This window comes from Streptomyces venezuelae (genome assembly GCF_008642275.1).
Taxonomy (GTDB): domain Bacteria; phylum Actinomycetota; class Actinomycetes; order Streptomycetales; family Streptomycetaceae; genus Streptomyces; species Streptomyces venezuelae_E.
Genome location: NZ_CP029189.1, coordinates 5,615,344 through 5,673,014 on the forward strand (window position 1 = coordinate 5,615,344; position 57,671 = coordinate 5,673,014).

The window sequence follows — 57,671 nt, forward strand, 5'->3', positions numbered from 1 at the left end:
CCTCAACGTGGCCTTCCTGGTGGGGCTGGCCTTCGCGGTGGCGGCCTCGGCCAATCTGCCGGTGCTGCTGTACTCGCTCTTCTGGCGCGGCTTCACCACGCGCGGAGCCGTTTGGTCGGTGTACGGCGGACTGATCCCGGCGGTGCTGCTGGTGCTGATCTCGCCGGTGGTGTCGGGCAGCCCCGAATCCCTTTTCCCCGGGGTGGACTTCCAGTACTTCCCGCTCCAGAACCCGGGGATCGTCTCGATTCCGCTGGGCTTCCTGGCGGGCTGGCTGGGCACGGTGACCTCGGGCGAGGAGCCGGACGAGGCGAAGCACGCGGAGACCGAGGTCCGCTCCCTGACCGGAGCCGGAGCGGTCTGAGCGTTCCGAGCGGTGGAGGAGCCGGCCGGGTGCCGTCAGGCCGGCCCCTCCGAAGGGAGCCAGGTGTACCGGTGCTCCGGCCGGCCGGTCTCGCCGTAGCGCAGGGCGAGGCTGACCCGGGCGGTGCGTTCGAGGAGCTTGACGTACCGCCCGGCGGTCTGCCGGCTGATGCCCGCGCGGTCGGCGATCTGCTGGGTCGACAAGGGGCCTTCGGCGGACCGGAGCACCCCGCGGACGAGCTCCGCGGTGCTGGCCGAGTGCCCCTTGGGGAGCTCGTTCGGAGCCCCTGCGGCGGCGAGGGCGCCGAAGATCCGGTCCACCTCGGCCTGTTCGGCCTCACCGCCCGTGTCCAGGGTGCGCCGCAGGGCTCCGTACGCCTCCAGGCGGCTGCGCAGCCCGGCGAAGGTGAAGGGCTTGACCAGGTACTGCAGGGCTCCGAGGCGCATGGCGGCCTGCACGGTGGCGAGGTCGCGGGCGGCGGTGACCATGATCACATCGGTGCGGTGGCCGAGCTGGCGCAGACGCCGGACGAGGTCCAGGCCGTTCTCGTCGGGGAGGTAGTGGTCCAGCAGGACGAGGTCCACCGGGTGCGAGGCGAGGAACTCCAGTGCCTCGGCCGCCGAATGAACCTGCGCGATCACCCGGAAACCGGGAACCTTCGCCACGTACGCCGCGTTGATCAGGGCAACACGCATGTCGTCGTCGACGACCAATACGTGGATCGGGGTCTCGTTCACCGCAGGGCCTCCGGGAGTACGACGGAGAATTCCGCCCCTCCGTCCGCTGCTTCACCGGCCCGGGCGCTGCCGCCCTGCCGCTCCGCGAGGCGGCGTACGAGGGCGAGGCCCAGCCCGCGCTCGCGGTGGGCCCGGGGCTGCTTGGTCGACCAGCCCTCCGTGAAGATCTCCTCGCGGCACGCGGCGGGCACCCCGGGGCCGCTGTCGCGCACCAGCAGCACGGCGTTGCGGCCCTCGGCCCGCAGCTCCACCTCGACCAGGGGCGCCGCTGAGCCCGCGGCGGCGTCCAGGGCGTTGTCCACGAGGTTGCCGAGGATCGTGACGAGGCCGCCGGGGTCCACCAGGCGGTCGGGGAGGAGGGTGGAGCCGGCCAGGCGCAGGAGGACGCCGCGCTCGGTGGCTACGGTCGCCTTGCCCACCAGCAGGGCCGCCAGCAGCGGGTCGTGGACCTTTTCGGTGACCTGCTCGGCCGTCGTACGGTGCACGCCGGCGACCTCGGTCACGAACTCCACCGCCTCCTCGTGCAGGCCCAGCTCCAGCAGGCCAAGGAGGGTGTGGAGGCGGTTGGCGTGCTCGTGGTCCTGGGCGCGCAGGGCGTCGATCAGGCCCCGGGTCGAGTCGAGCTCACGGCCGAGGTGCTCCAGCTCGGTGCGGTCGCGCAGCGTGGCGACGGCGCCGCCGTCCTCCGTGGGCATGCGGTTGGCGACCAGCACCCGTGGGCCCTGGACGGTGAGCAGGTCCCGGCCGGTGACACGGCCCGACAGGACGTCCGCGGTGCGGCCCGCACCCAGTACGTCCTCCAGCGGGCGCCCCGAGCAGTCGCCGGTGGCGTCCGGGGCGAGGCCCAGCAGGCGGGCGGCCTCGTCGTTGACCAGCCGGACCCTCCCGTCGGGGGCCAGGGCGATCACGCCCTCGCGGATGGAGTGCAGCATGGCCTCGCGCTCGGCGAGCAGGCCGGCGATGTCGGAGAAGGCCAGGTCGCGGGTTTGCCGCTGGATCCTCCGGGAGAGCAGGTAGGCGGCGAGGGCGCCCGCGGCCAGGGCGCCGCCCGCGTAGGCGAGCAGACCCGGGATCACACCGAGCAGCCGGTCGCGGACGCTGTCGTAGGCGATGCCCACCGAGACGGCGCCGACGATCTCGCCGTCGGCCGCCAGCAGCGGGACCTTGCCCCGGGCGGAGCGGCCCAGGGTGCCCTCGTCGATCTCCATGACCTCGCGCCCCGCCAGGGCATCGCTCGGGTCGGTGGAGACGGGCAGCCCGATCCGGTCGGCACTCGGGTGCGAGCGGCGGATGCCGGCCAGGTCGAGGACGACCACGTACTCGGCTCCGGTGGCCCGGCGGATCCGCTCGGCCGAGGACTGTACGGGGCTGTCGGCCGAGGCCCCGGAGGCCAGCACCCCGGCGGCCAGCGCGGGGTCGGCCGCGGCGCTCTGCGCGATGGCCAGAGCGCGCCGCATGGCCTGGTCGTCGAGCTGGGCGCTCAGCGGCGCCAGGAACAGTCCGGTCGCCAGTACGGCGACCCCGGCGGCGATGGCCAGCTGGGTCAGCAGGATCTGGGAGACGGCCCGTCTGGGCAGCCCGAGGCGCCGAGCGCTCATGAGGGGGAACCGCATGGGCAGCAACGGTAGGTCGGCTCCAGCACCAGCGGAATGCCTGCGCCCGGCTTGTCGGGTACCCCACTCCCGTCATGCCCGGACCGTGTTCCACACCTCACTGCGGGTGAAGTAGGTGTCGTAGAGCTCCTGGACGTCCAGGAGGGACTCCGGCGGGACCTTCCCGTAGGCGATCCGTTCCAGGTGGCGGAAGTACTCGAACCGCTCGATGCCCGGCGTGATGACGACGAGGATGTCGGCGTTCTCACCGGGTGCGGCGGCGAAGGCGTGATCGAGGCCGGGCGGCACGATGACGAGGTCGCCGCGTTCCGCGGTCACCACCCGGTCGCCCGACAGGAGCTGCGCGGTGCCGTCGAGGAGGTAGAAGAGCTCGGCGGACCGGGTGTGACGGTGGGGCGCGGCCCCGTCGGCGCCGTCCAGCAGGCTCACCCGCTGGGTCGACAGGGCGCCGCCGGTGGAACCGCTGTCGGCGAGGAGCCGGATGGTCGTCGGTGCGGCGCCGATCGTCTCGGCCTCGGCCGAGCGCACGATCACCGAAGCGTCGAAGGAAGGCACGATCAGGGACATGTCGTCTACTCCTGGGGGCTGCGAGGGCGGGGGAGGGGGCGGGTGGGCGGTCAGGTCAGGTCAGGCCTGGGCCGGGCCGGTCGCGGCGCGGACGGCGGGGCCGGACGCTCCCGCAGCAGGAGGCCCGCGGTCAGGGCGACGGCGAGGGCCGTGGCTCCGTGGACCCCGTAGGCCTGTCCCGCGGCTCCGTCGTTGGCGAGGACGATCACCATGTCGCCGGCGGGGACGAAGGTGATCGCCGCCATCGCCCAGCCGAGCGCCCGGCGCTGCCCCGTGAGCAGGAGTGCGAGAAGGACCAGGCCGGTCGCGACGTCCCGGACGCCCTTGACGGCGAGGAAGCCGGCGCCGTCGTGCTGCGGCCAGGTCGGCAGCCCGAAGCCGGAGGCGGTGGCCTGCGGGGCGAGCAGGTAGCTGAGCCCGACGTACAGGATGAACGCGGCGCCGATGGCGGCCAGGGCGGTGGCGAGGTGCTTGAGGGACATGGGAGTTCTCCTGGAAGGGGTGAGAGGGCCGGGGGAGGAGAGGGGGGATCAGCGCGGTGCGGAGCCGCGGCGGACGGTGCGCATCCGGCGGGCGTAGGCGGGACGCCCGACGGTGTGCCACAGGAGGCGCCCGGCGAGGGGCACGGCGGCGAGCATCGCCGCGCGCTCGGCCCGGTCGGCGTCCTCCAGGACCAGGCCGAGGAAGAACAGCAGCTTGGGCTTGGGCGTGCTGGTCAGGAAGTGCTCGCCCAGCCGGTCCCACTCGTACGCGGACAGGTGGCGGGCGGCGAGCGGCAGGAGCTCCTCCTCCTCGTCGTCCAGGTGCTCCAGCAGCACGGCCCGGTGCTCGGCGAGGACCGATGCGAGCGTGTCGCGTTCCGTCTCCCCGGCCCGGCGCTCCCAGGCGGGGAGGGCCTCCTCGGCGGCCGCGAGACTCGCAGCCACCCGTTCGTGCTGGGCCTCCATGCGCAGCACCAGGTCGGCTTCGAGGTCGACCCGGGCCATCAGCGGCGGCCACAGGTGTTCGTCCTCGCCGTGGTGGTGGCCCGTCAGACCGAGCCGGTAGTCGCGGAAGTGGTCCCCGAGGACCCGCGCCCGCGCCGTGTCGCCGGGGGGCACCGCGGCGATCAGCTCGACCAGGAGCCGGGCCTCGCGGCGCAGGCCCCGGTGGATGACCACCATCTCGCGGGTGTCCGGTGGTGCCGTGTTCTGGTGCGCGCGTGCTGCTCGTGCCGTCCGTTGCCGTGTCGTCTTCATGGGAAGAGACTCGGCCCCGGCACATGGAGGGTTCTTGGAACGCACTTGGAAGGCGGCTGGAAGGTTCCGTGACGTCATCCGGCCTTGTACGGGCCTGAGTTGGCCGATGCGGCGTAGGTTGGGGAGGTCATGGTCCACATACGCGTACTCGGCTCCTTCGCGGCCGAGCGGGACGGCGAGGCGATCCCGCTCGGCGGCCACCGCCAGCGCTCCGTCCTGGCCCTGCTGGTTTCCGCGCGCGGCCGGGTCGTGTCCGTCGACCGGATGATCGAGGACCTCTGGCAGGGGGCGCCGCCCGCCCGGGCCGTCGCCTCGCTCCAGGCCTACGTCTCCAACCTGCGCCGCCTCCTCGAACCGGGCCGGACCCCGCGCACCCCCGCACGGCTGCTGGTGAGTGCGCCGCCCGGGTACGCGTTGCGGCTGCCCGAGGAAGCCGTCGACGCCTGGCGCTTCGAGCGGCTGCTCGGCCGGGCCCGCGAGGCCCTGCCCGCCGAGCCGGGGACCGCCGTCTCCCTGCTGCGCGAGGCGCTGGCGCTGTGGCAGGGGCCGGCGTACGCGGAGACGGCCGACGAGCCGTGGAGCCACGCCGAGATCATGCGGCTGGGCGAGCTGCGGCTGGCGGCCCGCGAACTGGGCATCGCCGCCGGGCTGCGCGGCGGCGCCGACATCGCCGGGGCGGTCGCCGAGGCCGCTGCGCTGACCCGGGACGAGCCGCTGCGCGAGGAGGCCTGGAGGCTGCACGCCCTCGCGCTGTGGGCGGCGGGCCGGCAGGCGGACGCGCTCTCGGCGCTGCGCCGGGCCCGGGCCGTACTCGCCGAGGAGGTGGGCCTGGATCCCGGAGCCGCCCTGGTCGAGCTGGAGCGGGCGGTCCTCGCCCAGGACGGTCGGGTGCTGCGCGAGGCCGTGCGGCCACCGGGGCCCCGGGTGCCCGAGCCGTCAGTGGCGTCGGCGCCGTCCGCGCGGTCCGAGCCGTTCGCGCCGCCTGCCCCGCCCGAGCCGGCCGCTGCCGGGGCCGGGCTGTTCGTCGGGCGCGAGGAGGAACTCGCGCGGCTGACCGCGGCGGCGCACCGGGCCCGCGCGGCCGGTCCCGCGGTCGCGCTGGTCAGCGGCGAGGCCGGGGTCGGCAAGTCGGCGCTGCTGCACGCCCTCGGCGACCGGCTCCGCGCCGAGGGCTGGTGCGTCGCCGTCGGACGCACCACCGACGCCGAGGGCGCGCCACCCGCCTGGGCCTGGGTCGAAGCACTGCGGGCCGTCGCGGCCGCCGTCCCGCCCGAGCCCGCGGTGGCCACCGCACTGTCGCCCCTCCTGGCCGAGGACCGCCCCGCCCCCGGCCGTGCGTCCGCCGGCGAGGACGTCGCCGCCGGACGGTTCCGGCTGCACCGCGCCGTCGGCCGGTGGCTGGCGGAGGCCGCGCGCGGGCGGCCCGTCGCCGTCGTCCTCGACGACCTGCACTGGGCCGACGCCGAGACACTGGCGCTGCTGTCGGGCGTCGCCGACCTCCCGCCGGGTACCGCGCTGCTCCTCGTGGGTGCGTACCGGCCGGAGGACACGCAGGGCCGGCTCGACGACACCCTGGCCGGACTGGCGCCGCGGTCACCCGCCCGGATCAGGCTGCGCGGCCTCGGCGAGGAGGCCGTGGCCGAGCTGGTCCGTGCCGTGGGCGGCCCGCACGTCGAAGCGGACGTCGTGGCCGCGCTGGCCGAACGTACGGGTGGAAACCCCTTCTACGTCCGTGAGAGCGCCAGGCTGCTGGGCGGCGAGGGCTCGCTCGTGGCCCTGTCCGAGGTGCCCGAGGGCGTACGGGACGTGCTGCGCCGGCGGTTCGGACGTCTCCCGGGGACGGTGGTGGCCGTACTGCGCCTGGCCGCGGTGGTCGGACGGGAGTCCTCCGTCGAGGTCCTGGTCGGTGCGGCCGATACCGGCGAGGACGGCGTGCTGGACGCCCTGGAGGCCGGACTGCTCGCCGGGCTGCTGGTCGAACCCCAGCCGGGGCGGGTGCGGTTCGCCCACGCGCTGGTACGCGACACCCTGCTGGCGGACCTCAGCCGGCTGCGCTCCTCGCGGATGCACGGCCGGATCGCGGCCTGCCTGGAGCGCCTCGCCCCGGACGACGTCTCCGCGCTGGCCCACCACCACGTACGCGCGGCGTCCTCGGCGACGGCGGCGAAGGCGGTCGGGTACTGCCTGCGGGCCGCAGCGCTCGCCGAGAGCCGTTTCGCCCATGACGTGGCCGCCGGGCTGCTCGCCGAGGCGGTCGAGTGCTTCGAACGGGTTCCCGTGGCGCCCGGGGGCGACCGGGACGCCGAGCGCGGCGAGCTGCTGGGCCGGCTGGTACGGGCCCAGGTGCGGGCCGGGGCCGTCATGGCGGCCCGTACGACCCGGCGTACCGCGATCGACCGGGCGGTGGCCGCCGGCCGGGACGATCTGCTGATCGCGGCGTTCACGGCATGGACCGAGCCGACGCCGTGGCAGACGCGGCCGTACGGCGTGGTCGACGGACCGGTGGTGGAGCTGCTGGAGCGCCTGTTGGCGCGGCCCGGTCACGAACCCGCCGTACGGTGCGGGCTGCTCGGCGCGTACGCCGCCGAGCTGTCCGACGCCAAGGTGGCGGGCGTGAGGGCGGCGGCGCGCGAGGCACTCGCGCTCGCGGAGGGCACCGGGGACCCGGCGCTGCGGGCGGGGGCGCTGGCCGCGCTGGCCAAGGAACTCGACGCCGACCTGGAATGGTCCGAACGCGCCGCGCTGGGAGGGGAACTCGAACGGACCGGTGCCGCGCACGAGCTGCCGGGCCACCAGTGGTACGGGATGTTCATCCGCTCCACGGCGCTGGCCGCCGAGGGAGATGTGGGCGGTGCCCGTCGGCTCGTGGAACGGTGGACGCGGTTCGCGCGGACCTACCGGATGGCCGGGCCGGCCGCCGTCGGCGAGACCGTCGAGGCGACCTGGGCCCATGTCGAGGGGCGGTTCGAGGACGCGGAGCGCCTCTACCGGCAGGCGGCCGCGCGGATGGCCCGGCAGGGATCACCGCACGCGGAGGGGATCCTGGAGGTCGCGATCACGACGCTGCGGGTGAGCCAGGGGCGGCTCGTGGAGCACCTGCCGCGGCTGCGGCAGGTGTACGCGGCCTTCGGCCCGCCGGCCGGGGACCTGCTCGCGGTCGCGCTCGCCGCCGCGGGCCGGGAGCGGGAGGCCCGCGAGGTCCTCGACCGGGCGGGAGCACTGCGGACGGACTACTTCTTCAAGGTCTTCGCGACCTTCCGGGCGATGACCCTGGTCATGCTGGGGGAGCGGGCGGGTGCCGACGAGCTGTACGCGGCCCTGCTGCCGTACCGCGACGCTCCGCCGCCCTCCTCCGGGTTCACGGTGGCGGTGCGCCCGGTCGCCCGCACCCTGGGTGACCTGGCCGTGCTGCTGGGCCGCGAGGACGAGGCCGCCGGCCACTTCGCGCGCGCGGCGGCCATCGCCGAACGGTGGCAGAGCCCGTGGGGGGCCGCCTGAGGTCCGGCGCCGCACGAGGCCGGGTCCGCACGAGATCCGGCGCCGGCTGACGACCAAGGGCCGGCCGGCGCCCGGCGGACACGCCCTAGGGCAGCGGCTGGGGCGGTCGGGGCCCGTGGTACTGGCCGCTCGGCCGCATCCGCAGTGGCCGCTCCTGGTACTCCTCCAGAGCGTGCGCCATCCAGCCCGCCGTACGGGCCACCGCGAAGACCGTCTCCCCGGCCTCCGCCGGCATCCCGCACGACACCGTCAGCACGGCCAGCGCCAGGTCCACGTTGGCGTACAGCCCGCCCTGCCGGGCCATCACCGCGGCCACCTCACGCGCCGCACCCAGCGCCGGACCGGCCTGCTCCAGCTCTTCCAGCCGGGCGAAGAGCGCCCGCGCGCGGGGGTCCTCGCCCTGGTACAGCCGGTGGCCGAGCCCGGGGACCCGGCGTCCCGCCCGCAGGTACTCCGCCACCACCGGCGCGGCCCCGCCCTGTTCCAGGACCTCCACCAGCATCCGGTGAGCGAGCCGGCCGGCCGCTCCGTGCAGCGGGCCCTCCAGGGCGCCGAGCCCGGCGGACACCGCCGCGTACGGATGGGCGCGCGCGGAGGCGGCCACCCGTACGGCCAGGGTCGATGCGGCCAGGTCGTGGTCGACCAGCAGGGCCAGCGCGAGGTCCAGCACGGCCAGCGCGTCCGGGTCCGGCTCCCTTGCCGTCAGCCGGGGCCACAACTGCCGGGCGATCCTGCCGTCCCCGGCCCACCGGGCGGGTCCCGCCGCGGGGAGCGCGCCGACCAGTGTGGGGATCAGGGAGCGCGCGCAGCCGAGTACCGCCTCCTCGGAGAGGTCGAAGCGCAGCGGGTCCGCCACCGCGGCGGCGGCGACCGCCACCCTCAACCGGTCGATGGGGCCGCCGTGTTCCGGCAGTGCGGCCACCGCCCGCCTGGCCGCCTCCAGGGCCTGCGGGGGTGCGGTGAACCGGGCTCCGGGCGCGGGGGTGCCGGTCCAGAGCCACTCGGCGACCTCCTCGTAGCGGTACCGGGAGGCCAGCTCCACGGCGTCCACGCCCCGGAAGTAGTACCGGTCGGGCTCGATGAGGGTGAGCGCCGTACGGACGGAGGGTTCCCCGGTGGGGGCCGCCGCCTCACGCCGGCTCCGCCGGGCCAGCGCCTCCACCTCGGCGGCGTCGAAGCTGCTGCCCCGCCCGGCGGGATCGCGGCGGCTGGTGAGCTGGCCCCGGCTGACGTACGCGTACACCGTCGCCGGTTTCACCCCGAGTGCGCGGGCGGCCTCCTGCGTGCTGAGCCTGCGCCCGCTGTCCGTCTGGTCGCTCATGACGAACACCCTACAGATGGACTGACATATTGATTCAATCAATGTTGACAGGGATTGAATCCATCATGGATGGTCGATCCATGAACACCACCTCCATGAACACCGCCCTGGAAGTACCCCGCGGCCTCGCGGGAGTCGTGGTCACCGAAACCGGATTGGGTGATGTCCGGGGCCGGGAGGGCTTCTACCACTACCGCCAGTACTCGGCCGTCGAGCTCGCCGCCACCCGCACCTTCGAGGACGTGTGGCACCTGATGTTCCGCGGCACGCTCCCGGTGGACGCCGCAGAGCGTGCCGCCTTCGCGGCCGAGATCGCCCCCCTGCGCCGGCTGCCCGGGGACGTACGGGACGCCCTGCCGGCCCTGGCCCGGGCCACCCGGCTCTCCGGCCCCCTGGCCGGGCTGCGCACCGCGCTCTCGCTTCTCGGCGCCAGCGTCGGCTTCCGCCCGGTCTACGACCTCGACCCCGGCCGCCGGGCGGCCGACGCGCTGGCCGCCTGCGCCGCCGTACCCACCCTGCTGACCGCCCTGCACCGGCTCGGACAGGGCCTGGAACCGGTGGAGCCGCGCGAGGACCTCCCGTACGCCGCCAACTACCTCTACATGCTCACCGGCCGGGAACCCGATCCGGTCCGGGCCCGCGCGGTCGAGCGGTATCTGATGTCCACCGTCGACCACGGCTTCAACGCCTCGACCTTCACCGCCCGGGTGATCGCCTCCACCGGCGCCGATGTCGCCGCCTGCCTGACCGGGGCGATCGGAGCGCTCTCCGGCCCCCTGCACGGCGGCGCCCCCAGCCGGGCCCTGGACACCCTCGACGCCATCGGGACCGTGGACCGGATCGGGCCGTGGATCCGCGAGCGGGTCCTGGCGGGCGACCGGATCATGGGCTTCGGCCACCCCGTCTACCGCACCGAAGACCCCCGCTCCCGCATGCTGCGCGAGATCGCCCTCCAGTTCGGCGGCCCCCTCGTGGACTTCGCCGTCGAGGTCGAGCGCCAGGTCGAGGAGATCCTCGCCGAACTGAAGCCCGGCCGTGAGCTGCACACCAACGTGGAGTTCTACGCGGGCGTGGTCATGGAGCTCTGCGGACTCCCGCGCGAGATGTTCACGCCGACCTTCTGCGCGGCCCGCGTGGTGGGCTGGAGCGCGAACATCCTCGAACAGGCCACCGATTCGAAGATCATCCGTCCGGCCGCCCGGTACACCGGCCCCACCCCGCCCCACCCGGTGCCGCCCCTGCGCTGACGGAGGCTGACTACGATCGACCGGGTGAACAGCAGGCAGCCCATCCCCGTCGTCGTCCTCGCCGGTTTTCTCGGATCCGGCAAGACCACCGTGCTGAACCACCTCCTCGCCAGTCGCGGGGGCACCCGCATCGGGGTGGTCGTCAACGACTTCGGATCGATCGAGGTCGACGCCATGTCGGTGGCCGGGCAGGTCGGGGACTCCATGGTCTCCCTCGGCGGCGGCTGCCTGTGCTGCGCCGTCGACGGCAGCGAACTCGACGCGTACCTGGAGAAGCTCTCCGCCCCCGCCCACCGGATCGACGTGATCGTCATCGAGGCGAGCGGACTGGCCGAGCCCCAGGAGATGATCCGGATGCTCATGGCCAGCGAGAATCCCGCCATCCGCTACGGCGGGATGGTGGAGGTCGTGGACGCCGCCGAATTCGACACCACCCGGACCAGACACCCGGAGACCGACCGCCACCTCGCCGTCGCGGACCTGGTGGTCCTCAACAAGACCGACCGCGTGGATGCGGCCGAGCGGGCCCGGATCGAGCGGGAGCTCGCCGTGCTCTGCGCCCCGGGCACCCCGGTCATGGCCACCGACCACGGGCGGATCGACCCGGAACTGCTCTTCGACCGGCGGCCCTGGACCGAGACCCGCGGGCAGCTCTCCTTCGAGGACCTGCTCGCGGGCGCCGACGGCCACGACCGCTGCGGGCACGCGCACGCCGCGTACGAGACCACGGAGTTCACCTCCGAACAGGCCCTGTCCCCACGCCGGTTCATCGACTTCCTGGACCGGCGTCCGGCCGGGCTCTACCGGATCAAGGGCTTCGTGTGGTTCGGGGTCCCCGGACACGAGGAGCGCTACGAGGTCCACGCGGTCGGCCGCTTCCTCCGCTTCGCCCCGGGGCCCTGGGGGCGGGGCGAAACGCGCCTGACGCAGCTGGTCCTGATCGGCTCGGGCACCGACGGCCCGGGGCTGCTGCGCGAGCTGGAGGCCTGCCGCGAACCGGCCCCGCACGAGGCGCGCCCCGAGAGCATGTGGGGCGTCCTGCGGTACGTGGCCCGGCCCGCGGAACCCGGGGCGGGGGCCGCAGACGGGACCCGGACCGGGGCCGGGAACGGGACCGGACCGGACGAGGACTGAGCGAGCCCCGCGAGGGCCGTCCCGGCGGCCCTCAGGCCACCTCCACCCCGAAGTCGCCCAGCAGGGCCTCCAGGCCGCCCCGGTAGCCCTTGCCGCCGATCACGAAGTCCCAGTCGCCGTTGGCGCGGTGCCGGAACGAGCCGAGGACCAGGGCGGTCTCGCCGGCGCGCCCGTCGGAGACGTCCAGCCGGCCCAGTTCCTCGCCGCCCGCGGACAGCAGCCGGATGTGGGCGTCGGTGAAGCCGGCGAGGTCGGCGTGGGGATCGACCTCCGGGTCGATCGCGGCCACCAGGACCAGCCGGTCGGCCTGCGACGGGAGGGCGTCGAAGGAGACCTCCAGCGCCGCCTTGTCGGGCGCCGCGTGCGCACGCGCCCGGACCGAACCGTCCGGAGTCCGCGGGTTGTTGAAGAAGACGAAGTGCTCCTCGCTCAGCACCCGGTTGCCCGTGCAGACCAGCGCGCACACGTCGAGGGAGACCGAACCCGACCAGGACATGCCCAGCACGTTGTGGTCGGCCGGGGGAGCCGGTTCGGCCGCCCGCCGGCCGGGTGCCGCGTCGCCGCCGCCGAGCCGGCCGCGAAGGCCGTACTGGTGGAGCAGCTCCACCAGGTCCGTCCCGGGAACCAACTCCAGCGGCTTGCCGTTGGCAAAGGTGTACGACCCGGGGCCGAAGGACGCGGTGGTGACCAGCACCCCCTTGTTCGCCCCCTTGTCCTGGACCGTGCCGTACAGATCACGCACGGCCGTCGGCGGCACCGTGTTCCGGTAGCGCTTGACCTGCACCACGATCCGCCCGCCCCGGATCGGCGCCGGGTCCACCGCCTCCACATCGACCCCGCCGTCGCCCGACCTCTGCGTGGTGACCGCCTCCATGCCCATCGCCCGGAACAGCTCGGCGACCAGGTTCTCGAAGTCGATCGGGTCCATCGCGAAGAGATCCGGCTCGTCCTCGCCGTCGGGCGTGTCACCGCCGTGGCTTACGACCGTACCTACGTCGGCGGGCCTGCGGTCGGACCGTATGGCGGAGAGCAGGTCCGGGCGGGCAGACAGCTGCCCTCGCAGCCCGTCAACCAGGCAGTCCACCGCGCTCACCTGCTCCAGCTGCAGCTCGGCAAAGGTGAGCTGCGGCGCCGACACCGTGACCAAAACGAGTTGAGCCTCGTGGCCGGTCACCGGATCGTGGTCGTCCACGAAGCCGTTGACGACGACAGAGTCGAGCACGCCGAACTCGTCCGCGGCGTACAGCTCGCGCACGACCAGGAGAACGCACTGCGCCAGCAAGTCCCTGTAGATCGCCCGTCGCTGCGTGGCCGGACGGGCCGTCTCCTTGTCCTGATCGGTGCTTGGCACATAGCGCACCGACTTCGCCTCCGGCACGACCCCGTACCGTGGCAGTTCCCAGTCGAGCACCAGCTGCCGTGCCGCCGGGTCGTAGGCGGCCGCCACCTGCCTCGGTAGAACCTCCGGCCAAGCCGCCGACGTGTACAGGGCGGCTGAGAAGTACTCCACTGCGGCCTGGGCCTCGCCCGCTCGCAGCTTTCCAGCCAGCTCACTCAGTCCACGGTTGTGCGCGCGGATGCTTGCGAGTTGTTCCGCCGCCCACCGGTCGTATTGCTGCCGGTGCTCGACGAGACGCTGCTGGCGCAGCGTCTCCGCCGCCTGTGCCTTCTGATGTGCTCGCGTGAACTGGGCGTGCGCCTCGCGCTCTGCCTGGGCCCGCCGGTAGGAACCCAGCGCCATGCTGCTGCTCTGCTGCAGGAACTCTTCGAGGCGAGGCAGGACGACCGGACGGGCCAGGGGCCCCGGATGGAACGGTTCGAGCTGCTCGTTCCGTACGAGCGAAGCTATCCGGAATGCCGTCGACCGACAGCCCGTGACCAACAGGCTCTGCAGAGCTGCGACCTCGGCCTCCACGCCCTGAGTACGACGCCGGGCCTCAGCCTCACGGCGCTGTCGGTAGGCGGCCTGCTGTTCGCGCTCGCCCCTGGCGACGTCCCGGTCCCAAGCCCGCCGGCGGCGTTCCGCCTCGCGTTGCTGGATCACCTGAGTCCGCTGCTGCCTGCGCTGGTCCTCGGCCCAGTTCCCGATCATTCCGTTCGACTGACGGCTCATCCGTTTTCCCCCGCCCCACCACAAGCGCCAACGGGAAAACACTAGTCGGCATTCGGGTGGTACGTCCCCCCGGTCGTACCACCCGAATGCCTTCCCGTGACCTACAGCGCGGCTCCCGCCAGCGCTGTGACCGCCGACGGCAGGGCCGCCCCCGAGCCGTCCCGGCGCGGGTCCACGGCCGGCAGCTCGGCCGGGGTGCCGTTCGCCGCGGCCGCGCGGGCGGGGGAACCGCCCGCCCAGGCCAGGACCAGTACGTCCTCGCCCTTCAAGAACCGCTGGCAGCGCACGCCGCCCGTGGCCCGGCCCTTGCGCGGGTACTGGTCGAAGGGCGTCAGCTTCCCGGAGGTCACCGAGTCGTCCAGGGTGCCGTGCGAGCCCGCCACGGTGAAGACCAGGGCGTCCCGGGCCGGGTCCACGGCCGAGAAGTGGATCACCTTGGCGCTGCCGGCGAGCTTGATGCCGGCCATTCCGCCCGCGGGGCGGCCCTGGGGGCGGACCTGGCCCGCCGGATAGCGCAGCAGCTGGGCGTCGTCGGTGATGAAGACCAGGTCCTCCTCACCCGTGCGCAGCTCGACCGCGCCGACGATCCGGTCGCCCTCCTTGAGGGTGATGACCTCCAGCTCGTCCTTGTTCGCCGGGTAGTCCGGCACGACGCGCTTGACCACGCCCTGCTCGGTGCCCAGCGCGAGGCCCTGCGAGGACTCGTCCAGCGACGTCAGGCAGATCACCTTCTCGTCCGCCTCCAGCCCGGAGAGGAACTCCGAGACGGGGGCGCCGCCCGCCAGGTTCGGCGCGGCGTGCGTGTCCGGCAGCTGCGGCAGGTCGATCACCGACAGCCGCAGCAGCCGCCCGTACGAGGTGACCGCGCCGACATCGGCCCGGGCGGTCGCCGCGACCTGCGAGACGACCAGGTCGTGCTTGGCGCGGGCGCCGCCCTCCTCCTCCGGCAGCGGCTCACCGTTCGCCGTGCGCGCCAGCAGGCCCGTCGACGACAGCAGCACCCGGCACGGGTCGTCGGCGACCTCCAGCGGAACCGCCGCCACCGCGGTGCCCGCGGACTCCAGCAGGACCGTACGGCGTTCGGTGCCGAACTTCTTCGCGACCGCCGCCAGTTCGGCGGAGACCAGCTTGCGCAGCTCGCTGTCCGACTCCAGGATCCCGGTCAGCTCGTCGATCTCGCCCGTCAGCCGGTCGCGCTCGGACTCCAGCTCCAGGCGGTCGAACTTGGTGAGCCGGCGCAGCGGGGTGTCCAGGATGTACTGGGTCTGGATCTCGCTCAGCGAGAACCGCTCCATGAGCCGGGCCTTGGCCTGTGCGGAGTTCTCGCTGTCGCGGATGAGGCGGATGACCTCGTCGATGTCGACGAGGGCCACGAGCAGGCCCTCGACGAGGTGCAGCCGGTCGCGGCGCTTGGTGCGGCGGAACTCGCTGCGCCGCCGGACGACCTCGAAGCGGTGGTCGAGATAGACCTCCAGCAGCTCCTTGAGGCCCAGTGTCAGGGGCTGCCCGTCCACCAGCGCCACGTTGTTGATGCCGAAGGACTCCTCCATCGGCGTCAGCTTGTAGAGCTGCTCCAGCACGGCCTCCGGGTGGAAGCCGTTCTTGATCTCGATGACCAGGCGCAGGCCGTGCGAGCGGTCCGTGAGGTCCTTGACGTCGGCGATGCCCTGGAGCTTCTTCGAGCCGACCAGGTCCTTGATCTTCGAGATGACCTTCTCGGGGCCGACCGTGAAGGGCAGTTCGGTGACGACCAGCCCCTTGCGGCGCGCCGTCACGTCCTCCACGGCCACCGTCGCGCGGATCTTGAAGGTGCCGCGGCCGTTCTCGTAGGCGTCCTTGATGCCGGAGAGCCCGACGATCCGGCCGCCCGTGGGCAGGTCGGGACCGGGCACGAAGCGCATCAGCGCCTCCAGGTCCGCATGCGGGTACCGGATGAGGTGACGGGCGGCGGCGATGACCTCGCCGAGGTTGTGCGGGGGCATGTTCGTGGCCATGCCGACCGCGATCCCGGAGGCCCCGTTGACCAGCAGGTTCGGGTACGCGGCGGGCAGGGCGACCGGCTCCCGCTCCTGGCCGTCGTAGTTGGCGGTGAAGTCGACGGTGTCCTCGTCGATCGACTCCGTCATCAGCGACGTGGCGTCGGCCATCTTGCACTCGGTGTAACGCATCGCGGCCGGCGGGTCGTCGTTGCCGAGCGAGCCGAAGTTGCCGTGGCCGTCGACCAGCGGCAGCCGCATGGAGAAGGGCTGGGCCATGCGTACGAGGGCGTCGTAGATCGACGCGTCACCGTGCGGGTGGAGCTTGCCCATGACCTCGCCGACGACACGCGCGCACTTGACGTAGCCGCGGTCGGGGCGCAGGCCCATCTCGTTCATCTGGTACACGATGCGCCGGTGCACCGGCTTCATGCCGTCCCGGGCGTCGGGCAGGGCACGGGAGTAGATCACCGAGTACGCGTACTCGAGGAAGGAGCCCTGCATTTCGTCGACGACGTCGATGTCGAGGATCTTCTCCTCGAAATCCTCCGGCGGCGGGGTCTTCGTGCTGCGGCGGGCCATCGCTGCGCGGCTCCTTAACCAAAATGGGGTGTGCTGGGTGTCGGGCGGGGGGTCTGGCTGGGTCTGGCGGTCTCGTCGTGTCCGGCGAGGGTACGACGCGGACCATTGTGGCCCGGCGCACCGACAACGCCGACTCCGACCCCGGGGTCCCCCGGACGGAGTGCGGGGGAGTGACCCGGGAACTTATCCGGCGGTCGGCGCGCTTGCATACAGTGGCAGGTCGATAAGAAATCTCTGCATCGCGATCGAAGGGACCACATGCCCATGGGTCACACGGCCACAGCCCAGGCCGGCTCCGGCGGCCTGACAGCGACCGAGCACCGGCTGGCCAACGGCCTGCGCGTGGTGCTCTCCGAGGACCACCTGACCCCGGTCGCCGCGGTCTGCCTCTGGTACGACGTAGGCTCGCGCCACGAAGTCAAGGGACGCACCGGTCTGGCTCACCTCTTCGAGCACCTGATGTTCCAGGGGTCGGCGAGCGTACCCGGCAACGGGCACTTCGAACTGGTCCAGGGCGCCGGCGGCTCGCTCAACGGCACCACCAGCTTCGAGCGCACCAACTACTTCGAGACGATGCCGACCCACCAGCTGGAGCTCGCGCTCTGGCTGGAAGCGGACCGGATGGGTTCCCTGCTGGCCGCCCTGGACGACGAGTCCATGGAGAACCAGCGCGACGTCGTCAAGAACGAGCGCCGCCAGCGCTACGACAACGTCCCCTACGGCACGGCCTTCGAGCGGCTCACCGCTCTGGCCTACCCGGAGGGCCACCCGTACCACCACACCCCGATCGGCTCCATGGCCGACCTGGACGCCGCCTCCCTGGAGGACGCGCGCGCCTTCTTCCGTACGTACTACGCGCCCAACAACGCGGTGCTCTCGGTCGTCGGGGACATCGACCCGGAACGGACGCTCGCCTGGGTCGAGAAGTACTTCGGCACCATCCCCGCGCACGACGGCAAGCAGCCGCCCCGCGACGGCTCGCTGCCCGACGTCATCGGGGAGCAGCTGCGCGAGGAGATCGTCGAGGAGGTCCCGGCGCGTGCGCTGATGGCCGCCTACCGGCTGCCGCACGACGGCACCCGCGAGTGCGACGCCGCCGACGTGGCGCTGACCATCCTGGGCGGTGGCGAGTCCTCGCTGCTGCACAACCGTCTGGTACGCCGCGACCAGACCGCGGTCGCGGCCGGCTTCGGCATGCTGCGGCTGGCCGGTGCGCCCTCCCTGGGCTGGCTGGACGTCAAGACCTCCAGCGGGGTCGAGATCCCCGCCATCGAGGCGGCCGTGGACGAGGAGCTCGCGCGGTTCGCCGCCGAGGGCCCGACGGCCGAGGAGATGGAGCGCGCCCAGGCGCAGCTGGAGCGCGAGTGGCTGGACCGGCTGAGCACGGTGGCCGGCCGTGCCGACGAACTGTGCCGCTTCGCGGTGCTGTTCGGCGACCCGCAGCTCGCGCTGACCGCCGTCCAGCGCGTCCTCGACGTCACCGCCGAGGAGGTGCAGGCCGTGGCCGCGGCCCGACTGCGCCCGGACAACCGCGCGGTGCTCGTCTACGAGCCGCTCGCGGCCGACGGGGCCGACCAGCACGACGAGTCCGACGACGCCGACGAGAACGAGGGGGCGGAGCAGTGAGCGACACCGCAGCCGACACCGCAGCCGTCACGATGACCTTCCACCCGCGCCCGCAGGCCGGCGAGCCGCAGCCGTGGGCCTTCCCGGCCCCCGACCGCGGGCAGCTGTCCAACGGGCTGACCCTGCTGCGCTGCCACCGGCCGGGCCAGCAGGTCGTCGCGGTCGAGGTCAACCTCGCCGCTCCGCTCGACGCCGAGCCCGAGGGCCTGGACGGCGTGGCGACCATCATGGCGCGGGCGTTCTCCGAGGGCACCGACAAGCACTCCGCCGAGGAGTTCGCGGCCGAGCTGGAGCGCTGCGGCGCCACCCTGGACGCGCACGCCGACCACCCGGGCCTGCGGGTCTCGCTGGAGGTCCCGGCCTCCCGGCTGCCCAAGGCGCTGGGCCTGCTCGCCGAGGCGCTGCGCGCCCCGGCCTTCGCCGACGCCGAGGTCGACCGGCTGGTGCGCAACCGGCTCGACGAGATCCCGCACGAGCTGGCCAACCCGCAGCGCCGCGCGGCCAAGCAGCTCTCCAAGGAGCTCTTCCCGGCCACCCTGCGGATGTCCCGGCCGCGCCAGGGCACCGAGGAGACGGTCGCCCGGATCGACTCCGCCGCCGTACGCGCCTTCTACGAGGCCCACGTACGCCCCGCCACGGCCACCGCGGTGGTCGTCGGCGACCTGACCGGTATCGACCTGGACGCCGTGCTCGCGGACACCCTGGGCACCTGGACCGGCAACACCGCCGCCGCCCTCCCGGTTCCGCCGGTGACGGCGGACGACACCGGCCGCGTGGTCATCGTGGACCGGCCCGGAGCGGTCCAGACGCAGCTGCTGATCGGCCGGATCGGGGCGGACCGCCACGACCGGGTGTGGGCGGCCCAGGTGCTGGGCACGTACTGCCTGGGCGGCACCCTCACCTCGCGCCTGGACAAGGTGCTGCGCGAGGAGAAGGGGTACACCTACGGCGTGCGCGCGTTCGGACAGGTGCTGCGCTCCACCGCGGACGGCAAGGGCGCCTCCATGCTCGCCATCAGCGGCTCGGTGGACACCCCGAACACCGGACCGGCGCTGGAGGACCTCTGGAAGGTGCTGCGCACCCTCGCGGAGGGCGGCCTGACCGACGCCGAGCGCGATGTCGCCGTGCAGAACCTGGTGGGCGTGGCCCCGCTGAAGTTCGAGACGGCGGCCTCGGTCGCGGGCACCCTCGCCGACCAGGTCGAGCAGGAGCTGCCGGACGACTACCAGGCGCAGTTGTACGCCCAGCTCGCCGCGACGGGCACGGTGGAGGCGACCACGGCGGTCGTCAAGGCCTTCCCCGCGGACCGGCTGGTGACCGTCCTGGTGGGTGACGCCGCGCTGATCGAGGAGCCCGTGCGGGCCCTTGGGATCGGAGAGGTCACGGTCGTCTCCAACTGACCTTCGGACGACGGCTCATTGAGGGCCGGCTGAAGGTTTCAGCAAGGGGTTCTGGTGACTTGGTCACCAGAACCCCTTTTGTCCGTTTAGTGGTGAGGTTGCTTTTATGTGATGTGGCGTACGCAACAAAAAGCCGCGTCTGTTTGGCGATTGACTGATGATCCGCCTAGCGTCGGCCGTGCTGTCCGTCAGTTGTGCCCGCCGCACCCGCGGCACCGGGCAGCGATCGCCGAGTCCCCGTCAGGCGCGAGCCTGGGGAGCCGGGGACCCACATGAGTCCCTGGGGTGAATCGGACCCCCTCGCAAGAGGAGATCCGTAGGAGACCTTCCTGCTCCGAACCCGTCAGCTAACCCGGTAGGCGAGAAGGAAGGAAAGGATCAAACCCTTCATGGCGTTTGGCAGTCGTCCCGCTGGCTCCGGTAAGCACCGTGGTTCCAGCCGCCTGAGCAAGAAGACCGCCGGTTACGCCGGTATCGCCGCGATCGCCACCACGGGTGTCGTCGGCTCCCTCGCCGCCCCGGCCTTCGCCGCGGACAACCACAGCAGCACCATCGGCCAGGACAACGGCCTGGGTGCCGTGGTCGTCGCCGAGGACCTCGCGGGCGACATCGCCGACCAGGCCGAGTCCCAGCACCGCGTGGCCGAGCAGGACGCCGTCAAGGCCCAGGCCGAGGCCGAGGCGAAGCAGCGGGCCGCGGAGGCCAAGCGCCTCGCCGAGGCCAAGGCGAAGGCCGAGCGCGAGGCCGCCGAGCGCGCCGCCCGCGAGGAGGAGCGCAAGCGCCTCAACACCTTCGTCGCCCCGGTGGACGGCTCGTACGTCAGCACGCAGTACCACGCGGGCGGCGGCATGTGGTCCTCCGGCTCCCACACGGGCATCGACTTCCACGCCGCCTCCGGTACCTCGGTCCACGCGGTGGGCGTCGGTACCGTCGTCGAGGCCGGCTGGGGTGGCGCGTACGGCAACAACGTCGTCATCAAGCACAACGACGGCACCTACACCCAGTACGGGCACATGACCTCGCTGAACGTCTCCGTCGGTGAGCAGGTCACCCCGGGCCAGCAGATCGGCCTGTCGGGCTCCACCGGCAACTCCAGCGGCCCGCACCTGCACTTCGAGGCCCGCACGGGCTCGCAGTACGGCTCGGACATCGACCCGATCGCGTACCTGCGCTCGCACGGCGTCAGCCTCTGACCCGCGGCGCGTCCCGCCACGCGCACCCACCGCTTCACCGAAGACCCCGGCTCGCCGAGCCGGGGTCTTTGTGTGTTGCGTCCTTGTGCAAATGTTTCGTATTTCCGGCCGCTCTCGGAAATTATCGTGTGTTGCAATAGAGTCGCAGTGCACGCATGTGCGTGCAATGAGGCTGGCAGTCGGAAATAGGCGGAGGTTCGGTCTTGCGTATTCCTGCGCACGCGGTATGCACGGCAATCCGCGACGACATCGTCTCCGGGGCGTTCGAGCCGGGCGGCCGGCTGACCGAGGAGGTGCTCGCCCGCCGGTACGGGGTCTCGCGCGTCCCGGTGCGTGAGGCTCTGCGGACCCTGGAGTCCGAGGGGTTCGTGACCACACGGCGCCACGCGGGGGCCTGCGTGGCCGAGCCGACCGAGCAGGAGGCCGCAGACCTGCTGGAGCTGCGGACGCTGCTGGAGCCGCTGGCTGCCGCGAGGGCCGCCAGGCGGCGCACCGACGCGCACCTCAAGGTGCTGCGCGGGCTGGTCAGGCTGGGGCAGGAACGGGCCAGGCGGGGCCAGGTCGATGACCTGCGGTCGCTGGGCGGCTGGTTCCACGAGACGCTCGCGCAGTCCTCCGGCAGCCCCGGGCTGATCGCGCTGCTCACGCAGATGCGGCACAAGATCGCGTGGATGTACGTGGTGGAGGCGCCCGCCCGGCCGGTGGAGTCCTGGGCGGAGCACGGGGCGATCGTGGACGCGGTGGCGCGCGGCGACGCGGAGCGGGCGCGGGCGCTGACGGCGGTGCACGCCGACCGGACGGTGGGCGTGCACCGGCTGCGGCTCCGCCCGGCGGTGAGCACTTCGCAACCTGCCGTAAACATGGCGAGCGGTCGGCATTAACAGGAGCCGTATACAAAGGGTGGGGTCGCGGGAATTCGCTGTGTGGAATTCCTGCGGAGCGTAATTCGGTGTACCCGGATCTGGGCAGGGGCTTTTGCGCTGCCGAGCGGGGTTTTCTTCGGTGTCCGTTTCCCGCGGGTATCCGTTTCGCGGTGCTGGCGGCCGGCGTGGCACGCTGCCGGGCCCGGCCCTTGCGGGGCGGGGGGCCGCCGACGGGGGCTCGTGGACGCGTGACGGGTGGGGTGGGCATGCCGTCCTCAGCCGTGCCGTCCCCACCCCCGCCGTCCCCGTCCGTGCCGCCCCCGTCCGTGCTGTTCCCGTCCGTGCCTGCGCTCCGGTACCGGGAACGACGAAGCCGCGGCCTCCCGGGGCGGGGGCCACGGCTTCGCGCGTGGGGTCGAACCCGAAGGGTCAGACGGTCTCGGGGAGCTCTTCGAGACCCTCGGCGACCAGCTTCGCGAGGCGGTCGAGTGCGGCGTCCGCACCCTCGGCCTCGGAGGCGAGGACGATCTCCTCGCCGCCCTGGGCGCCCAGGCCCAGGACCGCCAGCATCGAGGCGGCGTTGACGGGGTCGCCGCCGGACTTCGCGATGGTCACCGGGACGCCGGAAGCGGTCGTCGCACGGACGAAGATCGAGGCGGGACGAGCGTGCAGGCCCTCGGCCCACCCGACGTTGACGCGGCGCTCTGCCATGGTGATGCCCTTCAGGTTCTTACGGTTGTCTAGACCAGTCTCTCACGGCGTCCGGAATGCTCGGACCTACCTCCGGCCTGAATTTTCCGCCGTTCGACCTTCCCCAGCTTGCCCTGATCCGTCCCGTATCGCCTCGGCGCCGCGCGAGCGCTCCACGGCCCGATCCGGCCGTAAGGTAGGCCCATGACCATCGAGTCGGACCCCTCGTACCCGGCCCACTGGGAAGCCGACGTCGTCCTGCGCGACGGCGGCACCGCCCGGATCAGGCCGATCACCACCGAGGACGCGGGCCGGCTCGTCAGCTTCTACGAGCAGGTCTCGGACGAGTCGAAGTACTACCGGTTCTTCGCCCCCTACCCCCGGCTCTCCGACCGCGACGTGCACCGCTTCACGCACCACGACTTCGTGGACCGGGTCGGGCTCGCCGCGACCATCGGCGGGGAGTTCATCGGCACCGTCCGCTACGACCGCATCGGCGCCGACGGCCGGCCCGCCTCCGCACCCGCCGACGAGGCCGAGGTCGCCTTCCTCGTCCAGGACGCCCACCAGGGCCGCGGGGTCGCCTCCACCCTCCTCGAACACATCGGCGCGGTGGCCCGGGAGCGCGGTATCCGGCGGTTCGCCGCCGAGGTGCTGCCCGCCAACAGCAAGATGATCAAAGTCTTCACGGACGCCGGATACCAGCAGAAGCGCAGCTTCGAGGACGGCTCCGTCCATCTCACCCTCGACCTCGAACCCACCGCCGAGTCCCTCGCCGTGCAGCGCGCCCGCGAGCAGCGCGCCGAGGCCCACTCGGTGCAGCGCCTGCTGGCCCCCGGCTCGGTGGCCGTCGTCGGGGTCAGCCGCTCGGGTGCGGGCGTGGGCGCGGCCGCGCTGCGCAACCTGCGCGACAGCGGATTCCACGGACACCTCTACGCCGTCAACGAGGCCGTCACCCGCGACCTGCTCGACGGCGTACGGGCCTACCGCACCATCGGGGCCATCGGCGCCCCGGTCGACCTCGCCGTGCTCGCGGTCCCGGCCGACCGGGTCCCCGACGCGGTGGCCGCCTGCGGCGAGCACGGGGTCCAGGGCCTCGTCGTCCTGTCCGCCGGATACGGGGAGAGCGGGCCGGCCGGACTCGCCCGCCAGCGCGAACTGGTCCGGCAGGTGCGCTCGTACGGGATGCGGCTGATCGGGCCGAACGCCTACGGGGTGATCAACACCGCGCCCGAGGTGGAACTCAACGCCTCCCTGACCCCCGCGCCGATGCCCACGCGCGGCCGGATCGGCCTGTTCACGCAGTCCGGGGCGATCGGCATCGCCCTGCTCTCGGCCCTGATCCGGCGCGGCGAGGGCCTGTCCTCCTTCGTCTCCGCGGGCAACCGCGCCGACGTGTCCGGAAACGACATCCTCCAGTACTGGTACGAGGACGAGGCGACCGACGTCGCCCTCCTCTACCTCGAAACACTCGGCAACCCGCGGAAGTTCACCCGCCTCGCCCGCCGGACCGCCGCCGTCAAGCCCGTGGTCGTCGCCAAGGGCGGCCGGCACAGCCCGGCCGGGCACGTCGTCCCCGACACCCGGCTGCCGGAGGCCACCGTCTCCGCCCTGCTGCGCCAGGCCGGCGTCATCCGCGTCGACACGGTCACCGAGCTCGTGGACGTCGGCCTCCTGCTGGCGGCGCAGCCGCTGCCCGCCGGGCCCCGGATCGCGATCCTCGGCAACTCCGAATCCCTCGGGATCCTCACCTACGACGCCTGCCTCACCCAGGGCCTGCAGCCGCTGCCGCCGCTGGACCTGACGACGGCGGCCACCCCGGCGGACTTCCGCACCGCCCTGACCGAGGCCCTCCGCTCCGAGGACAGCGACGCGGTGGTGGTCACGGCCATCCCGTGGGTGAGCGAGGACGCTCCGGCGGACGACCTGGCCGGTGCCCTGCGCGAAGCCGTGGCCGCGAACCCGGGCAAGCCGGTCGCGGTGGTGCACGTCGAGCTCGCCGAGCTCGCCCTGGCCCTGTCCGCCGTGCGCGGTGTCGCGCACCCCCCGCCGTTCCGCAGCTGGGGCCCCGCGGCGGACCGGGCACCGGCCGGACCGCTGTCCGCCGCCGGCGACAGCATCCCCAGCTACCCCGCCGCCGAACGCGCGGTCAAGGCCGTCGCCGAAGCCGTCCGGTACGGGCAGTGGCGCCGGGCCACCGCCGCGGACGACGGGCGGGTCCCCGAGTACGAGGACATCGACGAGACCGGGACCGCGGACCGGCTGGCCGCCCTGCTGGCGGACGTCGACCCGGGCGCCGTGGCGACCCTGACCGACTGGGACGCCCGCGAGCTGCTCGCGGGCTACGGGATCCGCGTCCTGCCCACCCTGCCCGCGCCCAGCGCCGACGCGGCGGTCCGCGCCGCCGGGGTGCTGGGCTACCCGGTGGCGCTCAAGACCACCGCGCCGCACCTGCGCCACCGCGCGGACCTGGGCGGCGTACGCCTCGACCTCACGAACGAGGCCGAACTGAGGCGCTCCTACGAGGAGCTCACCGACGCGCTGGGCAAGCCGGCCGAGCTCCAGCCCGTGGTGCAGGCCATGGTGGCGCGCGGGGTCGACACCGTCGTCCGCTCCGTCATCGACCCCGCGGCGGGCGCCGTCCTCTCCTTCGGGCTCGCCGGGGTCGCCTCGGAGCTGCTCGGCGACACCGCGCACCGGCTCGTCCCGGCCACCGACCGGGACGCCGCCTCACTGATCCGGTCCATCCGGGCGGCTCCCCTCCTGTTCGGCTGGCGCGGCAGCGACCCCGTGGACACCTCCGCCCTGGAGGACCTGCTCCTGAGGCTGTCCCGCCTCGTGGACGACCACCCCGAGGTGACCGGCGTCTCACTGGAGCCCGTCGTGGTCGCGGCCGAGGGCGTCTCCGCGCTCGGCGCCACCGTCCGCGTCGCCCATCCGCCGGCCCGCGGCGATCTCGGCCCGCGCACCCTCCCCAGTTACTGACCGGGTACGGCGCGGCCTGAGGGCCCCGTACGGGCCTTAGGATGGACCTCATGGCGAAATCCGGTACGACGACCCAGGGGCTGCGCACGGCGATCGAGCGCAGCGGCTACTACCCGGCCCTCGTGGCCGAGGCCGTGGAGGCCGCGGTGGGCGGCGAGCCGATCTCGTCGTACCTGGTCCACCAGGAGACGACCTTCGACTCCAACGAGGTACGCCGCCACGTCACCGTGCTGGTCCTGACTGGCAACCGCTTCATCGTCAGCCACACCGACGAGCAGGCCGCCGACGCGGGGTCCCCGTCTCCGTACGCGACCACCTCCACCGAGTCGGTCAAGCTGTCCAGCATCTCCTCCGTGGTGCTCAGCCGCGTCGTCGCCAACCCGGAGTCCTACACGCCCGGCACCCTGCCCCGCGAGGTCGTCCTGACCATCGGCTGGGGCGCGGTCTCCCGGATCGACCTGGAGCCGGCCGCCTGCGGCGACCCGAACTGCGACTCCGACCACGGTTACACCGGCAACTCCACCGCCGACGACCTCAGCCTGCGGGTCAGCGAGGCCGGCGACGGCCCGGAGGCGGTGCGCCAGACCCTGGTCTTCGCGCAGGCACTCTCCGAAGCCACAGCGGCGACGTCCAGCGCCACCTCCGCCCGCTGATGGCGTACTCCGCGGCACAGGAGTGGCCCGAGCCGGAACTGCTGGACCTGGCCGGCGCCCCCGTCCCGGAGTACGGCGCCGGGTCGCTCGCCGACCTGCTGCCCACGCTCGTGGCGGGCCAGGGCGTCCCCGGATTCACCGCTGCCATCGCAGAGCTGGCCCCGGCCGACCGGAACTGTGTGTTCCTGGTCGACGGCATGGGCTGGGAGCAGATCAAGGCCCACCCGGACGAGGCCCCGTACCTCACCTCCCTGCTCGGCAGCTCGCGCGGCGGCACCGGCCGCCCGATCACCGCGGGCTTCCCGGCGACCACCGCCACCTCGCTCGCCTCCGTCGGCACCGGCCTGCCGCCGGCCCGTCACGGCCTGCCCGGCTACGCCGTCCGCAACCCCGCCACCGGCGAACTCATGAACCAGCTCCGCTGGCACCCGTGGACCTCGCCGAAGCCCTGGCAGCCGTACCCGACCGTCTTCCAGCAGGCCGACAAGGCGGGGGTGGCGACCGCCCAGGTGTCCTCACCCGCCTTCCAGAGCACCCCGCTCACCAAGGTCGCGCTGAGCGGCGGCACCTTCCTCGGCCGGATGACCGGCGAGGAGCGCATGGACCTGGCGGCCGAGCGTCTCGCGGCCGGCGACCGCTCGCTCGTCTACACCTACTACAGCGAGCTCGACGGAGCCGGCCACCGGCACGGCGTGGACTCCGACGCGTGGCGCGGCCAGCTGATGTACGTGGACCGGCTGGTGCAGCGGCTCGCCGAGCAGCTGCCGCCGCGCACCGCCCTGTACGTGACCGCGGACCACGGCATGGTCGACGTCCCCTTCGACGAGGACTCCCGGATCGACTTCGACGAGGACTGGGAGCTGAGCGCCGGCGTCGCCCTGCTGGGCGGCGAGGGCCGCGCCCGGCACGTGTACGCGGTGCCGGGCGCCGAGGCCGACGTACTGACCGTGTGGCGCGAGGTGCTCGGAGACCGGTTCTGGGTCGCGAGCCGCGCCGAGGCCCTGGAACTGGGCTGGTTCGGCCCGCCGGGGGAGTGCGACGAGCGCGTGCTCGGGCGCATCGGCGACGTGGTGGCGGCCGCCCAGGCCGATGTCGCGATCACTGCCTCGCGCAACGAGCCGAACGAGTCCGCCCTGGCCGGAATGCACGGCTCCATGACGGCGGCGGAGCAGCTCGTGCCGCTGCTCGAAGTCCGCACCTGACCCTCGCCGGCCGACCGTCCGCCGCACACCGCACCGCACCGCACACGCAAGTCTCCTGCCCACGACCGGAAAGGTCCCGTACCCCCATGCCCGAGCTGGTGTTCTTCTCCGGAACGATGGACTGCGGAAAGAGCACCCTGGCGCTCCAGATCGCGCACAACCGCGATGCGCGGGGACTCCAGGGCGTGATCTTCACCCGTGACGACCGCGCGGGCGAGGGCAAGCTGTCCTCGCGGCTGGGTCTGGTGACGGAGGCGGTCGAGGCGCCGGAGGGCATGGACCTGTACGCGTACCTGGTCGCCCAGATCTCCAAGGGCGGCAGGGCCGACTACGTGATCGTGGACGAGGCCCAGTTCCTGGCGCCCGAACAGATCGACCAGCTGGCGCGCGTCGTCGACGACCTCGGCCTGGACGTCTTCGCCTTCGGCATCACCACGGACTTCCGGACGAAGCTGTTCCCGGGCTCGCAGCGGCTGATCGAGCTGGCGGACCGTCTGGAGCAGCTCCAGGTGGAGGCCCTGTGCTGGTGCGGGGCCCGCGCCACGCACAACGCCCGTACGGTGGGCGGGGAGATGGTCGTCGAGGGCGCCCAGGTCGTGGTCGGCGACGTGAACCGCCCGGCGGAGGAGATCGGGTACGAGGTCCTGTGCCGCCGCCATCACCGCAAGCGGATGACGAGCGCCGCGTCGCGGGCGGGGTCGCTGTCGCCGGACGTGCTGCCGGTCGCCTCCGGCTGACGACCCGTCCGCGCGTCCCCTTCGCGGTGCCGGTCCGGTGACGGTGCGCCGCCCGGCACGGCCGGTCCCGGCGTCCGCGTCGCCGGCCGGGGAGCCCCCGCTGCGGCCCCCGGCCCGGGCTGCCTGACCCCGACCGGCCGAGCAGGCCCAGGTTTCCCGCCTGGGCCTTCGGCATGTCCGGGCCGGTTGCGACGGGCGTCCGGCCCGGTCATGCCTACCGGTAGGAGTCGACCAGGCGGGCGAGGTGGCGGCCCGTCGTGCGCAGGGGTTCCTCGCTGCGGCGGACCTGGGAGGACACTTCGGCACCTTCCAGGGCGCTGATGACCGTGGTGGCCAGGTGGCGGGCGTCCGAGGGGGAGAAGCCCGAGCGGAGCAGGCGCTGGGAGACCAGGTGCTCCCAGTTGCGCAGGGCGGCGGCGCACGCCTGCTGGATCTCGGAGTCGGTGCCCAGTGTCTCCAGGGCCGCCGCGGTGACGGGACAGCCGTCGGTCCAGTCCGACTCCCGCAGGCTTTCGGCCAGTCGGCGGGCGCAGGCGTCGATGGCCGCGCCCGGCTCCTCCTTGCTGTCCAGCGCGGCGCTGAGGATGCTCGCGAACTCCCCTTCGCCGTGCTTGATCGCGGCGACCGCAACGGCTTCCTTGCCGCCGGGGAAGAAGTGGTAGACGGAGCCGAGCGTGGCGCCCGCCTCCTTGGCGATCTGCTTGATGGCCGTGCCTACGTATCCCTGGCGCTGCAGCAGACCTGCCGCCGCGATGACGATCCGGTCCCGGGTGCCTGTCTGGGTCTCCATGCCCCCAGAGTACTGGATAGAGCGTTCGTTCTAGATGTGTGTTACGTTTCCGGCGAGCCGCTAGATAGAGCGTTCGTTTTACTCGCTGCCTCAGTGAGTTCGCCGACGCCGTCCAGTGAAGCGCCGTACACACAACGCGGAGGACTTCCCAGTGAGCACCAAGCAGCCCGTGACCGTTGTCGGACTCGGCCCCATGGGGCAGGCCATGGCCCGCGCCTTCCTCGACGCCGGCCACGCCGTCACCGTCTGGAACCGCACCGCTTCCCGCGCCGACGCCCTCGTTGCCGGCGGGGCCGTGCTCGCGGGCAGCATCGAGGACGCCCTCAGGACCAACGATCTCGTGATCCTCAGCCTCACCGACTACGAGGCGATGTACGCGGTACTGGAGCCCGCGACCGGCGCGCTGGCCGGCCGCGTGATCGTCAACCTCAGCTCCGACACCCCGGAGAAGACCCGCGCGGGTGCCCGCTGGATCGCCGAGCACGGCGGTGTCCACATCACCGGTGGCGTCACCGTTCCGCCGTCGGGCATCGGCAACCGGGACTCGTACACCTTCTACAGCGGCCCGCGCGAGGCCTTCGAGCGGTACCGCTCCACCCTTGAGGCCCTGACCACCACCGATTACCGGGGCGAGGAGCCCGGCATCGCCGCGCTCATGTACCAGATCGGCATGGTGATGTTCTGGACGTCCATGCTGAGCTACTGGCAGGCCATCGCCCTCGCCGACGCCAACGGTCTCACGGCGGAGGACGTCCTCCCGCACGCCATCGAGACCATGAACGCGATGCCGGACTTCCTCGCGTTCTACACGAAGCGGATCGACGCGGGCGACCACAGCGGTGACGTGGACCGGCTGGCCATGGGTATGGCCAGTGTCGAGCACGTCCTGCACACCAACGCCGAGGCGGGTGTCGACACCGCGCTGCCGGCCGCCGTGGTCGACCTCTTCCGTCGCGGCATGAGCGCCGGGCACGAGGCGGACAGCTTCTCCAGCCTGGTCGAGCTGCTCAGGAAGAACCGGGTCTGACCGGCCGGCTGCGGGGAGCGGGCTGCGGAGCCGCCCGGGGGCCGGCAACTCCGCAGCCCGGTCGGGGGGTTACACGGCAGCCCGGCGGAAGCGGCTCAGGCTCGCCCACACCGTGCCGACCAGCAGCACCGCGAACCACATGGCCACGACCAGGTGCGGGTGCTCGCCCGGGAAGCTCGTGCTCTGCGCCGTGGGGTTGCCCCACAGGTGGCGGCAGGAGTCGGCCACCGCGCTGATCGGGTTCCACTCGACGACGGGGCGCAGCCAGCCCGGCATGGACGCGGCCGGGAAGACCGCGTTCGACAGGAAGGTGCAGACGACCAGGATCAGGGCGCCGATCGAGTCGATGGACTCGATGTTCCTGACCATCATCCCGAGCGTGATGCCGACCCAGACCATGAGGAAGATGAACCCGCCGGCCACAGCGAAACCGGCCGCCACGGAGAGCGGGTCGCCGTGCGGACGCCAGCCGATGCCGAGTCCGACCAGCGTGATCACCGCGAGGACACCCAGGCCGACCAGCAGGTCGCCCAGCGCATGAGCGACCAGCACCGCGGCCCGCGAGATGGGCAGCGAGCGGAAGCGGTCCATCAGTCCCGCCCGCAGGTCCATGGCGATGCTGATCGCGGTCGGCCCGATGCCGGCCAGCGCGACCTGCACCGCGATGCCCGCCATCAGGTACTCCTGGTAGTCGCCCCCCTGGGGCGCCACGATCGCCTCCTTGAAGAGGTAGCCCACCGCCAGCAGCATCACCAGCGGGTTGAGCACGATCCCGACGAGCCGTCCCGGCGTGCGGCGCAGATGGCGCAGCCGCCTGCCCGCCAGCGCGAACGTCTCCGTGAGGGGGTGGCCCTTCGTGACCGCCGCGCGGGGCGCGGGGGCGGGAACCGGGGCAGGGTCCGGATCCGGGTCCGGGCCGGGGCCGGCCTCCACGGGCGGACTTTTGACGAGTGTGCTCATGGGTGCGTTCCCTCGGGTGGGGCGGTCGGTCCGCCGCAGCTCCGCGTCGACGATCGCACCGACCTCGGCCTGCGGTTCCGGATGCATCAGATATTCGTGGGCGTAGGGGAGTTCATGGACCCGTACGGTTCCGGCGACGTGTCCGTCCCAGCGGCCGGCCGCGCTCTCCACGTCCGCCGCCGACCGTCCGGAGGTCGCGACGAACAGCGTCATGTCGCCGTCGAAGCGGCCGGGTTCGAAGCGCTCGGCGAGTTCGACGTGGTGGCGCATCACCGTCACCAGGCGTTCGACGTCCTGCTCGGTCAGCGAGCCGAATGCGCCGCCGTGGCGCCGCAGGATCCCGGCGACCGCCGCCGGGTCCCGTGCTTCACCGGCCGCCTGCGCCTGTTCCTCCCCGAGGTACTCCAGGAACCGGCCGAGCAGCTCGCCGCGGTCGGGCAGCGGCCCGTCGAGCGCACGGTCGTACGGGAACGCGTCCAGGTTGGCGAGGAAGGCGACCTCGTCGCCGTCGGCCCTCAGCCGGACGGCCAGTTCGTGGGCGAGCAGTCCGCCGAAGGACCAGCCCAGCAGGTGGTACGGGCCCTCGGGCTGCACCTCCCGGATGCGCCGCAGGTACGACTCGGCCTGCGCCCCGACGCTCGGCTCCGGCTCGGCCCCGCTCACCTGGGGCGCCTGGAGCCCGATGATCGGCCTGCGCTCGTCGACGTACCCGGCCAGCCCGAGGTAGGGCAGGCTCGTGCCCAGACCGCCGTGCACGCAGAACAGCGGAGGAAGCGAGCCGGTGGGCCGGATCGCGAGCACGGGCGCGAACGCGTCCCGCGGGTCCTCGCCGAGCGCACCGGCCCGCAGCTGCCGGTTCAGGTGCCCGGCGACCGCCGTGCGCCCGTCGACGAGGGCGGCGAGCGCGGCGGCCGTCCGCCGGGTGAACACCTCGGCCACGGTGAGCTCCAGCCCGTTCTTCGCGGCCCGGGCCACCACCTGGACGGTGCCGATGCTGTTGCCGCCGAGGGAGAAGAAGTCGTCGTCCGCGCCGACCGCGTCGAGCCCGAGTACGTCGGCGAACGCCCGCACCAGGGTCTTCTCGGTCTCGGTGACGGCCGCACGGCCGGCCGCCGCGCGGAGGCCGGGCGCGGGCAGCGCCTCCCGGTCGATCTTGCCGTTCACGGTCACCGGCAGTTCGGGCAGCGTGACCAGCGCGGACGGCACCATGTAGTCGGGCAGCCGCTGGGCGAGCAGGCCGCGTACGTCGCCGTCCTCGGCGGTGGTGCCGGGGACGGTCACCAGATAGGCGACGAGGGTCTGCACGCCCGGCCGGTCCTCCCGGGCGACGACCACGGCCTGCGCGATCCGCGGGTGTTCCAGCAGGACGCTCTCGATCTCGCCGAGCTCGATGCGGAAGCCGCGGACCTTGACCTGCTGGTCCGAGCGGCCGAGGTAGTCGAGGTTGCCGTCGCCGCGCCAGCGCACGAGGTCGCCGGTCCGGTACATCCGGGAGCCGGCCGGTCCGTACGGATCGGCGACGAACCGCTCGGCGCTCACGCCGGGCCGGTTCACGTAGCCGATGGCCAGACCCGTGCCGCCCACGTACAGCTCACCGACGACGCCGGCCGGCACGGGGGCCAGGTTCCCGTCGAGGACGTAGGCGCGGTGGCCGGCGATGGGCCGGCCGATCGGCGGGCGGCCGCCGGTGATCCGGTCGCTCGCGGTGGTGACCACGGTGTTCTCGGTCGGGCCGTAGAGGTTGTGCAGCCGGGTCACGGGCGCCCAGCGCTCGACGAGCTCCGGGGTCATCGCCGCTCCGCCGACCGTCATCACCAGCCCTTCGGGCAGGCGCGTCTCCTCGGGGAAGGCGTCCATCACCACGGGCGGCAACAGGGCGATGGTGACCCGGTGCCGGGTGATGAACTCGGCCAGCGGCAGGCCGGCCCTCTGGTCGTCCGGGACCTGTACCAGGGTGCCGCCGACGAGCAGGGAGACGCACAGCTCCCACACGGCCGCGTCGAAGCTGAAGGTCGCGAACTGCAGGGCCCGGGTGTCGGGCCCCACCCCGAACCGCTCCCGGTGGTCGGCCGCGAGCGCCGTCGCGGTGCCGTGGGAGACCAGCACGCCCTTGGGCAGGCCCGTGGAACCGGACGTGTAGATGAGGTAGGCGGGATCCCGCGAGGTCAGCGGGCGGACGCGCTCGGCGTCGCCGAGCCCGGCCGCGGAGCGGCCCGCGATCAGCGTCCGGGTGTCCGGGTCGTCCAGGACGAGGCGCCGCGCCCCGCCGGCGCCCTCCGGCGGCAGGGCTCCGGAAGCGAGCACCGCGGCCGAGGTGACCAGCAGGTGCGCCCCGGAGTCGGTCAGCATGTGGGTGATGCGGTCGACGGGGTAGGCCGGGTCGACGGGCAGGTACGCGGCACCGGACTTGAGCACCGCCAGTACGCAGACCACCAGCTCGGGCGACCGGGGCAGCACCAGGGCCACGAAACGCCCCGGACCCGCCCCGCGGTCCACGAGTTCGCGGGCGAGCCTGTTGGCCCGCTCGTCCAGCTCCCGGTAGCCGAGCGTGACCTCCTCCGAGACGAACGCGGGATGCCCGGCCCGGCGGGCGGCCCAGCCCTCGAAGAGGCCGGGCATGGTGTCGTCGGACTCCACGGCGGTACGGGAGCCCGTGCTCCAGTCGTCCAGCAGCAGGCTCCGCTCCCGTGCGTCGAGCACGTCCAGGCGGCTGAGCGGCGCGGCGGGGGTGGTGACGGCCGCTTCGAGCAGACGCAGGAAGGAGGTGGCGAGCAGCTGCGCGGTGGTGCGCCGGTACAGGTCCGTCGCGAACTCCAGGCGCCCCGCCAGGCCTTCGCCGGGGCCGCCCTCGGTGAACTCGAAGACGAGGTCGAACTTGGCCGCCGTGGAACCGGATTCGACGAACTCGGACTCCAGGCCGGGGAGGTCGAACTCCGGACGGGCGGTGTTCTGGAAGGCCAGCATCACCTGGAACAGGGGCTGCCGTGACAGCGACCGGACCGGGCTCAGCGCGTCCACCAGCCGCTCGAACGGCAGGTCCTGGTGCTGGAACGCACCCAGGTCGGCCTCCCGGACCCGGTGCAGCAGCTGCTGGAAGGTGGGGTCACCGCTGGTGTCGGTGCGCAGGACGAGGGTGTTGACGAAGAAGCCGGCCAGGTCGTGCAGGGCCTCGTCGGTGCGGCCCGCGATGGGCGAACCGAGCGGGATGTCGGTGCCGGCCCCCAGCTTGCCGAGGGTGGCGGCGAGGGCGGCCTGGACGACCATGAAGGGGCTGACGCCCGACGCGCGGGCCAGCTTGACGATCCCCTCGTGGAGCCCGGCGGGGACGGTGAACGGTACGACGTCACCGGCGTAGCTCGCGATCGGCGGCCGCGGGTGGTCGCTCGGCAGGGCCAGCTCCTCCGGAATGCCGCGCAGGGCCTCGGTCCAGTAGGCCAGCTGTCGGCTGAGCAGGCTGTCGGGGTCGTCCCCGGAGCCCAGCACCCGCTCCTGCCAGAGGGAGAAGTCGGCGTACTGCACCGGCAGTCCGGCCTGGTCCGGGACGTCGCCCGCGGTCCGGGCGCGGTAGGCGCGGGCGACGTCCGCGGCCAGCACCGGGACGGACCAGCCGTCGAAGGCGATGTGGTGCACGACCAGCAGCAGCACGTGGTCGCGCTCGCCGAGCGAGAAGAGCCGGGCGCGCAGCGGCAGGTCGCGGGTCAGGTCGAAGGGCCGGTCGGCCTCCGCGTCGAGAAGCGCTGCCAGTTCCGGCTCACCGCCCGGTACCGGGACGGCGTCCAGGGCCTGCCGGGCCTCCTCCGCCTCCCGTACGACCTGGCCCGGCTCCTCGCCGATGGCCGGGAAGACGGTCCGCAGCACCTCGTGGCGCTCGCTCACGTCGCCCAGGGCGGCCCGCAGGGCGTCGCGGTCGAGAGCGCCGCGCAGCCGGACCGCGAGGGGGATGTGGTAGCCGCCGGCCTCGGGCGCCAGCCGGTTGAGGAACCACATACGGCGCTGCATGTGCGACAGCGGCAGGAATCCGGGCCGGGGACCGGCACGCAGCGGGGTGCGGGCGGACGGCGTGGTGACCAGACGGGCCGCGAGCGCCGCCGGGGTCGGGCACTCGAACAGGGCCCGCACCGACAGTTCGGCGCCGAGGGCCCCGCGCACCCGGCTCACCAGCCGGGTGGCCAGCAGGGAGTGTCCGCCGAGGGCGAAGAAGTCGTCGTCCACGCCCACTTCGGGCAGTCCGAGGACATCGGCGAACAGCCCGCGCAGGATGTCCTCGGCAGGGCCGTCGGCCTCCCGGCCGACGGTCCGCTCCAGCTCGGGCGCGGGCAGCGCCTTGCGGTCGACCTTGCCGCTGGGGGTCAGCGGGAAGGTGTCGAGCAGCACGAACACCGAGGGGACCATGTACTCGGGCAGGGCGCCCCTGATCCGCTCCCGGACGGCCGCGCCGTCCAGGACCGGCGCGCTCCCGCCGGTGTCCGCCTCCGGTACCAGGTAGGCGACGAGCCGGGTGTCGCCGGCGCCGACCTCGCGGGCGGCGACCACGGCCCGTGCGACCTCGGGCAGTTCGGTCAGCACGGTCTCGATCTCGCCGAGCTCGATGCGGTAGCCGCGTACCTTCACCTGGTGGTCGACCCGGCCGACGTAGTCGAGCTGCCCGTCGGAGCCCCAGCGGACCAGGTCGCCCGTACGGTACATCCGGGTTCCGCCGGGTCCGTAGGGGTCGGCGACGAACCGCTCGGCCGTCAGCGAGGGGCGGCCCAGGTAGCCGTGGGCCAGGCCGGTGCCGGCGATGTACAGCTCGCCGACGACCCCGCGGGAGACCGGCCGCAGGGCCTGGTCCAGGACGTACACCTGGGTGTTCGCGATGGGCCGGCCGATGGACGGGGCACCCGGGCGGGTGCCGTCGAGGACGGAGGCGGTGGACCAGATGGTGGTCTCGGTGGGGCCGTACACGTTGAGGACGGTGGCGGCGGCCTCCACGAGCGCGGCGGCCAGCGGCTCGCCGAGCGCCTCCCCGCCGGTCAGCAGGCGAAGGCCCGCGAGGCATTCGGGGGCCGTGGCGACGAGGGCCTGCCAGTGGCTCGGCGTGGCCTGTACGACGGTGGCGCCGCCCGCGGTGATGGCGGCCGCGAGAGCCGCCGGGTCCTGGACGGTGGCCCGGTCCGCGAGGACGAGGCCGGCGCCGGCGAGCAGCGGTACGAACAGCTCCAGCATGGCGATGTCGAACCCGAAGGTCGTCACGGCGAGGAGGCGGTCCTGCCCGGTGACGGCCATGCGGCGGGCCATGTCGTCGACGAGGTTGACGAAGGCGCCGTGCGGGACGACGACCCCCTTGGGGCGGCCCGTCGAACCGGAGGTGTAGATCACGTACGCCGGGAGGTCCGGGCTCAGGCGTCCGCCGCGTTCGGTGTCGGAGACCGGCCCGGCGGGCTGCCGGAGCAGCTCCGCCGCGGTGTCCGCGTCGTCGAGCAGGACGGTGGCACCCGTCCACCGCAGGGCCTGCGCCGTGTCCGCGGTGCTCAGCAGCACGGCGGGTGCCGCGTCGTCGAGCATGAGGCCGACGCGGTCGGCGGGATGACCGGGATCGACGGCCAGGTAGGCCGCGCCGGTCTTGAGCACGGCCAGCGCGGCGACCACCAGGTCGGCGGAGCGCGGCAGCGCGAGCGCCACCAGGCGGCCGGTCCGGGTGCCGCGGCTGATCAGCAGACGCGCGAGGCGGTCGGCGCGGTCCTCCAGGGCGGCGGCCGTCAGGGACTCGTCCCCGCACTCCACGGCGACCCGGCCGGGCTCCGCCGCGGCGCGCAGGGCGATCAGCTCCGGGAGCAGCCCGGCCGGTGCGGGCGAGGCGGTCCGGTTGTAGGTCCGCAGGACCAGCTCCCGTTCCTCCGGCTCGATCAGTTCGAGCCGGCCGAGCGGCAGGTCCGCTGCGGCCGGCACCCGGGCGAGCAGGCCGGCGAGACGGCGCACCAGCAGGTCGGCCTCCACGGCTCCGAAGAGGTCCGGACGGTACTGGACCGTCAGCTCCAGTTCGGTCCCGGGCAGCGCGACCAGGCTCAGCGGGAACTCGGTCGCGTTGCGGATCTCGGAGCGGCGCAGTACCAGGCCGGTCAGGGCGGTGAAGGCGGCGGCGTCGGTCCTGGGGTAGTTCTGGAACATCACGGCGGTGTCGAACAGGCCGCCCACTCCGCCGAGTTCCTGTACTTCGGCAAGGCCGAGGTGGCGGTGGGGGAGCAGCTCGCTCTGCCGGTCCTGGAAGCCGGTGAGCAACTCGGCCACGGTGCGCGAGGAGTCCAGGAGGACCCGGGCGGGCAGGGTGTTGGCGAACATGCCGACCATCGCCTCCACGCCGGGCAGTTCGGCCGGGCGCCCGGAGTCCACCATGCCGAACACCACGTCGGTACGGCCGGTCAGGTGGCCGACGAGCATGCCCCAGCAGCCCTGGACCACCGTGCCCAGGGTCAGCTCGCGGGAGCGGGCCCATTCCGTGAGGCGTGCGGTCTCCGCGGGGCCGAGGGCGGTGCTCACCGCCCGGGGGAGCGACGGGGTGCCGGACGGGTCGGGCAGGGCGACGTGGGTGGGCTCCTCCACCCCGGCCAGGGCGGAGCGCCACGCGTCGCGGGCCGCGTCCCGGTCCTGCCGCCCGAGCCAGGCGAGGTAGTCGCGGTAGTGCGGCGCGGGGAGGGAACCGGAAGCCGCCTGCCCGGTCGCGTACCGGGTGAACAGGTCGTCCAGCATGATCGGCATCGACCAGCCGTCGAGGACGATGTGGTGGACCGTCAGCAGCAGCCGGAACCGGTGTCCGCCCAGCCGTACGAGGGTGCAGCGCAGCAGCGGCGGCCGGTCGAGGCGGAAGGGACGCACCCGGTCCGCCTCGGTGGTCCGCGCCAGCTCGGCCGCCTGCTCGTCCCCGGCGAGGGCGGCGAGGTCCACGGTCTCCCAGGGCACGTCGACGACGTGCGGGACGACCTGGACCGGTTCGCCGTTGCGGCGGGTCCGGAAGCAGGCCCGCAGACCGGCGTGGTCCTCCAGCAGACCGCCCACCGCGGCCCGCATCCGGTCCTCGTCCAGGGGCCCGTCCAGGTCGGCCACCAGCTGCAGCACATGGAGGTCGAGGCCCTGTTCCACGAAGTCCGCGTGGAACAGGAAGCCCTGCTGCAGCGGCGCGAGCGGCAGGAACTCGCTCTTTCGGGAGGATTTCACCGTGTGCTCTCTCATGACTCCAGCTCAGTGTCGAGTTCGTCCATCTCGTCGTCGCTCAGCGCCAGCAGCGGCGCCTGCGGAGCGGCGGCGGCAGGCCGCTGCGCCGGTACGACGGCCCGGCCGGCGGCGGCCACGGCCGCGAGGGCGAGGGGGGTCCGGTGCCCGAAGACGTCCCGGGGAGTGATCGTGATGCCGTGGGCGCGGGCCCGGCCCACGACCCGGATGGAGCTGATGGAGTCCCCGCCGAGGGCGAAGAAGTTGTCGTCGATGCCGACGGACTCGACTCCGAGCACCTCGGCGAACACCGCGCACAGCGCCCGCTCGACCGGATCGCGGCCTTCCCGCCGGGTCCCGGCGGCCGCCGTGTCCGCCGCTCCGGCCGGGTGGGGCAGGGCCTTGCGGTCCACCTTCCCGTGGGCCGTCAGCGGCAGGGCGGGCAGGGAGACCCAGGCGGACGGGACCATGTACTCCGGCAGCGCCTGCGCGAGCGCGGCCCGGGTGACGGCGAGGTCCTCGGTGCCCGGTGCCACGACGTAGGCGACGAGACGGGTGGCCCGGGACGGGTCCGTGAGGGCGACCACCACGGCGTCGGCCACCTCCGGCAGGCTGCGCAGGGCCGCCTCGATCTCGCCGGGTTCGATCCGGTGGCCCCGCACCTTGACCTGGTGGTCGCGGCGCTCCACGAACTCCAGCTGCCCGTCCGGCCGGCGCAGCACGCGGTCGCCGGTGCGGTACATCCGGGCGCCCGGGGCCCCGCTGAAGGGATCGGCGACGAACGTCGCGGAGGTCCTGGCCGGGCTGCCGAGGTAGCCGCGGCCGACGCCGGCCCCGCCGACGTACAGCTCGCCGACGGTGCCCGCGGGCACCGGGCGCAGCTCGTCGCCCAGGACGTGGAGGAAGGTGTTGCGGACGGCCCCGCCGATCGGTACGCGGGCACCGGGCCGGTCCTCCGCGTGGAGCACGGCGTGGGTCACGTCGTCCGAGCACTCGGTGGGGCCGTACGCGTTGACCAGGGGGACGGCGGGGAAGTGGCCCCACCAGCGGTCGCACAGGTCGGCGGGGAGCGCCTCCCCGGTGACCACCAGGCGGCGCAGCCGCGCGGGGACGGCGGCGGGGCCCGTCGCGTCCCAGGTGTCGAGGGCGGCGCGGAGCAGGGACGGTACGACCTCCAGGACCGAGACGTCCTTGTCCGACACGACGGCGAACAGCGCGTCCGGGTCGGCGGCGACCTCGCGGGGCACCACGCGGACCGTGCCGCCGACGACGAGCGGGGCCAGCATCTGCCAGACCGACACGTCGAAGGTGACGGGGGCGTTCTGCACGACCCGGTCGCCGGCGCCCAGGGCGAGGCCCTCGACCTTGGCCAGGAGATGGTTCTCCATGCCGCGGCGGTGGACCATGGCGCCCTTGGGCTTGCCGGTGGACCCGGACGTGAAGATCACGTAGCCGAGGTCGTCCGGCAGGCCGAGAGGCCGTGCCAGGGCGTCCGGAGCCTCCGGCGACCGCCCGGCCTCCTCCTCCCCGACGGCCGTCTCCAGGGTGCTCAGGCCGTCACCGGCCAGGTCCAGGACCTCGGCGGCCAGCTTCCCGCAGCCCGGGCCCACCAGCAGGCACCGGGCCCCGGAGTCGGTGACCAGCGAGGCGATGCGGGCCACCGGGGCGCCGACGTCGAGGGGGACCCAGGCCGCTCCGGCCTGCAGGACCCCCAGCACCGAGCCGACGAAGGCCGTGCCGGGCTCGGCCAGCACCGCGACGAGGGAGCCGGGGCCCACCCCGGCCCCGGTCAGCCGCCCTGCCAGCCGGTCCGACCAGCGGACGAGGCCCGCGTAGGAGAGCTCGTGCTCCCCGTCCGTGACGGCGACGGCGGCGGGGGAGACCCGCGCGCACTCGCGTACGCGTTCCACCACACCGCCGGGGATGCCGACGTCGGTGGCGCTCGCGGTGTCGTTCCACTTGCGCAGCAGCGCGTTCTCGTCCCCGGTCAGGACGTCGAGCCGGCCGAGGGCCCGGTCCGGTGCGGCGGCGAGGTCCAGGAGCAGCGCGCGGAAGCGCTGGGCGACCGTCGCCACCTCGTCACGCGTCAGGAGGTCCGGCGCGTAGTCGAAGCGGACCTCGACCTCCCGGCCCGGCAGGACGACCATGCTGAGCGGGTAGTGGCGGGCGTCGCGGGCCGTGACGTCGGCGATCCGCAGGCTTCCCCGGCCGGCCGTGACACCGCCGGCCGCCTCGTCCATGGGGAAGTTCTCGAAGACGAGGGCGGTGTCGAAGGGTTCACCGTACGCGGCCAGCGCCGGACTGCCGGCGAGCATCTCGGCGAGCCCGAGGTGGTCGAAGTCGCGCAGGGCGGCCTGTGCGTCCTGGAGCCGCAGCAGGAACGGGCCGACGGGCTCGGCGGGGTCGAGGAGCACCCGTACCGGCAGCGTGTTCAGGAACGGTCCGACGATGTTCTCCACGCCGGGCAGCGCGGCCGGCCGGGTGGACACGGTCGAGCCGAACAGCACGTCGGAGCGGCCGGTGAGCCGGCCGAGCAGTACGGCCCAGCCGCCCTGGAAGAGCGTGTTGGTGGTCAGGCCCTGGCGTGCGGCGAAGCCGGAGAGCTCGGCGGTCTCCTGCGCCGTCAGCCGCAGCGGCACGGACTGAGGCGGAGCCGGCAGCCGGTCGGGGGCGGCCCCGCACAGCAGGGTCGGCTCCTCCAGTCCGGCGAGCGCGGTGGCCCATGCCGCCTTGGCCGCGTCGTGGTCCTGGCCGGCGAGCCAGGCGAGGTACGCGCGGAAGGGAACGGCGGGCGCGAGGGACCCGGCGGCGCCCCTGCCCTCGTAGCAGGCGAGGAGTTCACGCACCAGGACGGGCATGGACCAGCCGTCCACCAGGATGTGGTGCAGCGTCCAGACGAGGCGGTGGCGCTCCTCGTCCAGCCGTACGAGGGACCAGCGCATCAGCGGCGGGCGGGCCATGTCGAAGCGCTCCAGCCGGTCGCGGTCGGCGAGCCGGTCCACCTCGGCCCGCTGCTCGGCGGGCGAGAGCCCGGACAGGTCCACGCGGCGCAGCGGTACGCGCACCCCCGCGCGCAGGACGGAGACCGGATCGCCCGAGTCCCGGTGGTGGAAGGCTCCGCCGAGACCGGGATGCCGCTCCAGGAGGGCCGCCAGCGCGCGCTCCAGGGCGTCCGCGTCCACCGGCCCGATCAGGTCGGCGGCGACCTGCAGGGTGTAGAGGTCGGTCGCCCGCTCGTCGAACTCCGCCTGGAACAGCATGCCGCGCTGCATCGCCGTCAGCGGCAGCACGTCCGTGACCGTGGTGTGCTCCGGAGCCCGCCCGGCGTGCTCGATCTCGTCGATCTCCTCCTGGTCCAGTGCCACCAGGGGCAGGTCGGACGGCGTGTGGCCGCCGGCTCCGGGCAGGTCCAGGTGGGTCACGAGGGCGCGCAGGGCCGCGAACCAGGCCTCGGCGAGCTCACGGACCTCGGCCTCGCCGAGGAGCTCGTCCGCCCACAGCCAGTCGGCGACCAGCCGCGGGCCGTCGGCGCGGTCCTCGGTCACCGGGGTGACCGACAGGGCGTGGCGCAGCGGGGTGTCCGGGTGGAAACCGGTGGCGATGACCGAGGAACCGCCGGCGAGGGTCCAGGGGCCGTCCGTCCCGTCGACGCGGAACCGGCCGAGGTAGTTGAAGCCGAGGCCCGGGGTGGGGGCCGTGGCCAGCGGACGGGCGGTGCGCGCGTTGAGGTGGCGCAGCAGGCCGAAGCCGATCCCGCGGTCCGGTACGGCGCGCAGCTGCTCCTTGACCCGCTTGACGGCGGTGGCGAGCGCCGGACCCGAGGCCCGGGCCTCCTCCCGGTCGAGGGTGCCGAGGTCGAGGCGGACGGGAAAGACGGTGGTGAACCAGCCGACCGTACGGGAGAGGTCGACGTCGTCGGTGATCTGCTCCCGGCCGTGTCCTTCGAGTTCGATCAGCAGGGGCCGGGCGGAGTCCTGCGCGGAGCGGCCGCGCCAGTCGGCCGCGGCCAGGGCCAGCGCGCCGAGCAGGACGTCGTTGATCTCGCCGTGGAAGGCGGCCGGTACCGCGGTGAGCAGGGCCGCGGTCTGGTCGGCGGGCAGTTCGAGCCGCAGCCGCCCGGCGGTGGCGTAGGTGTCCCGGGACGGGTCGAGCGGGCGGCTGCCGAGGACGGCGGGCTCGTCCTCGCGCTGGGCCTGCCAGTAGGGCAGTTCGGCGATCCGCGCGGACGTGCGGGACTGCTCGGAGAGGGTGGCGGCCCAGCGGCGGTAGGAGGTCACGACCGGCTCCGTGGCGGGCGCGCGGCCGGCCGCGGCCGCCGTCCAGGCCGCCTCCAGGTCGCCCGTCAGGATGCGCCAGGAGACGCCGTCGACGACGGCGTGGTGGGCCAGCAGCAGCAGGTGCGAGACGGGGGCGGAGCCGCCGTGGAGCAGCACGGCCTGCAGCATGATCCCGTCGGCCGGGGAGAGCCTGGTGCGGGCGGCGTCGGCCTCGGCGGCGGTCAGCCGGTCCAGCGCGGCGGGATCGCCGGCGGCGCCGGAGGCGTCCACGGTGGTGATCAGCGGGCCCGCGGGCACCGATCCGGGCCCGGCGGTGTGCAGGGTCCAGATGCCGGGGGCGGGCTCGGTCACGGTCATGCGCAGCGCGTCGTGCCGGTCGAGCAGGGACTGCAGCGCGGGGGCGAGGGTGCCGGCCGTCATCGCGGAGGGCACGCGGAGCAGGACGTGCTGGTTGAACTGCCCCGCGGGGCCGTCGATTCCACCGAGGTCCTCGGCCAGCTGGGCGATGATCGGGGTCGGCTCGACCTCGCCGACGCCGTCCTCGGCGGCCGTCGGGAGGGCGGGAGCGGGCCCGGCGTCGCCGGCGGTGGCCGCCGCGAGGCCGGCGAGGGCGGCCGGGGTCTTGAGGGTGAAGACGTCGCGGGGGGTGAGCACGACACCCCGGGCCCGGGCCCGGCTGACCACCTGGATGGAGCTGATGGAGTCCCCGCCCAGGGCGAAGAAGGCGTCGTCCGCGCCGACCGTGTCGAGACCCAGGACCTGGGCGAAGACCTCGCGGAGCACCTGCTCGGCCGGGTTGCGGGGGTGAGGTCCGCGCCGCCCGGCCGTGCCGGACGGGACGGGCGGTGCAACCGGGTCCGGAGCCGGGGCGGCGGGCCCGGCCGGCGCGGGCAGGGCGCGGCGGTCGACCTTGCCGTGCGCGGTCAGGGGCAGCGCCGCGAGAGGCACCCAGGAGGTCGGGACCATGTACGAGGGCAGCAGCCCGGCCAGCGCGTCCCGGACGGCCGCCGGTTCGGCGCCGGGAGCGACCAGGTACGCCACCAGTCGCGCGGTGCCGTCGGTGCCCCGGGGAGCGGTGACGGCGACATCGGCCACCTGCGGCAGGGAGCGCAGCACGGCCTCGATCTCACCGAGTTCGACACGGTGGCCGCGGATCTTCACCTGGTGGTCGCGCCGCTCCAGGAACTCCAGCTGTCCGTCCGGGCGTTGGACCACGTGGTCGCCGGTGCGGTACATGCGGGCGCCCGGCGCGGGTGCGAAGGGGTCGGCGACGAAGGTGGCGGCGGTCCTGACCGGGTCCAGGAGGTAGCCGCGCCCGACGCCCTCGCCCCCGACGTGCAGCTCGCCGATCGCACCGGGGGCCACGGGCCGCAGGTCGTCGCCGAGGACGTAGAGCCGGGTGTTGCGGACGGGGACGCCGATGGGTACGCGGGCGCCGACCGGGGAGCCGGCGCGCAGCACGGCGTGCGTGACGTCGTCCGAGCATTCGGTGGGCCCGTACGCGTTGACCATCGGGACCGCGGGGTAGCGCTGCCACCAGCGGGTGCAGAGGTCCGGCGGGAGCGCCTCACCGGTGACGACGAGCCAGCGCAGGCTGCGGGCGGCAGGCGTGCCGGGAGCGGTGTCCCAGTTGTCGAGGGCCGCGCGCAGCAGCGTGGGGACGACCTCCAGGACGGTGACGTGGTCGTCGGTGGTGGTGGCGAACAGCGCGTCCGGGTCGGCGGCGACCTCGCGGGGGACCACGTGGACGGTGCCGCCGACGACGAGCGGGGCCAGCATCTGCCACACCGACACGTCGAAGGTGACGGGGGCGTTCTGCACGACCCGGTCGGCGGAGGTCAGTCCCAGGTCGTCGATCTTGGCGCCGAGGTGGTTGAGCATGCCGCGGCGGTGGACCATGGCCCCCTTGGGCTTGCCGGTGGACCCGGACGTGAAGATCACGTAGGCGAGGTCGTCCGGAAGGCCGAGCGGTGCGCGCAGCCCGTCCAGCGGCACCGGGTGCGGGGTCAGGCCGCCGGGCAGCGGGTGGGTCCGTACGCCGCCGTCGCCGAGCTCCGCCGCGAGGCCCTGCAGACCGGGCCCGACGAGCAGGTGGCCGATCCGCGCGTCGGTGATCAGGCCGTCGATGCGGGCGGCCGGCGCGTGCACGTCCAGGGGGACCCAGGCCGCACCCGCGCCCAGGACGCCCAGGACGGCTCCGACGAAGGCGGCGCTCGGCTCGGCGAGGATGCCGACCAGGGTCCCGGGACCGGCTCCGGCCGATGCCAGCGTCTCGGCGAGCTCGTCCGCCCAGATCGCCAGCGAGGAGTACGAGGCCTGGGTGGCGCCGTCCGTGATCGCGAGCGCGGCCGGCGTGGACGTGGCGAACTCCCTCACGAGTTCCACCACGCCCCCCTCCAGCGGCTCCCCGTGCGGACCGGTCCCGGTGGCCAGGAGGAGGTCGCGCTCCTGCGCGGTGACGAGGTCGAGGTGGCCCAGCGGCGTGGCCGGATCGGCGGCCGCGAGGCTCTGCATGAACGCCCCGAAACGGCGGAGGTGGTTCACCACCTCGGACTCGGAGTAGCGCTCGGGGTTGCCGTTCATGTGCAGTTCGAGGCTGCCGTCGGCGCCGTCCAGCACCGTGATCATGAGGTCGTCGACGATGCCCGTGGAGAGGTTGTGCAACCGCGCCTCGCAGGGCCCGAGCCGGAACTCCGGTGTCTGCGGGAGCACGTTGACGAACGGGCCGAACGGACGCCGGTCGGCCTGCATGCCGAGGGCGCGGCGGATGCGCTCGGCCGGGTAGCGCTGGTGGCGCAGCGAGCGGGCGACCGACTTCGAGGTGCTGCCCAGCAGCTCGGACACCGTGGTCGCGGGCCCGACGCGGGCCGGGAGCGGCAGGTAGTTGGCGACCATGCCGGGCACGTTGCGCGCGGTGGCGGTCAGCCGGGCCGTCATGGGCAGGGTCAGCAGCACCTCGTCACGGCCGGCGGCCTTGCCCACGTACGCCGCGGCCGCGGCGATGGCGAAGGTGGGCCAGGTGACCTGGGCGGCGGAGGCCGCGGCGCGCAGGATGCGGGCGGTGGCCGGGTCGAGTTCATGGCTGCGGCGCAGGAAGCCGGTGCCCGGAACCGGGTCGCCGGGGGCGAGGGTGACCGGCTGCGCCGCGCCGTCGAGGTGGGCCTCCCAGAAACGCCGGTCGCGCTCCAGGGCGGAGGACTCCAGGTACGCGGCCTCCTCCTGGAGGAGCAGGTCCAGCGGGGGCAGCGGGTTCCCCGGCGGCTCCTCGCCCGAGCTCAGCGCGCCGTAGACCTCGCTGAGGCGCCGGTAGACCGCCAGCCGGCTGTACCCGTCGGACAGCAGGTGGTGCATGGCCAGGTAGAGCAGGGTGCGGTCCGGCGACACCCGGAACAGGACCGTGCGGAAGAGCAGTCCGCCGGCCAGCTCGAAGGGCCGGTGCAGGTCCTCGTCCATCAGCCGCAGCGCCTCGGCGACCGGATCCGGGCTCCCGCCGAGGTCCAGGACCTCCAGCGGGAGCCCGTCCAGCGGCTCGATCCGCTGCACCGGCAGTCCGCCCACGTCGAAGAAGCGCGCACGGGTGCATTCCGCCTCGTCCAGCACGAGCCCCAGCGCGCGCCGGAGCAGCGGCTCGTCGAGCGGCCCGCTGACGTCCAGGTAGTCGGCCATGTTGTACGCGAGCCGACCGCTCGACAGCTGCTCGTCGAACCAGATGCCTTTCTGGGCCCCCGTCAGGGGCAGATCCGGAAGGGTGGGCGAAGTCATGACGGTCTCCATGAGTGCTGCGGACGAGGTGTGCCGGTGAGGACGCCCGCCCGTTGGTGCAGGACGTGCGGCGAAGGGAACGGTGGCCGGGGCGGAGTCGGAGGCGGGTTTCAGAGGTGCTCGGCCGCCACCGCCTCCTGGAGGACTTCGGGACCGAAGAGGTCGCTCACCCACTGGTCCTGGTAGACGGTGTCCAGGTAGCGCTCGCCCAGGTCGGGGGCGATGGCCACGGCCGAGACGCCCGCCGCGAGGGGGTGCTCGCCGAGCCAGGCGGTGGCCCCGCTGACGACGGTCCCGGTGGAGCCGCCGAACAGGAAGCCGCGCCGGGCCAGCTGCCGGCAGGACCGGATGGTCTCGACCTCCGGGACGACGACCACGTCGTCCACGTAGGACTCGTCGAGCAGTTGGGGCCGCACGCCCGTGCCGAGGCCGGGGATCATGCGGGTCTGCGGGGGCCCGCCGAAGGTGACGGATCCGACGGCGTCGATCGCGACGATCCGTACGGACGGCTTGTGCTCCCGCATGTAGCGCGCGCATCCCATGAGCGTCCCGGTGGTGCCGGCACCGACGAACAGGACGCCGAGGTCGGGGAAGGCCTTGAGGATCTCCGGTCCGGTCAGCTGGTAGTGGGCCATCCAGTTGTTCGGGTTCGCGTACTGGTTGAGCCACACGGAGTCGGCCGTCTCCGCGCACAGTTCACGGACCCGCTGGATGCGGGCCCCGAGCAGACCGTCCACCGGATGCGGCTCGGTGACCACGTGCACCTCGCTGCCCAGCAGCTGCATCAGCTGGCGGGCGGCGAGGGTGCAGCGGGAGTCGGTGACGCAGACGAAGCGGTAACCCCGGCTGCAGGCGACGATGCTCAGCGCCACGCCGAGGTTCCCCGAGGAGCTCTCCACGATGGTCGAGCCCGGGCGGAGTTCACCCGCGCGTTCCGCGGCGGCCACCATCGCGTGAGCCGCTTTGAGCTTGACGGATCCGGCGAAATTGAATCCCTCGCACTTCAGGATCAGACGTTCGCCGACAACGGATTCAAGGTCGACGTAGAGGTCGTCGGCATTGAATTCATACGGGGCAGATATGACTTGAATGGGACACTCTCCACGTCGATGTGTCCGGCGGAGGTCGTGAACCAGGCCGGCTCGCCTGCTGCTGAGATGTCTTCATCGGCCATGGGTGGTCAAATGCCCTTCCGGCGGCGGACTCCGAAAGCTTGTCAAACGCCGCTGACATTCGGTTGACCAGGCGCTGACCGTTTGTTGCGCCTTGCCCGTCGCAACCGGGCATTGCTAGCTTGTGGCCCGAAGGCCCCGCCCCGACCGGGCCGGGGCTGACGGGGATTACTGGGGGATATGACATGCGTCTGGTACTCGCAGAGGACCAGTTCCTGCTCCGCGAAGGACTGACGCGGCTATTGGAGCTGAACGAATTCGAGATCGTGGCCGCGGTGGGCACCGGACCCGAACTCACCCGGGCACTCGCCGAACACGAGCCGGACGTCGCACTCGTCGACATCCGGATGCCCCCCACGCACACCGACGAGGGGCTGCGGGCCGTCCTCGAAGCCCGGCGCCGGCGGCCCGGCCAGCCCTCACTCCTGCTGTCGCAGTACGTCGACCAGCTCTACGCGCAGGAACTCCTCGCCGACGGTGAGGGCGGCGTCGGCTACCTGCTCAAGGACCGGGTCTTCAACAGCGCCCAGTTCATCGAGGCCCTGCAGCAGGTCGCCGCGGGAGGAACGGTCATGGACCCGGACGTGGTGTCCCGGATGATGAGCCACAACTCCCAGGACCAGCAGATCTCCCGGCTGACCGACCGCGAACGCGAGGTCCTCGGGTACATGGCCGAGGGCCGCTCCAACGCGGCCGTCGCGACCGCGATGGTGATCACGGAGAAGGCCGTGGCCAAGCACGTCAACAGCATCCTGGCCAAGCTGGACCTGCCGCCGTCGAAGGACGACAACCGCCGGGTCATGGCCGTGCTGACGTACCTGAACCGGACCTGACCCGCCGCGCGGGCCGCGCGCGGCGCCCGGGGCGTTCACGCCCCGACCCTCCCGGACCGCATCCCCTGGAACAGGTTGAGGTGCTGGATGTTGCGGGTCCCCTCCATGAATTCGACTCCCCGCGCGTCGCGGACCAGTTTGTCCAGGAGCGGATGGGACAGGCGGGCGGCGGGGCCGAGCAGGTCGCAGGCGGCCAGCGTCGTCTCCTCCGCCAGCGCGCAGGCCCGGGCCTTCGCCGCGGAGGCGAGGTACCCGTCTCCGGTCGCGTCCACGGCCGCCGCCGCCCGGTGCACCAGGGCCCTGGTGGCGGCGATCCGCCCGCCCAGCACCTCGATGCGGTCCCGGTCCTCGCCCAGCGCCCCGGCGTAGTGCTCCCGTACGTAGGCGTGGGCCGCGCCCGCGATGCCCAGGGCGAGGGCCGCGACCGAGGGCCGCAGCTCGTTGAAGACCTGCAGGGACGCCCAGATGCCGCGCCGGGCCGGCGACAGGTGCCGGCCGAGGACGCGGTCGCGGTCGACGCGCACCCCGTTCAGGGTGACCGCCCCGATCTGGGCGCCGCGGATCCCCAGGCTGTCCAGCGGCTCCGCGTGGTAGCCCTCGGCCTCCGTGTCCAGCAGGACGGCCGTCACCCCGAGCGGGCCGGGCCGGGTCCGGGCGAACACGGCCGCGTACCGGGCGCGGGCGGCGTTTCCGACGTACCGCTTCGCACCGGTCAGCCGCAGCTCACCGTCCTCCTCGCGCAGGGCGGTGCTGAGCGCGGAGGCGTCCGATCCCCGTTCGGGCTCGGTCAGTGCGAAGCAGGTCCAGGTCGGGGCGGCGGTCATCCGGCCGAAGAACCACTCCTGCTGCTCCTGGTCGCCGAGCTTCGCGACGAGGACACCCGACATGGACGGCCCCGGCGCGGCCAGGGTCATGCCGATGTCACCGGCGGCGAACTCCTCCAGGACCACGGCCCGTTCCAGGCCGTTCGTGCCGTCGAACCGGTACGGGCCCACGGTCGGCGGGTCCACCTGGAACGCGGGGGGTACCCCGAAGGTGCTCAGGCAGCGCACTCCCGGCAGATCGAGGTGGTCCGCGACCAGCCCCGGATCCCGGTCCAGCTCCAGCGCGGCCGCCCGGAAGTCGGCCGCCCATTCGCGGGCCTGTCCGCGCAGGGCGGTCAGCCGGCCGTCCAGTACGCTCACCGGTCCTCCTTCGCGGGGCCGTGGACGTCGGCCAGCAGTTCGGAGGCCTCGGCCACCGCTCCCGGCCCGTCCGCGAGATAGCCGCGGGCGCCCAGCAGCCGCAGCAGCGCCCGCCCGTTGCGGGTGATCTGGCCGTGCACGCTCCGCAGGAGCGGCCCCCGCACCGGGACACCGGAGTCCAGCAGGGCGGACAGCTCCAGCTGGTGCGCGAGCGCTTCCGCCAGCTGCCCCTTGACCATCTGCTGCATCAGGACGGTGCTCTCACCGCTGGGCCGGTCGGCCAGGTGCGCGACGCACGCGTCGCGCAGGCCCTCGGCGACGCCGAGCCGGAGCCGCAGCAGGTCCGTCCCGTCTACGGCGCCACCCGCGTCGGCCGGGGCGGCCGGCGGCTCGTGGACGACCACGACCGGGCCGCCGGGCAGCCCGTAGCGGCGCAGGACGACGCGGTCCGCCGCCCAGTCCTCGGGGAGCAGGGCGAAGCCGGTCCGCCCGCGGGGCGCCTGCCCGGCACCCCGCCCGCCCAGGAGCAGGCGCAGGGCCGGCGCGAGGCCTTCCCCGCGCGCCACGTCCTGGACGGACGGCGCCGGCGCAGCGGCGACGGACACCGCTCCGTGCTCCGTCGCGGTCATGCGGCCGCCACCGGATCGACCCTGCAGAGCGACAGGTCGCCCAGGACCGGGTCGTATTCGACGAGCAGCGACGCGCCCCCGCCGGCCGCCGGCAGCCGCTCGGCCAGCGCGCCCAGCACGGACGTGCAGGGGTAGCCCCGCGGCGTCCGCCGCACCGGGCCCGAGCCCGCCGGCAGCTCCCAGGCCGGATCGATCCCGGGACCCGCCACCACGTCGGCAGTCCCCTCGGGGTCGAGTTCCCGGATCAGCTCGGCCAGCCGCCCGGGCACCTCCTGCGGACCCAGCCCGCAGGCCTGACGCACCCGGCAGTTGTCGCCGGACGCCTCCAGGACCAGGGCGACCGCGCCGTCCCCGGCCAGGCCGCGCGGCCCGGATCGGGGCACGTCGTACGGCATGAGGTGCTGGTCGAAGGCGAGGACCAGAACCCGCCGGAACCCGTACCGGCGGGCGTAGCTCCGGGCGAGAGCGAGCGTGCTGAACGGGGCCGTCGGCCCCTGGTCGGCGACCGCGAGGAGCAGCGGACGGCCGGGCAGGCGCTCCGTCAGGGTGGGCGCGGTCAGCACGGTCGGCAGGAGATCCGGTGTCGAGTAGGCCAGGATCACGAGGTCGGTCTCGGGCTGCTCGCCCAGTTCGGCGAGGAGCGCGGCGCCCATGTCCTCGAAGGTGTTGCCCACCGCGGTGTCGAGGAGCTCCTCGTGGAGGACCATCCCGGCGTGCCCGGTGTGGGTGGGGAAGAACTGCCGGTCGGCGTCCTGGCCGAGCGCGGTGACTCCGGCGTCGAAGTTCCGGTGGACGGCCCGGGTCACCGCGAGCCCCGTGGAAGGGGCGGGAGGTGACCCGGCACCGGCCGACGGCGCGGCTGCGAGGGGCATGATCAGCGGCCGAGCTCGGTGGTGATGAAGTCGGCGAGCGAGCGCACCGTGGCGAAGTGGCTCATCTCCAGCTCGTCGGTGTCGAACTCCCCGTCGAGCAGCTCCTCCAGGCGCAGCAGCAGGTCGAGCACGCCGGTCGAGTCCAGACCCAGGGTTCCGAAGAGCTCCGTGTCGGGGGCGAGGTCGCCCAGGTCGCGCTGGAGGACGGCTTCGAGGGCCTGGGTGATCGCGTTGATGACCTGCGGGCCGGCCGTGGTCTCGATGATCTCGGTCATGTGGATAGCGCCCTTTCGCGGCGTCGGTACGGTGTTCGGGGAAGGCGGAGGGGGCCGGCAGGGCTAGGACGCGGCCTGCGGCAGATCGATCAGGTGCTGCTTGGCGAGGAGGTCCTCGGCGCTGTCGGCCGAGCGCACCAGGTGCGCGCGGCCGTCGTTGACGAGCACCTCGGCCGGGTAGCCGTGGCTCAGGAAGTTCACGGGCGAGGCGGTCGGCCCGTACGCCCCCGAACGCTCTACGCCGATGAGGTCGCCCTCGCGCAGGGGCGGGAGGCTGACCTTCTTGCCCAGGGTGTCGTTGGGCGTGCACAGGGGACCGGTGATGTTCCAGGTCTCCGTGGCGGGCTCGGCGTAGCGGTTGAGCACCCGGATGGGGAAGTTGCGTTTGACGAAGGAACCGATGCCCACGGCGGCCATGTGGTGGTTGGTGCCGCCGTCCGCGACGGCGAAGTTCTCGCCGAGCGAGGTCTTCGTGTAGCGCACGCGGGTCACGTACGTCCCGCTCTCGGCCACCAGGTAGCGGCCCAGCTCCATGATCAGCCGGGTCTGCGGGTGGCTCCGTGCGAAGGCGTCCAGGACCGGGTTGACGGCCCCGGCCAGCACCCCGAGGTCCAGGTCGCGCTCGCCCTCGAAGTAGGAGACGCCCAGGCCTCCGCCGACGTCGACCATCTCCAGCCCGAAGGCGTGGTGGTCCGCGATGCGCCCGGCCAGTTCGAGGATGCGGCGGGTGTTCTCCACGATCGCGTCCTCGCTGAGGATGCGCGTGCCCATGTACGCCTGTACGCCCATGAGCCGGACGTGCTCGAACTCCTTGCCGAGCGGTCCGGCGGCGAGGAGCTGGGCCTCGTCGATGCCGAACTGGCGCGGCTTGCCGCCCATGGTCAGGCCGGAGCCCTTGACCGCGAAGCTGGGGTTCACGCGCAGGGCCACCGGGGCCACCACGCCGAGCTCCGCGGCGAGTTCCTCGATCAGGTCCAGCTCGGGGAGCGACTCGCAGATGATCGCGTAGATGCCCTGGGTGAGGCACTCCGTCAGCTCGGCACGGCTCTTGCCCGGACCTAGGAACATGATGTCGCGGGGCTGCACGCCGGCCTTGCGGGCGGTGAGCAGCTCGGCCATCGAGGAGACCTCCGCCCGGGCGCCGTGCGCGTGGAGCAGTGCGCAGACCGAGACGTTGGGGTTGGACTTGAGGGAGTAGAAGATCTCCAGGCGAGGGTGCAGCAGCTCGCGCAGGGCGGTGATCCGCGAGCGCAGGGCCTCGCCGTCGTAGAGGTACAGGGGCGTGCCGAACTCGGCGGCGAGGTCGGTGATCCCGAGTCCCTGCACCCGGAACTCGGTCGGTTCGACTGACATGTGTGACCTTTCCACTAGGACCGGGCGGTGTCCTGGACCCGGGAGGCGTCGAGTGCGCCGCCCGGTCCGAGCCGCTCCGTGACGGCCGCGTCCAGCGCGGCGAGCTGCTCGGCGGAGTCGCCCGTGATCAGGCCGTAGAGACGGCCGTTGAACGGGCTGCCGGAGCCCGCACCGGCGTTGACGGTGGCGTAGTTGTTGACGACCAGCCCGCTGCCGCCCGGACGGTCCAGGAGCAGACCGTCGAGCACGCGCCGCAGGGTGTCGAAGGGCAGTGCGTGGTCGAGGACCAGGGAGTAGTGGCGGGCGAGGGCCAGCTGGCCCTCGCCGAGCAGCTCCTCCTGCAGCCGGGCCTGGTACGTCGACATGTTGTTGCGGGCGTTGATCTCGATGACGGGGTACACCCCGCCGTCGGGGTCGAGCATGGCGTCCACGCCGACCACGCCGAAGAAGCCGTCGTCGGCGAGCCGGCGGCCGAGGAGCCCGGCGGTCCGGTCGATCACCTCGTGCTGCTCCGCCGTCAGGCGCGGAGGGAAGCGGTGCCCCTTGTGCACGCCGCCCTCGGTGAGGGCCTCCTTGACGAAGTCGAGGCGCACGGAACCGTCTCGCGCGATGGTGAACTGGTAGTTCAGGTCGGTGGTCTTGGCCACCTTCTCCTCAAGGACGAAGGCGATGCCCTCCGTGCCCGACTTCCGCGCCGATTTCATGACCATGCGCTCCAGCCGCTCCAGCCGGCGGGTGCTCTCGATCTCGGCGATGCCCTTGCCGGAGACCCCGAAGGCCTCCTTGACCAGGACCGTGGCGCCCGCGTCGAGCAGGTGGGCCGCGGCGGCGACGGCGGTGCGCAGTTCGTCGAGGGTCTCGCAGGCCCAGCCGCGCGGCTGGCGCAGTCCCAGCTCGTCGGCGACGCGGCGGCTGTAGACCTTGCTGTTGACCGACTTGCACAGGTCGGCGGAGGGCGCGGCGAGGGCGATGCCCGCCTTCCCGGCGAGGTCCTCCTCCCACTCCGAGACTCCGTGCGGGGACAACAGGGCGCCCTGTGCGCCGAGCTCGGCCAGGACGGCCAGCAGCCGGGAGTCGGCCAGGGCGTCCTGGGTGACGGTGTTCCCGGGGTCCTGGCCCCGCACCACGTGAACGGTGGGGAGGCCGAGGCCCAGCTCGCGCAGGTAGGCCAGGTAGCCGGGGTCGGGCTCGGTCTTCAGGACGACGTGGTCGTCGGCGTCGCCGAGCAGCAGCGCGAACTCGTCCATGCGGTTGACCACGGCGGTGTTGCCCGCGGAGGAGACCCGGGGCAGCCCGGTCTCACCGCGGGCCCACTGCTCCTCGACCTCGAAGTTGCCCAGGAAGACCAGGGAGCCCGAGGGGCCGCCGGCCACCGCGGTCTTGAGTCGCCGGTTGAATTCCGTGCCGGTCACCGCAGGCCTCTCTCTCGTGCGTTCACGTCAGTGCTCCAGGACCATCGCGGCGAAGCTCGCTCCGAGCCCGACCGAGACCATGAGGTAGCGGTCGCCGGGGCTGAGCCGGCCGAGTTCGGTCACGGTCGCGTAGTTGATGAAGGGGTCCGCGCCGAAGCAGTGCCCGGTCTTCGGGATGTTGTCCAGGAAGATCCGCTCCACGGGTACGCCGAGCCGGTCGCTGAGCCTGACCCAGGCGATCCGGTTGACGTTGTGCGGGAGCACCAGGCTGATGTCCTCGGCCGTGAGGGAGGCCTGTTCCAGCGCGCTGCCCACGACCTCCATGAGGACGTCGGCGTACATCTCCCGGAAGCGGACGAAGGCCTCGTCCGGCATGACCAGGCCGGGGTCGCCCACCGACACGGTCCTCGTGGCGAAGCCCAGGACCCGGTCGCCGGTGCCGTGGGCGGAGACCAGCACCGCCGCGGTTCCCTCACCGGTGATGCCCATGCCGCCGAGGACCTGTGAGATCCGGCCGTGCGCCTTCTCCCCGACCAGGACCAGGGCCAGCGCGTCGGGGTCCTCCTCCTCCGCGAGGAGCATGCCCGCCACGTCGACGGCGAGCAGGCCCGAGGCACAGGCCTGTTCGGTCAGGGCGAAGGTCTTGGCGTGGCGCAGGCCGGCCTCGCGGCGGACCTCGTGCAGCGGGCTCAGCGGGTAGGGCGAGGTGAACCGCTGGGTCCGGGGCCGGATCACGTAGCGGACCCGGTCCTCCTGGCCCCGCAGCAGGGACAGCTTCTGGACGGCGGCCAGCAGGCTCTCGGTCTCGGACTCCGTGTCGTCCCAGCAGATCTCCGACAGGCCGAAGCCCCGCCCGTAGCGGCGCAGTTCCGTGTCGGTGAGGCCCAGGGCCTCCTGGCGGCTCGTGATGGAAACCCGGGTGGGCCAGTGGGCTGATACTTCGGTCAGTGAGGTCACGGCTGGCCGGCTCCTCTCAGCGCAGTCATGGAAGAACAGGTCCGGCGCGAAGCGCTGAATGCGGATCACCGTTGTCCCAACCGGCCGTGCGATCCCCGCGCACACCTGATCCCCGGGCCTTGAGCTCCAGGGGACGCTGATCAAGTTAGTGGGCCGAATTGACACGCTGCTGACCGAGCGCTGACGGGAAACGACCGGCTGGGATCAGACGCTTTCCGCGGGGCGTGCTGCGGCACCGCCACGGGATGTTCACACGAACTCCCCTACTGACAACGGGAGATGGTCGGCTACTCTGCGACAGCTCTCCGCTTGGCGCAGCCCGGGTCCGTGTGCACTCCGCGATTTCGGGCCCGGTCCATCAGGGCGGGTCTGCCGGCCGGTCGTCCGGCGACCGGCCCTCGCCGCAGCCGTGTCACAGCGCCGGAGCCCATTCGCAATTCTCAGAGGTGAGGAAACCCATGTCCCAGGAGAGCCTGCTCTTTCTCAGCCGGCCGGCCGTACGCGCCTGCCTGGACAAGCTGGACCCGGTCGAGGTCGCCGCGGACGTCCTGCGGATCCAGGCCGCCGGGCGCGCCGAGATACCGGCCGAGGGCTACCTGCCCTGGACCAACGGCGACGGTGCCTACAGCCGCGCCATCGCGATGCTGGGCGCCCTGCACCGGGAGGAGGGACCGGTCTACGGCATGAAGCTCATCAACGCCGCGGTGAACAACCCCTCCAAGGGCATCGAGCGGGCCGGCGGTCTGAGCTTCGTCTTCGACCCCGAGACCGCCCGCCCCAAGCTGATGGCGGAGGCCGGCTACCTGAGCGCCGTCCGTACCGCGGCGTACACGATGGTGAGCCTGCGGACGGTCGGCCCGCAGACCTGGGACGGCATCACCCTCATCGGCACGGGCGCCCTGGCCCGGGCGCACCTGGACCTGCTCGTGGGCGCCTTCCCGGAGGTGCGCACGGTGGTCGTCTTCGACCTGTCCGCCGCACGCGCGGCAGAGCTGGTCGCCTGGGCGCGCGAGGAGCACCCGCAGCTGGAGGTCACGGTCGCGGCCACGGCGGCCGAGGCCATCGCCGCCACGCCCGTCACGGTCACGCTGACCACGAGCAGCGAACCGTACCTGCGTGCGGCCCTGTTCGCTCCGGGGAGCTTCGTCGCGCACGTCTCCCTCGGCGACCTGACCGAGGAGGTCTTCCTCGGGGCGCAGGCCGTCTACGGGGACGACCTCGACCTGATCGAGGAGAACCCGCGGCGGATCCTCGGCAGTCTGCTCCAGGAGGGGAAGGTGACCCGGCCGGGCACGGAGGGTGCTCCCGGACGCGGTGCGGGCCGGTCCGTCGAGGGCACGCTGGGCCAGGTGCTCCTCGGTCAGGTTCCGGCCATCCGGCCGACGGACGGCTATGTGGTGAGCAACCCGTTCGGCATGTCCATCCTGGACGTCGGGCTGATCGACGCGGTCCACCGCACGGCGCTGGAACTGGGCGTGGGGCAGCGGCTCGACCTGCTGTGATGCCGCCGGGGGGCGCCCGTTCGAGGGCGTCCCCCGGGGCGGGCCGGCCCGCATGGCGAGGGAACATCCCGCGCTTCTGACGGTTTTCGGCCAAACGGGGGAGTGGATTCAAGCAAGGTGATTGTTTACTCAAATGCGGGAAGTCGCACGCGTGTTGGGCGTGTTAGGTTGCAGGCCGGGGGAATTGAGGCGTGGGAACTGGAACGGACATATCGCGACTGGCCAGACGCGATGAAGTCCGGCAGCCGTTCCCGGCGCAAGCGGTGTCCGGGGGGACTTCTTGCGTACGACCTTGCGGTTTCGTGCATCTCGCAGCATCACCTTCCCCTCGGTGAATCCCCCGGATTCCCTCCGGAGCCCGCCCCAGGCGCGTTCCGGAATTGGGAATGAACATCGACCATTTGGTGATCGAAACTGTGGGACGGGGATCAGTGATAACTTACCGGCCGGTAGATGTGCGACTTTCGATAGAGCTGCTCGGATCGACGCAGGTCACGGTGGGGAATCAAACGCGTAGCCTGGGGGCGAACCGCGTGCGAACACTCCTGGCGGTTCTGGCCTTCACGCCCGGAGAGGTCGTCTCGGTCGACCTCCTGATGGAGGAGCTGGCCACCGACCAGGACTCCAAGAACCCGAAGAACGCGCTCCAGGCCAACATGCGCCGGCTCCGGACCTCCCTGGAGGACATGACCGGTGTGCCCGGCAACCTCCTGGTGCGGACCTCGGCCAACAGCTACCTCCTCGACCTCTCCCGGGACGCCGTCGACGCGCACCGGTTCGACGACCTGGCCGCCCGCGGCTCCGCACTCCTGCACGACTCGCCCCACGAGGCGGCGCGGCTCCTGGACGAGGCGCTCCGTCTCTGGCGCGGCCAGGCGCTCGCCGACGTCGCGGGCGGACTCACCTGCATCGCCCACGCGAACCGCCTGGCCGGACGCCGGCTGGGCGCGCTGGAGGACCTCTACGAGGCGAGGCTCAGCATCGGCAGGGAGGCGGCCGTCGTCAGCGCCCTGGAACAGCTGGCATGTGAACACCCCGAGCGGGAGCGGATGTCCGAGCTGTTGATGCTCGCGCTGTACCGCGTGGGCCGGCAGGGCGACGCGCTGGCCGTGTTCCAGCGGGTCCGCGCCTGGCTGAACACCGAACTGGGCCTGGAGCCCAGAAAGCGGATGAGACGGATCCAGGAGGCCATCCTCATGCAGGATCCCGCGATCGACACGGGCATGGTGTTCGCCGACCGGTAACGGTCCCGGACCATCAGGGCACCTCCAGCGGATCGTCGAGGTGCCGCTCGGTCAGGTCGATCGGCCCGGAGGTCTCGACGGCGAGGGCCGCCGCGTATCCGGGGCCCGGCCGCAGATCGGACATGGCGATGGCCGGCGGACCGAAATCGGCTTTCCACTCCGTCAGTTCCGCCGGACGGTCCGGCCCGGACACGGTGATGCCGCGCAAGGAGGACGAGAGCCCCCGGCCGACGGCCTTGAGGACCGCCTCCTTGCGCGTCCAGTACACGTGGTAGGCCGCCGGCCGGTCCGCTGGCGGCACGGCCTCCAGATCGCGCAGCTCCCGGGCGGACAGCACGCGCGGCGCCAGCCGCCCGATCTGCCGCGCGGAGATCCGTTCCACGTCGACCCCCGGCTCCGCGTGCTCGGCGAGGGCCAGCACCACGCGTCCGCCGGAGTGGGAGAGCGAGAACCTCACCGCCGTGCCGGGGACCCGCGGCTTGCCGTGCGGGCCGCCGC

Annotated in this window: 37 protein-coding genes and 1 riboswitch (2 of these 38 only partly in view); of the genes, 16 read left to right on the plus strand and 21 right to left on the minus strand. The window is 73.2% G+C overall.

All coding sequences use genetic code 11. The features are described 5' to 3' along the window. Positions 1-364, plus strand: partial view of a cation acetate symporter gene (locus tag DEJ51_RS25130; RefSeq protein WP_150259883.1) — the final stretch only. The gene continues 1,229 nt to the left of window position 1, outside the view; only the last 364 of its 1,593 coding nucleotides appear in the window; its start codon lies beyond the left edge, outside the window; the stop codon is at positions 362-364. Positions 365-399: 35 nt separating this feature from the next. Here DEJ51_RS25130 and DEJ51_RS25135 read toward each other — a convergent pair whose 3' ends face one another. From DEJ51_RS25135 to DEJ51_RS35195, 5 genes are all read right to left on the minus strand, one after another. After that, positions 400-1,059: a response regulator gene (locus tag DEJ51_RS25135; RefSeq protein WP_411757400.1), complete on the minus strand. Its 660-nt coding sequence runs from the start codon at positions 1,057-1,059 to the stop codon at positions 400-402. 38 nt (positions 1,060-1,097) lie between these two features. Continuing rightward, positions 1,098-2,699, minus strand: coding sequence for an ATP-binding protein (locus DEJ51_RS25140; RefSeq protein ID WP_223835956.1), 1,602 nt, complete (start codon positions 2,697-2,699; stop codon positions 1,098-1,100). A gap of 87 nt (positions 2,700-2,786) precedes the next feature. Next, a complete protein-coding gene (locus tag DEJ51_RS25145; RefSeq protein WP_150259886.1) occupies positions 2,787-3,281 on the minus strand; it encodes a cupin domain-containing protein in 495 nt (164 codons plus the stop codon). 50 nt (positions 3,282-3,331) lie between these two features. Next, positions 3,332-3,763: a DUF4267 domain-containing protein gene (locus tag DEJ51_RS35190; RefSeq protein WP_223835957.1), complete on the minus strand. Its 432-nt coding sequence runs from the start codon at positions 3,761-3,763 to the stop codon at positions 3,332-3,334. A 48-nt stretch (positions 3,764-3,811) separates the two neighbouring features. Continuing rightward, a complete protein-coding gene (locus DEJ51_RS35195) occupies positions 3,812-4,519 on the minus strand; it encodes a hemerythrin domain-containing protein (RefSeq protein WP_223835958.1) in 708 nt (235 codons plus the stop codon). 129 nt (positions 4,520-4,648) lie between these two features. Here DEJ51_RS35195 and DEJ51_RS25155 point away from each other — a divergent pair, with 129 nt between their 5' ends. Then, positions 4,649-8,017, plus strand: a complete 3,369-nt coding sequence (locus tag DEJ51_RS25155) for a BTAD domain-containing putative transcriptional regulator (RefSeq protein WP_150259887.1) — start codon at positions 4,649-4,651, stop codon at positions 8,015-8,017. An 85-nt stretch (positions 8,018-8,102) separates the two neighbouring features. Here the strand turns inward: DEJ51_RS25155 and DEJ51_RS25160 are convergent, their stop codons facing one another. After that, positions 8,103-9,338 (minus strand): citrate synthase, encoded by a 1,236-nt coding sequence (locus DEJ51_RS25160; protein ID WP_150259888.1) that lies wholly within the window; start codon positions 9,336-9,338, stop codon positions 8,103-8,105. A gap of 80 nt (positions 9,339-9,418) precedes the next feature. On the opposite strand from DEJ51_RS25160, the gene DEJ51_RS25165 reads away from it, so the two are divergent. Beyond that, positions 9,419-10,585 (plus strand): citrate synthase, encoded by a 1,167-nt coding sequence (locus DEJ51_RS25165; protein WP_150259889.1) that lies wholly within the window; start codon positions 9,419-9,421, stop codon positions 10,583-10,585. 24 nt (positions 10,586-10,609) lie between these two features. Next, positions 10,610-11,719: a CobW family GTP-binding protein gene (locus DEJ51_RS25170; RefSeq protein WP_150259890.1), complete on the plus strand. Its 1,110-nt coding sequence runs from the start codon at positions 10,610-10,612 to the stop codon at positions 11,717-11,719. A 31-nt stretch (positions 11,720-11,750) separates the two neighbouring features. Here DEJ51_RS25170 and DEJ51_RS25175 read toward each other — a convergent pair whose 3' ends face one another. Then, positions 11,751-13,832, minus strand: a complete 2,082-nt coding sequence (locus tag DEJ51_RS25175; protein ID WP_223835959.1) for a restriction endonuclease — start codon at positions 13,830-13,832, stop codon at positions 11,751-11,753. Positions 13,833-13,933: 101 nt separating this feature from the next. Continuing rightward, the gene (locus tag DEJ51_RS25180; protein ID WP_150259891.1) at positions 13,934-16,390 is read right to left on the minus strand and encodes a DNA topoisomerase (ATP-hydrolyzing) subunit A; all 2,457 of its coding nucleotides are present in this window, start codon (positions 16,388-16,390) and stop codon (positions 13,934-13,936) included. 258 nt (positions 16,391-16,648) lie between these two features. On the opposite strand from DEJ51_RS25180, the gene DEJ51_RS25185 reads away from it, so the two are divergent. The 4 genes from DEJ51_RS25185 (at position 16,649) to DEJ51_RS25200 (ending at position 21,490) form a co-directional block, all read left to right on the plus strand. Beyond that, positions 16,649-18,016, plus strand: coding sequence for a M16 family metallopeptidase (locus DEJ51_RS25185; RefSeq protein ID WP_190620614.1), 1,368 nt, complete (start codon positions 16,649-16,651; stop codon positions 18,014-18,016). A gap of 32 nt (positions 18,017-18,048) precedes the next feature. Continuing rightward, entirely contained in the window at positions 18,049-19,416 is a 1,368-nt protein-coding gene (locus tag DEJ51_RS25190; RefSeq protein WP_150262135.1) for a M16 family metallopeptidase, read from the plus strand. 217 nt (positions 19,417-19,633) lie between these two features. Next, positions 19,634-19,793: riboswitch (cyclic di-AMP (ydaO/yuaA leader) on the plus strand. Between the two features lie 12 nt (positions 19,794-19,805). Further along, the gene (locus DEJ51_RS25195; RefSeq protein ID WP_150259893.1) at positions 19,806-20,609 is read left to right on the plus strand and encodes a M23 family metallopeptidase; all 804 of its coding nucleotides are present in this window, start codon (positions 19,806-19,808) and stop codon (positions 20,607-20,609) included. 203 nt (positions 20,610-20,812) lie between these two features. Beyond that, entirely contained in the window at positions 20,813-21,490 is a 678-nt protein-coding gene (locus DEJ51_RS25200) for a GntR family transcriptional regulator (protein ID WP_150259894.1), read from the plus strand. Between the two features lie 411 nt (positions 21,491-21,901). On the opposite strand, the gene DEJ51_RS25205 is transcribed toward DEJ51_RS25200, so the two are convergent. Further along, positions 21,902-22,183, minus strand: coding sequence for an HPr family phosphocarrier protein (locus DEJ51_RS25205; RefSeq protein ID WP_030012489.1), 282 nt, complete (start codon positions 22,181-22,183; stop codon positions 21,902-21,904). Between the two features lie 183 nt (positions 22,184-22,366). Between DEJ51_RS25205 and DEJ51_RS25210 the strand changes: the two genes are divergently transcribed. The 4 genes from DEJ51_RS25210 (at position 22,367) to DEJ51_RS25225 (ending at position 27,739) form a co-directional block, all read left to right on the plus strand. Continuing rightward, positions 22,367-25,147, plus strand: coding sequence for a bifunctional GNAT family N-acetyltransferase/acetate--CoA ligase family protein (locus tag DEJ51_RS25210; RefSeq protein WP_150259895.1), 2,781 nt, complete (start codon positions 22,367-22,369; stop codon positions 25,145-25,147). Positions 25,148-25,197: 50 nt separating this feature from the next. Next, the gene (locus DEJ51_RS25215) at positions 25,198-25,800 is read left to right on the plus strand and encodes a DUF5998 family protein (protein ID WP_150259896.1); all 603 of its coding nucleotides are present in this window, start codon (positions 25,198-25,200) and stop codon (positions 25,798-25,800) included. Beyond that, positions 25,800-27,002, plus strand: a complete 1,203-nt coding sequence (locus tag DEJ51_RS25220) for an alkaline phosphatase family protein (protein ID WP_150259897.1) — start codon at positions 25,800-25,802, stop codon at positions 27,000-27,002. Before DEJ51_RS25215 ends, DEJ51_RS25220 begins: the two co-directional genes overlap by 1 nt. A gap of 86 nt (positions 27,003-27,088) precedes the next feature. Next, on the plus strand, positions 27,089-27,739 hold the full coding sequence (locus DEJ51_RS25225) for a thymidine kinase (protein ID WP_150259898.1): 651 nt from the start codon (positions 27,089-27,091) through the stop codon (positions 27,737-27,739). A gap of 214 nt (positions 27,740-27,953) precedes the next feature. On the opposite strand, the gene DEJ51_RS25230 is transcribed toward DEJ51_RS25225, so the two are convergent. Then, positions 27,954-28,529, minus strand: a complete 576-nt coding sequence (locus tag DEJ51_RS25230; RefSeq protein WP_150259899.1) for a TetR/AcrR family transcriptional regulator — start codon at positions 28,527-28,529, stop codon at positions 27,954-27,956. Positions 28,530-28,680: 151 nt separating this feature from the next. Here DEJ51_RS25230 and DEJ51_RS25235 point away from each other — a divergent pair, with 151 nt between their 5' ends. Next, a complete protein-coding gene (locus tag DEJ51_RS25235) occupies positions 28,681-29,556 on the plus strand; it encodes an NAD(P)-dependent oxidoreductase (RefSeq protein WP_150259900.1) in 876 nt (291 codons plus the stop codon). 69 nt (positions 29,557-29,625) lie between these two features. Here the strand turns inward: DEJ51_RS25235 and DEJ51_RS25240 are convergent, their stop codons facing one another. From DEJ51_RS25240 to sbnA, 3 genes are all read right to left on the minus strand, one after another. Further along, entirely contained in the window at positions 29,626-37,722 is an 8,097-nt protein-coding gene (locus tag DEJ51_RS25240; protein ID WP_150259901.1) for a non-ribosomal peptide synthetase, read from the minus strand. After that, complete coding sequence (locus DEJ51_RS25245) at positions 37,719-45,740, minus strand: non-ribosomal peptide synthetase (protein WP_150259902.1); 8,022 nt, start codon at positions 45,738-45,740, stop codon at positions 37,719-37,721. Before DEJ51_RS25245 ends, DEJ51_RS25240 begins: the two co-directional genes overlap by 4 nt. Before the next feature lie 110 nt (positions 45,741-45,850). Beyond that, entirely contained in the window at positions 45,851-46,831 is a 981-nt protein-coding gene (sbnA, locus tag DEJ51_RS25250; RefSeq protein WP_150259903.1) for a 2,3-diaminopropionate biosynthesis protein SbnA, read from the minus strand. Positions 46,832-47,097: 266 nt separating this feature from the next. Here sbnA and DEJ51_RS25255 point away from each other — a divergent pair, with 266 nt between their 5' ends. After that, on the plus strand, positions 47,098-47,745 hold the full coding sequence (locus DEJ51_RS25255; RefSeq protein WP_150259904.1) for a response regulator transcription factor: 648 nt from the start codon (positions 47,098-47,100) through the stop codon (positions 47,743-47,745). Positions 47,746-47,780: 35 nt separating this feature from the next. Here DEJ51_RS25255 and DEJ51_RS25260 read toward each other — a convergent pair whose 3' ends face one another. The 7 genes from DEJ51_RS25260 to DEJ51_RS25290 all read right to left on the minus strand — a co-directional run bounded on the left by DEJ51_RS25260 (position 47,781) and on the right by DEJ51_RS25290 (position 54,427). After that, positions 47,781-48,929: an acyl-CoA dehydrogenase family protein gene (locus DEJ51_RS25260; RefSeq protein ID WP_150259905.1), complete on the minus strand. Its 1,149-nt coding sequence runs from the start codon at positions 48,927-48,929 to the stop codon at positions 47,781-47,783. Continuing rightward, positions 48,926-49,558: a hypothetical protein gene (locus DEJ51_RS25265; RefSeq protein ID WP_223835960.1), complete on the minus strand. Its 633-nt coding sequence runs from the start codon at positions 49,556-49,558 to the stop codon at positions 48,926-48,928. The genes DEJ51_RS25260 and DEJ51_RS25265 overlap by 4 nt, the downstream gene beginning before the upstream one ends. Continuing rightward, positions 49,555-50,364: a hypothetical protein gene (locus tag DEJ51_RS25270; protein ID WP_150259906.1), complete on the minus strand. Its 810-nt coding sequence runs from the start codon at positions 50,362-50,364 to the stop codon at positions 49,555-49,557. Before DEJ51_RS25270 ends, DEJ51_RS25265 begins: the two co-directional genes overlap by 4 nt. A 68-nt stretch (positions 50,365-50,432) precedes the next feature. Next, complete coding sequence (locus tag DEJ51_RS25275) at positions 50,433-50,705, minus strand: phosphopantetheine-binding protein (RefSeq protein ID WP_150259907.1); 273 nt, start codon at positions 50,703-50,705, stop codon at positions 50,433-50,435. Positions 50,706-50,768: 63 nt separating this feature from the next. Next, positions 50,769-52,058: a diaminopimelate decarboxylase gene (gene lysA, locus DEJ51_RS25280; RefSeq protein ID WP_150259908.1), complete on the minus strand. Its 1,290-nt coding sequence runs from the start codon at positions 52,056-52,058 to the stop codon at positions 50,769-50,771. Positions 52,059-52,072: 14 nt separating this feature from the next. Continuing rightward, the gene (locus tag DEJ51_RS25285; protein WP_150259909.1) at positions 52,073-53,470 is read right to left on the minus strand and encodes an ATP-grasp domain-containing protein; all 1,398 of its coding nucleotides are present in this window, start codon (positions 53,468-53,470) and stop codon (positions 52,073-52,075) included. A gap of 27 nt (positions 53,471-53,497) precedes the next feature. After that, positions 53,498-54,427: a 3-oxoacyl-[acyl-carrier-protein] synthase III C-terminal domain-containing protein gene (locus tag DEJ51_RS25290; protein WP_150259910.1), complete on the minus strand. Its 930-nt coding sequence runs from the start codon at positions 54,425-54,427 to the stop codon at positions 53,498-53,500. A 458-nt stretch (positions 54,428-54,885) separates the two neighbouring features. On the opposite strand from DEJ51_RS25290, the gene DEJ51_RS25295 reads away from it, so the two are divergent. Both DEJ51_RS25295 and DEJ51_RS25300 read left to right on the plus strand, forming a co-directional pair. Continuing rightward, complete coding sequence (locus tag DEJ51_RS25295; RefSeq protein ID WP_190620617.1) at positions 54,886-55,929, plus strand: ornithine cyclodeaminase; 1,044 nt, start codon at positions 54,886-54,888, stop codon at positions 55,927-55,929. Positions 55,930-56,462: 533 nt separating this feature from the next. Continuing rightward, positions 56,463-57,173 (plus strand): AfsR/SARP family transcriptional regulator, encoded by a 711-nt coding sequence (locus tag DEJ51_RS25300; RefSeq protein ID WP_263411714.1) that lies wholly within the window; start codon positions 56,463-56,465, stop codon positions 57,171-57,173. Positions 57,174-57,186: 13 nt separating this feature from the next. Here DEJ51_RS25300 and DEJ51_RS25305 read toward each other — a convergent pair whose 3' ends face one another. Further along, positions 57,187-57,671, minus strand: the 3' portion of a protein-coding gene (locus tag DEJ51_RS25305) for a 4'-phosphopantetheinyl transferase family protein (protein ID WP_150259913.1). 229 nt of this gene lie beyond the right edge of the window; only the last 485 of its 714 coding nucleotides appear in the window; its start codon lies beyond the right edge, outside the window — the gene reads right to left on this strand; its stop codon occupies positions 57,187-57,189.

Excerpts from the sequence above, each read along its gene's own strand:
- DEJ51_RS25145 (WP_150259886.1), bottom strand. The coding sequence starts at position 3,281 with ATGTCCCTGATCGTGCCTTCCTTCGACGCTTCGGTGATCGTGCGCTCG.
- DEJ51_RS25215 (WP_150259896.1), top strand. The coding sequence starts at position 25,198 with ATGGCGAAATCCGGTACGACGACCCAGGGGCTGCGCACGGCGATCGAG.
- DEJ51_RS25225 (WP_150259898.1), top strand. The coding sequence starts at position 27,089 with ATGCCCGAGCTGGTGTTCTTCTCCGGAACGATGGACTGCGGAAAGAGC.
- DEJ51_RS25245 (WP_150259902.1), bottom strand. The coding sequence starts at position 45,740 with ATGACTTCGCCCACCCTTCCGGATCTGCCCCTGACGGGGGCCCAGAAA.
- DEJ51_RS25210 (WP_150259895.1), top strand. The coding sequence starts at position 22,367 with ATGACCATCGAGTCGGACCCCTCGTACCCGGCCCACTGGGAAGCCGAC.
- DEJ51_RS25240 (WP_150259901.1), bottom strand. The coding sequence starts at position 37,722 with ATGAGAGAGCACACGGTGAAATCCTCCCGAAAGAGCGAGTTCCTGCCG.
- DEJ51_RS25205 (WP_030012489.1), bottom strand. The coding sequence starts at position 22,183 with ATGGCAGAGCGCCGCGTCAACGTCGGGTGGGCCGAGGGCCTGCACGCT.
- DEJ51_RS25295 (WP_190620617.1), top strand. The coding sequence starts at position 54,886 with ATGTCCCAGGAGAGCCTGCTCTTTCTCAGCCGGCCGGCCGTACGCGCC.
- DEJ51_RS25190 (WP_150262135.1), top strand. The coding sequence starts at position 18,049 with ATGACCTTCCACCCGCGCCCGCAGGCCGGCGAGCCGCAGCCGTGGGCC.
- lysA (WP_150259908.1), bottom strand. The coding sequence starts at position 52,058 with ATGTCAGTCGAACCGACCGAGTTCCGGGTGCAGGGACTCGGGATCACC.
- DEJ51_RS25230 (WP_150259899.1), bottom strand. The coding sequence starts at position 28,529 with ATGGAGACCCAGACAGGCACCCGGGACCGGATCGTCATCGCGGCGGCA.
- DEJ51_RS25155 (WP_150259887.1), top strand. The coding sequence starts at position 4,649 with ATGGTCCACATACGCGTACTCGGCTCCTTCGCGGCCGAGCGGGACGGC.
- DEJ51_RS25195 (WP_150259893.1), top strand. The coding sequence starts at position 19,806 with ATGGCGTTTGGCAGTCGTCCCGCTGGCTCCGGTAAGCACCGTGGTTCC.
- DEJ51_RS25185 (WP_190620614.1), top strand. The coding sequence starts at position 16,649 with ATGCCCATGGGTCACACGGCCACAGCCCAGGCCGGCTCCGGCGGCCTG.
- DEJ51_RS25275 (WP_150259907.1), bottom strand. The coding sequence starts at position 50,705 with ATGACCGAGATCATCGAGACCACGGCCGGCCCGCAGGTCATCAACGCG.
- DEJ51_RS35190 (WP_223835957.1), bottom strand. The coding sequence starts at position 3,763 with ATGTCCCTCAAGCACCTCGCCACCGCCCTGGCCGCCATCGGCGCCGCG.
- DEJ51_RS25255 (WP_150259904.1), top strand. The coding sequence starts at position 47,098 with ATGCGTCTGGTACTCGCAGAGGACCAGTTCCTGCTCCGCGAAGGACTG.
- DEJ51_RS25135 (WP_411757400.1), bottom strand. The coding sequence starts at position 1,059 with ATGCGTGTTGCCCTGATCAACGCGGCGTACGTGGCGAAGGTTCCCGGT.
- DEJ51_RS25160 (WP_150259888.1), bottom strand. The coding sequence starts at position 9,338 with ATGAGCGACCAGACGGACAGCGGGCGCAGGCTCAGCACGCAGGAGGCC.
- DEJ51_RS25165 (WP_150259889.1), top strand. The coding sequence starts at position 9,419 with ATGAACACCACCTCCATGAACACCGCCCTGGAAGTACCCCGCGGCCTC.
- DEJ51_RS25220 (WP_150259897.1), top strand. The coding sequence starts at position 25,800 with ATGGCGTACTCCGCGGCACAGGAGTGGCCCGAGCCGGAACTGCTGGAC.
- DEJ51_RS35195 (WP_223835958.1), bottom strand. The coding sequence starts at position 4,519 with ATGAAGACGACACGGCAACGGACGGCACGAGCAGCACGCGCGCACCAG.
- DEJ51_RS25180 (WP_150259891.1), bottom strand. The coding sequence starts at position 16,390 with ATGGCCCGCCGCAGCACGAAGACCCCGCCGCCGGAGGATTTCGAGGAG.
- DEJ51_RS25140 (WP_223835956.1), bottom strand. The coding sequence starts at position 2,699 with ATGAGCGCTCGGCGCCTCGGGCTGCCCAGACGGGCCGTCTCCCAGATC.
- DEJ51_RS25175 (WP_223835959.1), bottom strand. The coding sequence starts at position 13,832 with ATGAGCCGTCAGTCGAACGGAATGATCGGGAACTGGGCCGAGGACCAG.
- DEJ51_RS25265 (WP_223835960.1), bottom strand. The coding sequence starts at position 49,558 with ATGACCGCGACGGAGCACGGAGCGGTGTCCGTCGCCGCTGCGCCGGCG.